Origin of the sequence: Peribacillus sp. B2I2, from assembly GCF_041261685.1 — a bacterium.
Taxonomy (GTDB): Bacteria; Bacillota; Bacilli; order Bacillales; family DSM-1321; genus Peribacillus.
Map to the genome: position 1 here is coordinate 3,057,956 of NZ_JBGCCB010000001.1, position 57,671 is coordinate 3,115,626.

58 protein-coding genes, 2 pseudogenes and 1 riboswitch are annotated in these 57,671 nt (G+C 38.9%); of the genes and pseudogenes, 18 read left to right on the forward strand and 42 right to left on the reverse strand.

Annotated elements, in window-relative coordinates:
* Positions 1–174 precede the first annotated feature (174 nt).
* Positions 175–304, reverse strand: a pseudogene (gene sat, locus ABIE66_RS15040) (sulfate adenylyltransferase); the annotation flags it as partial.
* Positions 305–501: 197 nt separating this feature from the next.
* Positions 502–2,217 (reverse strand): ABC transporter ATP-binding protein, encoded by a 1,716-nt coding sequence (locus tag ABIE66_RS15045; RefSeq protein ID WP_370015295.1) that lies wholly within the window; start codon positions 2,215–2,217, stop codon positions 502–504.
* 221 nt (positions 2,218–2,438) lie between these two features.
* On the opposite strand from ABIE66_RS15045, the gene ABIE66_RS15050 reads away from it, so the two are divergent.
* Positions 2,439–3,662 carry an MFS transporter gene (locus tag ABIE66_RS15050; protein WP_370015297.1) on the forward strand — a complete coding sequence of 408 codons (1,224 nt, stop codon included), beginning with the start codon at positions 2,439–2,441 and terminating at the stop codon, positions 3,660–3,662.
* Between the two features lie 207 nt (positions 3,663–3,869).
* On the opposite strand, the gene ABIE66_RS15055 is transcribed toward ABIE66_RS15050, so the two are convergent.
* The 7 genes from ABIE66_RS15055 to ABIE66_RS15085 form a co-directional block, all read right to left on the reverse strand.
* On the reverse strand, positions 3,870–5,132 hold the full coding sequence (locus ABIE66_RS15055) for a glycosyl hydrolase family 18 protein (protein ID WP_370015298.1): 1,263 nt from the start codon (positions 5,130–5,132) through the stop codon (positions 3,870–3,872).
* A gap of 238 nt (positions 5,133–5,370) precedes the next feature.
* Positions 5,371–6,120: a (S)-benzoin forming benzil reductase gene (locus tag ABIE66_RS15060; protein ID WP_370015299.1), complete on the reverse strand. Its 750-nt coding sequence runs from the start codon at positions 6,118–6,120 to the stop codon at positions 5,371–5,373.
* Positions 6,121–6,492: 372 nt separating this feature from the next.
* Positions 6,493–7,953 carry a cardiolipin synthase gene (cls, locus tag ABIE66_RS15065; protein ID WP_370015300.1) on the reverse strand — a complete coding sequence of 487 codons (1,461 nt, stop codon included), beginning with the start codon at positions 7,951–7,953 and terminating at the stop codon, positions 6,493–6,495.
* A 233-nt stretch (positions 7,954–8,186) separates the two neighbouring features.
* Entirely contained in the window at positions 8,187–8,450 is a 264-nt protein-coding gene (locus ABIE66_RS15070; protein WP_289325306.1) for a metal-sensitive transcriptional regulator, read from the reverse strand.
* A 166-nt stretch (positions 8,451–8,616) separates the two neighbouring features.
* Positions 8,617–9,060, reverse strand: a complete 444-nt coding sequence (locus ABIE66_RS15075; RefSeq protein WP_289325307.1) for an SRPBCC family protein — start codon at positions 9,058–9,060, stop codon at positions 8,617–8,619.
* A gap of 221 nt (positions 9,061–9,281) precedes the next feature.
* Positions 9,282–9,809, reverse strand: a complete 528-nt coding sequence (locus ABIE66_RS15080) for a DUF4309 domain-containing protein (RefSeq protein WP_370017054.1) — start codon at positions 9,807–9,809, stop codon at positions 9,282–9,284.
* Positions 9,810–10,554: 745 nt separating this feature from the next.
* Positions 10,555–11,705, reverse strand: a protein-coding gene (locus ABIE66_RS15085; protein WP_370014669.1) for an IS3 family transposase whose coding sequence is annotated in 2 segments (ribosomal slippage) — positions 10,555–11,456 and positions 11,456–11,705 — 1,152 coding nt in all. Because the reading frame shifts where the segments join, the coding sequence is not laid out codon by codon here.
* 344 nt (positions 11,706–12,049) lie between these two features.
* On the opposite strand from ABIE66_RS15085, the gene glpT reads away from it, so the two are divergent.
* On the forward strand, positions 12,050–13,411 hold the full coding sequence (glpT, locus tag ABIE66_RS15090; protein ID WP_370015301.1) for a glycerol-3-phosphate transporter: 1,362 nt from the start codon (positions 12,050–12,052) through the stop codon (positions 13,409–13,411).
* Positions 13,412–13,694: 283 nt separating this feature from the next.
* On the opposite strand, the gene aspA is transcribed toward glpT, so the two are convergent.
* Together aspA and ABIE66_RS15100 are read right to left on the reverse strand one after the other, a co-directional pair.
* Positions 13,695–15,125 carry an aspartate ammonia-lyase gene (gene aspA, locus ABIE66_RS15095; RefSeq protein ID WP_370017055.1) on the reverse strand — a complete coding sequence of 477 codons (1,431 nt, stop codon included), beginning with the start codon at positions 15,123–15,125 and terminating at the stop codon, positions 13,695–13,697.
* A gap of 23 nt (positions 15,126–15,148) precedes the next feature.
* The gene (locus ABIE66_RS15100; protein WP_370017056.1) at positions 15,149–16,135 is read right to left on the reverse strand and encodes an asparaginase; all 987 of its coding nucleotides are present in this window, start codon (positions 16,133–16,135) and stop codon (positions 15,149–15,151) included.
* Positions 16,136–16,365: 230 nt separating this feature from the next.
* Here ABIE66_RS15100 and ABIE66_RS15105 point away from each other — a divergent pair, with 230 nt between their 5' ends.
* Positions 16,366–16,764 (forward strand): helix-turn-helix domain-containing protein, encoded by a 399-nt coding sequence (locus tag ABIE66_RS15105; protein ID WP_289316167.1) that lies wholly within the window; start codon positions 16,366–16,368, stop codon positions 16,762–16,764.
* A gap of 852 nt (positions 16,765–17,616) precedes the next feature.
* Here ABIE66_RS15105 and ABIE66_RS15110 read toward each other — a convergent pair.
* From ABIE66_RS15110 to mmuP, 3 genes are all read right to left on the reverse strand, one after another.
* Positions 17,617–17,784 carry a hypothetical protein gene (locus tag ABIE66_RS15110; protein ID WP_162878727.1) on the reverse strand — a complete coding sequence of 56 codons (168 nt, stop codon included), beginning with the start codon at positions 17,782–17,784 and terminating at the stop codon, positions 17,617–17,619.
* Between the two features lie 595 nt (positions 17,785–18,379).
* Positions 18,380–19,342: a homocysteine S-methyltransferase gene (gene mmuM / locus ABIE66_RS15115; protein WP_370015303.1), complete on the reverse strand. Its 963-nt coding sequence runs from the start codon at positions 19,340–19,342 to the stop codon at positions 18,380–18,382.
* Positions 19,339–20,727, reverse strand: a complete 1,389-nt coding sequence (mmuP, locus tag ABIE66_RS15120; RefSeq protein ID WP_370015305.1) for an S-methylmethionine permease — start codon at positions 20,725–20,727, stop codon at positions 19,339–19,341. The genes mmuM and mmuP overlap by 4 nt, the downstream gene beginning before the upstream one ends.
* 87 nt (positions 20,728–20,814) lie before the next feature.
* A riboswitch (SAM riboswitch) is annotated at positions 20,815–20,917 on the reverse strand.
* Positions 20,918–20,944: 27 nt separating this feature from the next.
* Here mmuP and ABIE66_RS15125 point away from each other — a divergent pair.
* On the forward strand, positions 20,945–21,085 hold the full coding sequence (locus ABIE66_RS15125; protein ID WP_370015306.1) for a hypothetical protein: 141 nt from the start codon (positions 20,945–20,947) through the stop codon (positions 21,083–21,085).
* A 60-nt stretch (positions 21,086–21,145) separates the two neighbouring features.
* Here the strand turns inward: ABIE66_RS15125 and ABIE66_RS15130 are convergent, their stop codons facing one another.
* Genes ABIE66_RS15130 through ABIE66_RS15145 form a run of 4 tightly spaced genes read right to left on the reverse strand, consistent with a single transcriptional unit; the run spans position 21,146 to position 24,332 of the window.
* Positions 21,146–21,754, reverse strand: a complete 609-nt coding sequence (locus ABIE66_RS15130; protein WP_370015307.1) for a flavin reductase family protein — start codon at positions 21,752–21,754, stop codon at positions 21,146–21,148.
* A 20-nt stretch (positions 21,755–21,774) separates the two neighbouring features.
* Positions 21,775–22,383, reverse strand: a complete 609-nt coding sequence (locus ABIE66_RS15135) for an alpha/beta hydrolase (RefSeq protein WP_289325313.1) — start codon at positions 22,381–22,383, stop codon at positions 21,775–21,777.
* On the reverse strand, positions 22,383–23,330 hold the full coding sequence (locus ABIE66_RS15140) for a ring-cleaving dioxygenase (protein ID WP_370015308.1): 948 nt from the start codon (positions 23,328–23,330) through the stop codon (positions 22,383–22,385). The genes ABIE66_RS15135 and ABIE66_RS15140 overlap by 1 nt, the downstream gene beginning before the upstream one ends.
* 24 nt (positions 23,331–23,354) lie before the next feature.
* The gene (locus tag ABIE66_RS15145; protein ID WP_370015309.1) at positions 23,355–24,332 is read right to left on the reverse strand and encodes a ring-cleaving dioxygenase; all 978 of its coding nucleotides are present in this window, start codon (positions 24,330–24,332) and stop codon (positions 23,355–23,357) included.
* A gap of 243 nt (positions 24,333–24,575) precedes the next feature.
* Between ABIE66_RS15145 and ABIE66_RS15150 the strand changes: the two genes are divergently transcribed.
* Entirely contained in the window at positions 24,576–25,175 is a 600-nt protein-coding gene (locus ABIE66_RS15150) for a nitroreductase family protein (protein ID WP_289325316.1), read from the forward strand.
* A gap of 181 nt (positions 25,176–25,356) precedes the next feature.
* Here ABIE66_RS15150 and ABIE66_RS15155 read toward each other — a convergent pair whose 3' ends face one another.
* Genes ABIE66_RS15155 through ABIE66_RS15165 form a run of 3 tightly spaced genes read right to left on the reverse strand, consistent with a single transcriptional unit; the run spans position 25,357 to position 27,693 of the window.
* Positions 25,357–26,409: an alpha/beta fold hydrolase gene (locus tag ABIE66_RS15155; RefSeq protein ID WP_370015310.1), complete on the reverse strand. Its 1,053-nt coding sequence runs from the start codon at positions 26,407–26,409 to the stop codon at positions 25,357–25,359.
* Positions 26,402–26,905: a hypothetical protein gene (locus tag ABIE66_RS15160; protein WP_370015311.1), complete on the reverse strand. Its 504-nt coding sequence runs from the start codon at positions 26,903–26,905 to the stop codon at positions 26,402–26,404. Before ABIE66_RS15160 ends, ABIE66_RS15155 begins: the two co-directional genes overlap by 8 nt.
* Positions 26,906–26,931: 26 nt before the next feature.
* Positions 26,932–27,693: an SDR family oxidoreductase gene (locus tag ABIE66_RS15165; RefSeq protein WP_370015312.1), complete on the reverse strand. Its 762-nt coding sequence runs from the start codon at positions 27,691–27,693 to the stop codon at positions 26,932–26,934.
* A gap of 349 nt (positions 27,694–28,042) precedes the next feature.
* Here ABIE66_RS15165 and ABIE66_RS15170 point away from each other — a divergent pair, with 349 nt between their 5' ends.
* Entirely contained in the window at positions 28,043–28,498 is a 456-nt protein-coding gene (locus ABIE66_RS15170; RefSeq protein ID WP_289325319.1) for an OsmC family protein, read from the forward strand.
* A gap of 45 nt (positions 28,499–28,543) precedes the next feature.
* Here the strand turns inward: ABIE66_RS15170 and ABIE66_RS15175 are convergent, their stop codons facing one another.
* Positions 28,544–28,795, reverse strand: a complete 252-nt coding sequence (locus ABIE66_RS15175) for a YkuS family protein (protein WP_289325320.1) — start codon at positions 28,793–28,795, stop codon at positions 28,544–28,546.
* A gap of 98 nt (positions 28,796–28,893) precedes the next feature.
* Here ABIE66_RS15175 and ABIE66_RS15180 point away from each other — a divergent pair, with 98 nt between their 5' ends.
* Positions 28,894–29,028: a YuzL family protein gene (locus ABIE66_RS15180; RefSeq protein WP_089363323.1), complete on the forward strand. Its 135-nt coding sequence runs from the start codon at positions 28,894–28,896 to the stop codon at positions 29,026–29,028.
* A gap of 135 nt (positions 29,029–29,163) precedes the next feature.
* Here ABIE66_RS15180 and ABIE66_RS15185 read toward each other — a convergent pair whose 3' ends face one another.
* A complete protein-coding gene (locus ABIE66_RS15185; protein ID WP_289316155.1) occupies positions 29,164–29,325 on the reverse strand; it encodes a hypothetical protein in 162 nt (53 codons plus the stop codon).
* 98 nt (positions 29,326–29,423) lie between these two features.
* Between ABIE66_RS15185 and ABIE66_RS15190 the strand changes: the two genes are divergently transcribed.
* Complete coding sequence (locus ABIE66_RS15190) at positions 29,424–29,615, forward strand: hypothetical protein (protein WP_289316154.1); 192 nt, start codon at positions 29,424–29,426, stop codon at positions 29,613–29,615.
* A gap of 30 nt (positions 29,616–29,645) precedes the next feature.
* Here ABIE66_RS15190 and ABIE66_RS15195 read toward each other — a convergent pair whose 3' ends face one another.
* The 3 genes from ABIE66_RS15195 to ABIE66_RS15205 all read right to left on the reverse strand — a co-directional run bounded on the left by ABIE66_RS15195 (position 29,646) and on the right by ABIE66_RS15205 (position 32,305).
* Entirely contained in the window at positions 29,646–30,584 is a 939-nt protein-coding gene (locus ABIE66_RS15195) for a magnesium transporter CorA family protein (protein WP_370015313.1), read from the reverse strand.
* 308 nt (positions 30,585–30,892) lie between these two features.
* Positions 30,893–31,162: a hypothetical protein gene (locus ABIE66_RS15200; RefSeq protein ID WP_370015314.1), complete on the reverse strand. Its 270-nt coding sequence runs from the start codon at positions 31,160–31,162 to the stop codon at positions 30,893–30,895.
* Positions 31,163–31,225: 63 nt separating this feature from the next.
* A complete protein-coding gene (locus tag ABIE66_RS15205; protein ID WP_370015315.1) occupies positions 31,226–32,305 on the reverse strand; it encodes a nitric oxide synthase oxygenase in 1,080 nt (359 codons plus the stop codon).
* A 264-nt stretch (positions 32,306–32,569) separates the two neighbouring features.
* Here ABIE66_RS15205 and ABIE66_RS15210 point away from each other — a divergent pair, with 264 nt between their 5' ends.
* Both ABIE66_RS15210 and ABIE66_RS15215 read left to right on the forward strand, forming a co-directional pair.
* Positions 32,570–32,893, forward strand: coding sequence for a catDE operon transcriptional regulator CatR (locus ABIE66_RS15210; protein ID WP_252281196.1), 324 nt, complete (start codon positions 32,570–32,572; stop codon positions 32,891–32,893).
* Between the two features lie 153 nt (positions 32,894–33,046).
* On the forward strand, positions 33,047–33,964 hold the full coding sequence (locus tag ABIE66_RS15215) for an NAD(P)/FAD-dependent oxidoreductase (RefSeq protein WP_370015316.1): 918 nt from the start codon (positions 33,047–33,049) through the stop codon (positions 33,962–33,964).
* Positions 33,965–34,059: 95 nt separating this feature from the next.
* On the opposite strand, the gene ABIE66_RS15220 is transcribed toward ABIE66_RS15215, so the two are convergent.
* Positions 34,060–34,206, reverse strand: a complete 147-nt coding sequence (locus ABIE66_RS15220) for a lmo0937 family membrane protein (RefSeq protein WP_289316149.1) — start codon at positions 34,204–34,206, stop codon at positions 34,060–34,062.
* A 256-nt stretch (positions 34,207–34,462) separates the two neighbouring features.
* Between ABIE66_RS15220 and ABIE66_RS15225 the strand changes: the two genes are divergently transcribed.
* On the forward strand, positions 34,463–34,783 hold the full coding sequence (locus ABIE66_RS15225; RefSeq protein ID WP_289316148.1) for a YckD family protein: 321 nt from the start codon (positions 34,463–34,465) through the stop codon (positions 34,781–34,783).
* Between the two features lie 170 nt (positions 34,784–34,953).
* Complete coding sequence (locus ABIE66_RS15230) at positions 34,954–36,927, forward strand: S9 family peptidase (RefSeq protein ID WP_370015318.1); 1,974 nt, start codon at positions 34,954–34,956, stop codon at positions 36,925–36,927.
* 42 nt (positions 36,928–36,969) lie between these two features.
* On the opposite strand, the gene ABIE66_RS15235 is transcribed toward ABIE66_RS15230, so the two are convergent.
* From ABIE66_RS15235 to ABIE66_RS15265, 7 genes and pseudogenes are all read right to left on the reverse strand, one after another.
* Entirely contained in the window at positions 36,970–37,401 is a 432-nt protein-coding gene (locus tag ABIE66_RS15235; protein ID WP_289316146.1) for a CBS domain-containing protein, read from the reverse strand.
* A gap of 80 nt (positions 37,402–37,481) precedes the next feature.
* A complete protein-coding gene (locus tag ABIE66_RS15240; RefSeq protein WP_289325328.1) occupies positions 37,482–38,318 on the reverse strand; it encodes an MBL fold metallo-hydrolase in 837 nt (278 codons plus the stop codon).
* Between the two features lie 337 nt (positions 38,319–38,655).
* Positions 38,656–39,636, reverse strand: coding sequence for an ABC transporter permease (locus ABIE66_RS15245; RefSeq protein ID WP_289325330.1), 981 nt, complete (start codon positions 39,634–39,636; stop codon positions 38,656–38,658).
* A complete protein-coding gene (locus ABIE66_RS15250) occupies positions 39,629–40,543 on the reverse strand; it encodes an ABC transporter ATP-binding protein (protein ID WP_370015320.1) in 915 nt (304 codons plus the stop codon). Before ABIE66_RS15250 ends, ABIE66_RS15245 begins: the two co-directional genes overlap by 8 nt.
* Positions 40,540–41,331: an SGNH/GDSL hydrolase family protein gene (locus ABIE66_RS15255; RefSeq protein WP_289316142.1), complete on the reverse strand. Its 792-nt coding sequence runs from the start codon at positions 41,329–41,331 to the stop codon at positions 40,540–40,542. The genes ABIE66_RS15250 and ABIE66_RS15255 overlap by 4 nt, the downstream gene beginning before the upstream one ends.
* A 242-nt stretch (positions 41,332–41,573) precedes the next feature.
* Positions 41,574–41,721, reverse strand: a pseudogene (locus tag ABIE66_RS15260) (bile acid:sodium symporter family protein); the annotation flags it as partial.
* Between the two features lie 207 nt (positions 41,722–41,928).
* On the reverse strand, positions 41,929–43,125 hold the full coding sequence (locus tag ABIE66_RS15265) for an MFS transporter (RefSeq protein ID WP_289325333.1): 1,197 nt from the start codon (positions 43,123–43,125) through the stop codon (positions 41,929–41,931).
* Between the two features lie 1,079 nt (positions 43,126–44,204).
* On the opposite strand from ABIE66_RS15265, the gene ABIE66_RS15270 reads away from it, so the two are divergent.
* Positions 44,205–45,119, forward strand: a complete 915-nt coding sequence (locus ABIE66_RS15270) for a YitT family protein (protein WP_289325334.1) — start codon at positions 44,205–44,207, stop codon at positions 45,117–45,119.
* Between the two features lie 85 nt (positions 45,120–45,204).
* Here the strand turns inward: ABIE66_RS15270 and ABIE66_RS15275 are convergent, their stop codons facing one another.
* The 4 genes from ABIE66_RS15275 to ABIE66_RS15290 all read right to left on the reverse strand — a co-directional run bounded on the left by ABIE66_RS15275 (position 45,205) and on the right by ABIE66_RS15290 (position 49,727).
* Complete coding sequence (locus ABIE66_RS15275) at positions 45,205–45,399, reverse strand: cold-shock protein (protein ID WP_034307294.1); 195 nt, start codon at positions 45,397–45,399, stop codon at positions 45,205–45,207.
* An 857-nt stretch (positions 45,400–46,256) separates the two neighbouring features.
* Positions 46,257–46,463: a cold-inducible protein YdjO-related protein gene (locus ABIE66_RS15280; RefSeq protein ID WP_061463486.1), complete on the reverse strand. Its 207-nt coding sequence runs from the start codon at positions 46,461–46,463 to the stop codon at positions 46,257–46,259.
* A gap of 132 nt (positions 46,464–46,595) precedes the next feature.
* Positions 46,596–48,719 (reverse strand): DNA helicase RecQ, encoded by a 2,124-nt coding sequence (gene recQ / locus ABIE66_RS15285; protein ID WP_370015322.1) that lies wholly within the window; start codon positions 48,717–48,719, stop codon positions 46,596–46,598.
* A 156-nt stretch (positions 48,720–48,875) separates the two neighbouring features.
* Positions 48,876–49,727, reverse strand: a complete 852-nt coding sequence (locus tag ABIE66_RS15290) for a LysM peptidoglycan-binding domain-containing protein (RefSeq protein WP_370015323.1) — start codon at positions 49,725–49,727, stop codon at positions 48,876–48,878.
* A gap of 255 nt (positions 49,728–49,982) precedes the next feature.
* On the opposite strand from ABIE66_RS15290, the gene ABIE66_RS15295 reads away from it, so the two are divergent.
* From ABIE66_RS15295 to cotJC, 3 genes are read left to right on the forward strand one after another with little or no spacing between them, the layout of a single operon-like run.
* A complete protein-coding gene (locus tag ABIE66_RS15295) occupies positions 49,983–50,216 on the forward strand; it encodes a spore coat associated protein CotJA (protein ID WP_063234475.1) in 234 nt (77 codons plus the stop codon).
* Complete coding sequence (locus ABIE66_RS15300; protein ID WP_370015325.1) at positions 50,217–50,483, forward strand: spore coat protein CotJB; 267 nt, start codon at positions 50,217–50,219, stop codon at positions 50,481–50,483.
* 12 nt (positions 50,484–50,495) lie between these two features.
* Positions 50,496–51,065, forward strand: coding sequence for a spore coat protein CotJC (gene cotJC, locus ABIE66_RS15305; RefSeq protein WP_370015326.1), 570 nt, complete (start codon positions 50,496–50,498; stop codon positions 51,063–51,065).
* Between the two features lie 45 nt (positions 51,066–51,110).
* Here cotJC and ABIE66_RS15310 read toward each other — a convergent pair whose 3' ends face one another.
* Positions 51,111–51,983, reverse strand: a complete 873-nt coding sequence (locus tag ABIE66_RS15310; protein ID WP_289316135.1) for a CvfB family protein — start codon at positions 51,981–51,983, stop codon at positions 51,111–51,113.
* A gap of 380 nt (positions 51,984–52,363) precedes the next feature.
* On the opposite strand from ABIE66_RS15310, the gene ABIE66_RS15315 reads away from it, so the two are divergent.
* Complete coding sequence (locus tag ABIE66_RS15315; protein WP_370015327.1) at positions 52,364–53,554, forward strand: alanyl-tRNA editing protein; 1,191 nt, start codon at positions 52,364–52,366, stop codon at positions 53,552–53,554.
* An 84-nt stretch (positions 53,555–53,638) separates the two neighbouring features.
* On the opposite strand, the gene ABIE66_RS15320 is transcribed toward ABIE66_RS15315, so the two are convergent.
* Together ABIE66_RS15320 and ABIE66_RS15325 are read right to left on the reverse strand one after the other, a co-directional pair.
* Entirely contained in the window at positions 53,639–54,052 is a 414-nt protein-coding gene (locus ABIE66_RS15320; RefSeq protein ID WP_370015328.1) for a hypothetical protein, read from the reverse strand.
* 80 nt (positions 54,053–54,132) lie between these two features.
* On the reverse strand, positions 54,133–54,324 hold the full coding sequence (locus ABIE66_RS15325; RefSeq protein WP_289325343.1) for a hypothetical protein: 192 nt from the start codon (positions 54,322–54,324) through the stop codon (positions 54,133–54,135).
* 141 nt (positions 54,325–54,465) lie between these two features.
* On the opposite strand from ABIE66_RS15325, the gene ABIE66_RS15330 reads away from it, so the two are divergent.
* The gene (locus ABIE66_RS15330; RefSeq protein WP_370015329.1) at positions 54,466–54,987 is read left to right on the forward strand and encodes a GNAT family N-acetyltransferase; all 522 of its coding nucleotides are present in this window, start codon (positions 54,466–54,468) and stop codon (positions 54,985–54,987) included.
* Between the two features lie 36 nt (positions 54,988–55,023).
* Here ABIE66_RS15330 and ABIE66_RS15335 read toward each other — a convergent pair whose 3' ends face one another.
* Positions 55,024–57,273, reverse strand: coding sequence for a HelD family protein (locus ABIE66_RS15335; RefSeq protein WP_370015330.1), 2,250 nt, complete (start codon positions 57,271–57,273; stop codon positions 55,024–55,026).
* Between the last annotated feature and the right edge of the window lie 398 nt (positions 57,274–57,671).

Sequence of the window (57,671 nt, forward strand, 5' to 3'; positions counted from 1 at the left end):
TGATGTGAACTGGAATTCTTAAATTTAAGTATTGCACTCTTTGTATTAATCCGCATCCCCTCCAATAAGCGATTTTGAATAATCTCTTTAAACGCGTTTACAATAGCTTACTCGGATCCTTGTATCTTCATGCCTCTTATAAGTACTTCAGCCACCTCAAGACGCGTTAACTCAAGTTTTCCTTCGAACATCTGCGGGTATATCATCTTTTTCGTTCACCGACAAGAGATGCAATAATAGTCCATCAACGGATTCCAATGCAGTTTTGCTAGTATTCATGTGCTCGGTATACAGGATTCCTCGTTCAATTTCTCTTTTTTACCGAATCTAAATAACGGCAAATGTTTATCCCATTCTCAATTACTTCATTAAAAGTTTATTTGTTAGATTCCTTTTGAAACGTCATTTTGAAATTGTCGTTTATCTGGTCATTATTGATTGAACTCCATTCAAATTCTATTAAAAAAACTATATATCCTCGTGAGGACATATAGCTTTTTATCATTTTTGGAATTGTAATTGATGCAGATTGGCAAAAATGCCCCCCTGCTTAAGTAAATCATCGTGACCGCCCTCTTCAGCAATCCCTTCTTCCGTAACTACAACGATTTTGTCAGCGTTTCGGATAGTTGCCAATCGGTGCGCGATGATTAACGTTGTTCTGTTTTCAGCTAGTTCAGTAAGGGCCTGCTGAATTATTCTTTCCGTTTCAGTATCAAGTGCAGAGGTTGCCTCATCAAGAATTAATATTGGCGGATTTTTCAAAAACATCCTTGCTATTGCAATTCGTTGTTTCTGTCCTCCCGATAATTTCAAACCACGTTCTCCTATTTGTGTCTCATAACCTTCTGGAAGTCCTTCAATGAAAGTCTCTAAATGGGCTTTCCTTGTGGCTTCCAGAATTTGTTCATCTGTTGCGTCAAGCATTCCGTACGCAATGTTCTCTTTTACAGTTCCTGTAAAAAGAAACACATCTTGTTGGACAATGCCAATTTGTGACCTCAATGACTTTTTCGTCATCTCTCGAATATCGATCCCATCAATTGAAATTGAACCGGCATTAACATCATAAAATCGTGGGATCAATGAACATATGGTCGTTTTCCCTGCTCCTGATGGCCCGACAAAAGCGATGGTTTCACCTGCTTTAATAGTAAGATCAATACCTTTTAACACGGATTTTTTGTCTTCATAATTAAAAGAAACGTCCTTAAAGGAAATATCCCCTAATAGGGTAGATACCGCGATTGCATCCTTTTTATCCTCGACATCAGGCGCTACATCCAGAAGTTCCGTAAAACGCTTAAAGCCGGCCATCCCTTTTGGATAGAGTTCCATCAACGCACTGATTTTGTCGATAGGCTTAAAGAGTACGTTAACATACAAGACGAATGCAACCAGTTCACCATATGAGAGCTGCCCATGAAAAGTTAGCCAGGCTCCCATCACCAACACGGCAAGGGTCATAAACCTCGTCATCATGTAAATGCCTGATAAGCTAAAGGACATTACTTTATATCCTAGAAGTTTAGCTTTACGGAATCTGCGATTATTAGTAGAAAATCGTTTCATTTCATATGTTTCATTCGTAAAGGATTGTACAACTCTCACACCAGAGACGCTATCTTCCACACGGGCATTTACATCCGCAACTTCTGTAAACATTTCCTTCCAGGCTTTATTCATCTTTAAATTACTTATGACAATTAATAAAACGAGGAATGGTAAAATACAAACCGATATGAGTGCCAGTTTCACATTTATTGTCAACATAATCCAAAATGCGCCTATAAAAGTCATGAAGGCAATGAATAAATCTTCGGGACCATGGTGAGCAAGTTCACCAATATCGAACAGATCATTGGTTATGCGGCTCATGATATGACCGGTTTTCGTGTTATCAAAAAAACGAAAAGATTGTTTTTGCACATGTTCAAATAATTCCTCACGCATATCAGTCTCAATATTTATACCCAATTTGTGACCCCAATACCCTACGATGAACTGTAAGAAGGTACTAATGATATAAAGAAGGAACAAACCGGCACTTACCGTAACAATTGCCGACCACTCGTCCCCAGGCAGCAGTGTATCTATAAACCACTGAACGGCTAGCGGAAATGCGAGTTCAAGTACAGCAACGACCACTGCACTGAAGAAGTCAATAATGAATAACCGCTTATGCGGCAGGTAATATGAAGCAAAACGTCGAATCATCAAATTTTTCTCCTTTTATACATATATTAAGGAGTATAATTCCATATTCAATAATCAGCAAGCATTTCAGAACCGTCATGTTCATATTATGGTAAAATCATCTATATAAACCAGCCCAACCCGGCTCAAGCATTCTATTAAATGAAGGAGTGAATCCAGTGTAAATAAAAAAATCCATTCTAAATATCAATGGACTTTATTCTCGCAAAAGGATGGTATTCATGAAAAACACATCTTTTCGGTCCCTGTGGATAGGTCAGGCGTTTGCAAATCTAGGGGATATATTTTATGTAGTCGGGTTGATTTCACTATTATATACCTTAACGGGATCGGCTTTTTATTTGAGTTTGCTCCCTTTCACTACAACGATTTTTCGATTTATCAGCAGTCTGCTTGCCCCCGTTGTCATCGACAGGTTTCCGTTAAAAAGAATCCTTGTACAATCTCAATGGTGGAAAACTATATTACTCGTTGTCCTAGGAATCTATATAACAAATACCAATCATGGTATTGCTGTTCCGGTTATATTCTTCATTGCCTTGATTTCATTATTGGATGGAGTCGCTGCCCCGGTTAGCGCAGCTTTGGTTCCACAATTAGTTCCAATGGAAGAACGGATGAAAGCGAATGGTTTCTTGAATGTGGTCACCCAGATCATCTTTGTAGCTGGATGGCCACTCGGTTCCGTTTTATTAATAAGTACCAACAGCAGTATCATTATTTGGCTAACGGTCATACTATTTGCCGTTTCAACGTTCTATACAGTAAAAATTGAAGTCTCAGGACAAACAACGGACACTGTTCATCCGTCAAACTGGGATTCGATTAAATCCGGATGGGTTGCGATTCGCCAAATTCCAACTATCCGTACACTCATTTCCATTGATTTTATCACAACTCTAGCTTCAAGCGTGTGGGTAGCTGCCGTTATATATGTGTATGTTGAACAGAACCTGCAACTTGGTGAGGAGTGGTGGGGATACATTAACACAAGCTACTTTATCGGCATGATTTTCAGTGGATTGATCGTCATCCGTTTTGCCAAGTTACTAGAAAAATATATAGGATTCTTCATCACTTTCGGCCTATTTCTCAGTTCACTGTTGATCCTGCTTTTTGGAACTACCAATATTCCTGCTTTGGCTTTGCTGCTGGCATGCCTGTACGGCCTTCCGGAACAAATCCGGGAAGTGATTTACACTAAGTTATTCCAAGACCATGCTTCGGAAAAGACTCTTGCGAAAATTTATTCAGTTTGGGGAGCGGTCATCAATCTTACATTTGCCGGTTCTGTCTTACTGCTGGGTTATATAACGGAAACATACAGTGTCAAAACAACGTTCCAATTTTCTTCCATCCTAATATTCCTTGCCTTTATTTATGCAATTTTTAAAAGGAAGGAGTTGCACTCAATCACTGCCAAGTCATCTAATATGCCTAGCTGATCCTGCATTCCTTTCGATTCACCATTAAAGAAAAGGAGCCTTTGTTTTCCATGGCTCCTTTCTTTTTATTGGTTTCAAGACCAGTCGAACACGATTGGCGCTCATAAATCTTGCTCGGTGTGATTGGCTTGGCCCTGAAAAAAGTCACACAACCAAACAAGCAAAAATATCCTCAACTTCTCTTATCACCGCATGCACCCAATAATTCTATTTGATAATCAAGATATTCTGTTCGATAAACGCCCAATTCTGTGGGAATTCCAAACCTATCTGCCAATAAGTTGCACCTATCAGTTCATATGCATCAATCACTTCATATTTTGTACTTATCGAACGAATATCTTCAAACCACACAACATGATTCGAATTCTCTCTTTGATAAGTAAAGGTAGGTGAAGCCGCTGAAGTGTCAAAAGTGATTTCCGCCGCAGTTGCAATGGCAAGATTTTGGGCATTTTGAGCTGATAAAGCCTTTGTCTCATGGCTTGGGACTATCCAATCGTATCCATACATGGGAAATGCTGACTGTAATTTATACTCAGGAATTTTCGACAATGCATAACGGAGAACCTCGCCCATCCACCAAAGTGGGGAAATTGGTTCAGGTGGGCCAGTCGGATACCCATAATCAATGGTCATCACGGCAACAAGGTCGGCTGCCTCTCCAATCCCCCGATAATCATGACCGCCTACAATTCGATTATCAGGATTATCCGCTGTTTTTGCATGTACATTCACATGCAGGATCAGTTCGTTCAACTCTTCCTTTAATTCTTTTAAAAAAAGCACATAATCAGAACGTCTGGCAGGCGGGATGAATTCGATGTCCATACTGACACCCCCATAGCCTTTCTCCCTAACGAAATTCAGCATACTATTGATTAAATTCGCTCTGTATACTGGACTATTAAGGACACCACCCGCCAAGTCAGCATCAAAATCACCGTCTTTAAAGTTCCGGATCATCAATAGCGGCGTCACCCCGGTCTGCTCGCATTTCGCGATAAGGGGGAGATCATCACCATCAGCGAATGCATAGCCTTCATTGGTAAAGGTATAAGCTACAATGGCTAAATAGGATAATTTATCACCATTCTCCTCAAGTGTTTCAAATACTACTCCGCCTGAATCCGGGAAGGCAAACCCCAGCGTAATCAATTGATTTTTGTAAGGAGACGGTATCGAAATTTCCGTGCCGACCTTTAGCGAGTTCGCCACAAGTCCTGGATTAGCCTCCGTGATTGCCGCTGCACTCGTTCCAAAACGAATGCCGATTCCAGAGAGGGTATCCCGACTTTTAATTAGATACCTCCGATTCACCACATTTTCATCAGGTATATACAGTGCCAGGCCAGGAACCAAAGCTGTTGATTCCAATCCGTTGACTTCAATAATCCTCGATGGGTCAACTTTATTTTTCGTAGCAATTTGCCAAAGACTGTCTCCCTTTTTTACAATAATGATCGTCATTCAAAACCCTCCAAACCCCCTCCAAAAAGTTTATGTTATCCAGGTAATTAGATAGAACGAATTATCATATTTCCTAATGATGATATCTTGGATTTTTAGTCTTCAGATGCAATATTTATAATTGGGGAGGTTTAAGTGAATTGGAATAAAGGATTACTAAAAAAGAGGCTGTCCAAAAAGGACACCCCCCACGCTATAGGACATCAATCGATTTCTGTTTCAGCCGTTCTTCCATACATCAAAGCAAATTCTTAATATCGTAGAACTTCCCATTCTCCAAATCTTCCACTGCCAGAAGCTTCAATAGTTTTTCTGCCACAAATTCGGGGCTCCTTAACATGCCCTTCTCTTTATAATCATGAAATTTGTCTCGATCGGAAAAGTCCCGTTCGTCTGCTGACCGGATTGTCCCTTGCATCTCCGTGTCCATTACACCTGGTGAAAAAGATATAAGAGACGTAGGGAACGACACTTTACCCTGTTCCAACCCTGCAACCCGGGTGAACATTTCTAGCCCCGCCTTGGTACTGCAGTATGCTGCCCAACCATGATAAGGATTTTTTGCTGCACCTGAAGATATGTTCACCATTACCTTCTTTCGGTTCCAGTCCTTAGTCTGTTTAACGAATTCATCCGCCAATACGATGGGTGCCATGAAATTCACCCGCATGCTGGTTTCCAAATTTACTTTACCAAGGTTTCCTACCGGCTTTATCGGTTCAATGACACCTGCATTATTAATGAAGAAAATGTCACTTGTTTCATCGACAGCAGCAAGGATCTCATTGACCAAGGAAGGTAACTTTTCAGTTTCATTCAAGTCCATCGATATAAAAGTAAGTTTCGTCCCGGATTGGTCAGCCATCTCCTCCATTTCAGGATGAGCTGTACGGGAAACTAAAATGCAATGATCACTTGTCCGCAAACATCCCTTGGCAATCGCTGCCCCTAAACCTTTTGAAGCACCTGTGATTATAAAAGTTTCCACGGCATTCCCCCCTTTTTTGAATCATTATCTATTGTACCAAAAGAAGCGGCCCATATAGTAAAGGGCCGCTTCTTTTGGTCGACAAAACGAGGTTTGGAATGGCCTCATTCCCTTTCACGATTTAATCGAGGGAATGAATACCACGCCTTAAAATAAGATTGGTTATACTTCAAGATTTTATGCGACACTCCTGCCGAAAACTTGCTAGCCGAGACACCAGAGGAGACTTTGGCAGACAGTCAGCTGACAGGGAACGGATTTCTAAAACAGCTGGAATGTTTTTTAAATAAAAAAATGCAGGCAAACCCGCTTTTCTCGAGTTTGTCTACAGTCTGAAGCGGCCCTTATAGTAATGGCCGCTTATTTATTAAGCTATAAAATCGGTGATACCAGCCTAGCAATGGACTCTTTAAAGCGGATCCATTTTGATCGCTTTTCGAACTCTTCAATTGTAAGGTGCCTGCAGACTTCGACATCCTTATAAAAAATCCTTGTCAGTGTTTCGGCTATTCCTTCATCATATATGAAGGCATTGACTTCAAAATTCAATTTAAAACTTCGGACATCAATGTTAGCTGTCCCCACCGAAGAGACCTCTTCGTCCACCACGATCATCTTAGCATGTATAAAGCCGTTATCATAGATGTATATCTTAGCTCCTGCTCTTAATAACTGCCCTGCATTGAACGTTGTTGCCCAATAAACGAAAAGGTGATCAGGTTTATTCGGAATCATGATCTTTACATCTAATCCCGATAAGCTGGCAATTTTGAGTGCATCCAATAAACTTGCATCAGGTATGAAGTAAGGTGTTTGAATGAGAATCGATTTCTTTGCTGAAGAAATTAATTTAATATAGCCATTTTTAATTTGTTCCCATTCAGAATCCGGCCCACTTGTCACAATTTGCAAATCTATATTGCCTTGAGGCTTTAAAGTTGAAGGGAAATAATGAGGCTGATAAGTTATATCATGGTGCTTTGAAGCCTGATTCCAGTCCAGGATAAAACGTGTTTGAATGGCTTTGACAGCCGAACCCTTTATTCGAAGGTGTGTATCACGCCAATAACCGAATTTTGGATTAAGCCCTAAATATTCATCCCCAACATTAAAGCCTCCAACATACCCTACCTTTCCATCTATAATGACTAGCTTTCGATGGTTACGGAAATTCAACCGTAAATTAATAAATTTTAACTTGGATGGAAAAAATGCCTCCACTCGTCCTCCTGCCTGCCTAAATTCCCTGAAGAAACTTTTAGTCATTCCTCTTGAACCCAGCTCGTCATAAAGAAGGCGAACTTTGACACCTTCATTAGCCTTTCTAGTCAAAGCTTCAATGAATCGCTTACCTAGGCCGTCCCTTTGGATGATGTAATATTGTATATGAATATGGTTTTCGGCCTCTTCAATATCTTTAAAAAGCTGGTCAAACTTCCTTTTTCCTTCCGTAAAAATATCGACTTGATTATCTTCCGTAAGAACGGCATCATTGTTCCGGAGGTGCATATAAATCAAATCACGATAATTACTCGAAGAAGCATTTCGAAAGGGAAAATGATCCATAGAAAGATCTTCCATCTGTTTATCAAGGATTTCTTCAATTCCAATCTTCTTCTTGTCCTCCCATTGGAATAAGTGGGCGTGCCTTAAACTTGTTCCAAAAAGGAGGTATAAAATAAAACCGGCTACAGGCAGAAAAAATAACACCAATAACCAAGCCCAGGTCGTGCTCGCTTCCCTTCTTTCAAAAAATATGACAATCGTGGCAAATAATATATTAAGAATGATAACGAGGCCGAGCAAAACCGATGTAACATGCGTAAATTCCATAGCATACCCTCACTCAATTTTTATCCCTTTAAGGATAACATGCAAATTCTTTATATCAAAGGATTTGCTTATTAGAAAAGGAAAACAGAGAATTCACAAAAATAGGCCTCTTTCTGTAGAGGCCCATTTAAAGTAATCCATCCACCCGCACACTAAATTTCCCCAGTATGTCAGGTAGTCTTATAACCATTCTCTTAAAATTCCCAACTCACATTTATAAAAAATGCGAGTTTTTACCGACTTTTCACTAATAAATTCACAGCTTCTTTGACTAGCTCTTCGGGATTCTTTTCTCCGGTTTCATTAGCCTCACGAACGCATTCTACGAGATTGGAACTTACAATAACCCCGATTGTCCTATCGATCGCGGATCTAGTGGCAGATAACTGCGTTACTACATCTCTACAATCTTTGTTTTCCTCCATCATTTTCAATATCCCACGAAGCTGACCTTCAATTCGCTTCACTCTATTTTTCATCTGCTTATCATATTCCATGTGAGGTCGGCCTCCTACTCTGCCTATTACTTATGAATCCTATCCAGACATCCATCACAAAACCCATTCAGTATTAAATGAAGCTTGATAAAAATCTTACAATTTATAATACATACCACTTACGTATTTTTGTCAAGTGCCAATATCCTAGCTCCATATGTAATTTCTATTTTTCTACAAGAAGACTCTGTGCAACAGCCTCAGAAAACTCGATCGTCATTTGGGGAACATAGGTTTTTAACAAAGCATTTACTATAGGGGCTTTAGCTCCTTTTGCCGAGATAGCCAGGCAACCAGTCATTTTAGTCTGTCCATTTCCGCACTGTTCTGCAAGAAAATAACCATGCCCATCAAATTTTTCATTTAATCCCTTAAGTTTAAATGTTACCTTATCGGGTTCGTTCCATTCCAATATATTCACTTCAAGTTTAATTTTCTTTTTCATTAATCCCAAATCGCTTTTAAACTCCCATATAAGTGTCCCATCATTTATCATCACATGATTGATATATCCTGGGACAAGAGGTGCCCAACGATCTATGACACTGACAAATCCCCATACTGTTTTTATTGGAACAGGTAATATGATACTATGCACACCTTCTGACAAAGCAGTTCCCCCTTAAACATTTTACTTACATCTTTTTAATGTATGGCTGAACAATATTGAATAGAACGGTTAGATACGGAAACAAATTTTCACGATATTACCTCTTGGATTTGTTTTATATACGAGTTAAAAGATTTGGATCATTAAAAACCTTCAACCATTCAAATTCAAAGAATCGCCCCTCTGGAATAACGGGACGATCCTTTTATGTCTTTTACTCGTTAATCGGACGCAAATTCTACCGTATACATATTCAATTTTGGATCAGGGTTAATCCAGGCGCTCTCAAACACGAAGACCACTTTATAATTTACGTAATCTGTATAAGTGACATAATACATTCCTTCTTGCTCCTCTTCACTTACAGGTTCACCAATCAATCCCTTCACCTTAGATAAATGAATCGTTTGCAATTGCGGATCAAAATCCTCAATTGCGGTAATCGTTTTTCTACCTGTTGAGCCGTCATAGAGAAATCGGACATTACGGCTCCAATAATTAGCTGCAACAGTACTTAAATCTTCCGGTGTACCCCATTCTTTTTCCACTTTCTTCAACGAATCACCTACAGAAAATGGTTTACTGTTAATGGATTGTTGGGATTCATAGGCTAATCCCATGATCTGCCTAATCAAGAGATCTGGCGTGGACTGTGATGATATTGAAGCTGAAGAAGCAAAAACAGCCTGCCCACTAAACATGAAAAATGCCAGCATTAGAAATGTAAAGCTTCGGATAAAACGATTCACTTGTTTCAAAGTTATCCTCCCTTTCTCGTGATAATGACTACTTACACTATTTTAACCGCTTTTAATTAGGGATCCCGAAAATTCAAGGTAATCCAGCAGTTCTATATATGCTCAATAATTGAGAATAATACCATCTTCAATCCTCTTAAACGTGTCATTCTTCACTCATAATAAGGACGTTATATCTTCAACAAAATGAAAGTTTTTTGGAACAAAAATTATTTGCCGTTTGGAAACTGGGCTAAATAATACTGTGCAAATGATTTAGACTGTTACTGAATGAATTGCCTATATCATTCCATTTGGTTTTACCTTTACTATTAATATTCGTTGGTATTTTGGACACATGCCATTCGTACTGAAAAAAATCTTTTCAAAGTGATGAGCATTCCAAAAGATTAAGAACTGCTTTTTTGTTTCAGGAACGAAATCGGAAGATGGGAATGAAGTAGCCATCATTTGCAGAGGCTACTGAATCTACCGTAACAAAAAACAAGTATAAATGCCTCTCTTCAAGCTATGAATTCCATTTACAATCAGGGCATTGCATTTTATACAGTTGTGTCGTCTTGTCTTAATTTAGTTATTCCCATAAAACATAACACATCGTTACGATTTAGCTCTATCTCGATTTATTGATCCTTTCAATCGAAAGATTAATACCGATCATGCCATTTCAAGTGGACCACATTTCATTCAAATTGTTGGATTTGAGTCAATATTTTGGACACTAAAAAGTTAAATCTTAAGCTGTATTCCTAATTCGATCTTCAATGGCTTGTGGGGTTTGATAACCCAAGCTGCTGTGAATTCTTTTTCGGTTATACCAACCTTCAATAAATTGGAACATCGCTAATTTAGCTGTTTGATAGTCTAGATATTGTACGTGGTTGACTTCTTCCTTCTTTAATAGGGCATGAAAGGATTCAATACAGGCATTATCGTACGGGCAACCTTTCTGACTAAAGGATTGCTTAATATGATGGTTTTGGATATGTTGAGTAAACTCACTGCTTGTATATTGTGAGCCAAGATCGGTATGAAGAACTAAGCCCTCCGAGGGCTTTTGTGATAGGTGTGCGTTATTGAAAGCTTTTATGACCAGTTCTGTCGTCATTGAACGAGAAAATGAATACCCTACTATTTTCTTAGAATGAAGGTCTAATACCGAAGCTAAATAACACCATCCGTCTTTTAACGTATGGATATACGTAATATCTGCTACCCATTTCTCATTAATGGTCTGAGTAGTGAAGTCTCGTTTTAACAAATTATCCAATTGAATAACCTTTTCTTTAGATGGATAGGGACGGTATTTTTTCTTAGTAATAGAACGAATTCTCGCCTTGCTCATTAAGCGTTGAACACGCTTTAGACTTAGGGAAAACCCTTTGGTTAATAAGCTTTCATGAATCTTTGGAGCCCCATATCGTCCCTTGCTTTCCAGGTAAATGAGATGAATTTCCTTCGTGAGTTCTTGGTTTTCCTGTTCGCGATTTGATACGACTATTTGAAGGGACTGATAATGGCTGCTTCTTGGGATTTCTAGTATTTCACACATCTTCTGTACGGGATATTGTTTCTTGTGTTCCTCAATAAATTCGGTAAGATCTGTTTCGGTTACTTTTTCGCGAATATGGCCATAGCCTTTTTTAAGATTTCAACTTCTTGCTTTAACCGAAGGTTTTCCTTTTGAATGGCGGCTAATTCCTTTGGAGTCATGGACTCTTCCCCTAAACCGATTGGAGTAAATTCTTTAACCCATTTATAAATGGTAACTTCTGATACGCCATATTCGCCGCTTAATTCTTTGACCGAATTACCCGAGTGATAAAGATCTACAATAGTCTTCTTGAATTCATTATTGTATTTTTTACCTGTATTCTTACGTTCCAAGACGGACACATCCTCTCAAAAATCATTGTAAGGACTTAACTAAAATGTGTCCATGAAACTATACTAACTCCATTGTCCTGATTTTAAAACTACGACTAAAACAATTTTATTTGGTTAACTTGATGCAAATGGCGCCAGACACTGTCCAAACCCGCACAAAAAAACGGTTGACAGCGTTTTCTTATAAAGATAGTATATTTATTACAAGTTAACGATGATGGAGATTTGGAGACTCATGCTTTAATAGACCTTTTAAACAAAAAGGGCACTATTTAGGTGTGGGTTTTTTTATGTTTCAACATCGATACTTAACTTGGTTCAAAATTATAATAAGGAGGAATTGGATGCTCAAATTATTTAAGCCTGCCCTACCAGTGGAAAGATTACCTGAAGATAAAATAGATTCTGAATATAAGAAACTCAGATTACAAGTTTTCATCGGAATCTTCATTGGTTATGCAGCGTACTATTTAATTCGCAAAAACTTTACCATGGCAATGCCATATTTAAAGGAGGAAGGGTTTACAACTGGAGAGCTGGGTCTTGCATTATCAGCCATTTCGATTTCATATGGGATAAGTAAGTTTGTAATGGGAACTGTATCAGACCGAAGTAATGCACGGTACTTCTTGCCAGTAGGATTGATTCTTGCTGGAATTGTTAGCTTACTTATGGGCGTCGTTCCATTTTTCACATCATCGGTTGCAATTATGTTTATCATGTTATTCATTAATGGATGGTTTCAAGGAATGGGTTGGCCTCCATCAGGCCGAGTACTTGTTCACTGGTTTAGTGTTAGTGAAAGAGGTGGAAAAACAGCGGTATGGAATGTTGCCCATAACGTGGGTGGTGGCTTAATGGCACCATTGGCGATTGGAGGTGTCTCCATCTTTGCAACATTTATGGGTTCTTCTTATTCAGGTTATGAAGGGATTTTTATACTACCTGCTATAGTTGCTATTATAATCGCAATCATTTCTTTTATCTTAATACGCGATACACCACAATCAGTTGGATTACCTCCAATTGAAGAGTATCGTAATGATTTTCCAAATAAAATGAAAAAAACGTTTGAAACAGAATTGACAACAAAAGAGATATTATTTAAATATGTTTTAAATAACAAATGGGTTTGGGCGATTGCGATTGCAAACATCTTTGTTTATTTCGTCCGTTATGGGGTACTTGATTGGGCTCCGACCTATTTAAGCGAAGAAAAAGGCTTCAACATGGACGAATCCAGTACGGCTTATTTCTTATATGAATGGGCAGGCATTCCGGGAACTTTATTATGCGGTTATATCTCGGATAAAGTTTTTAAAGGGCGTCGTGGACCGGCCGGGGTTGTCTTTATGCTAGGAGTATTAATCGCTGTCCTTGTTTACTGGTTTAACCCTGCAGGTAACCCAATGATTGATATTATTTCACTAATTGCTATTGGATTCTTAATTTATGGGCCTGTAATGTTAATTGGTCTACAAGCACTTGATTTAGTTCCTAAAAAAGCTGCCGGTACTGCAGCAGGACTGACTGGCTTATTTGGATATTTAGGTGGATCAGTAGCGGCTAATGCCATTATGGGATATGTAGTGGACTTTGCAGGTTGGAATGCAGGCTTTACATTGATAACAATTTCTTGTGTTCTAGCAGTAGTGGTTTTTGCATTTACATGGAATGTTCGTGGACAGGAAGTAGTAAAAGGCTAATACAGGAAACATTTAGCTCAAGCTTCCCCTTTAGATGTATTTCTAAGGGGGTTAATTTTTTAGGACAATAGCCAAAAATACCACAAAATAAACTTACAAGCCTCATTTATAATCTGAATATTCGGTTTTTTTATCTTCGCACGCAGGTGTGCGTATGAATGAGCAAAATTTCATATTAAAATATTATTATACAATAAAAAACTATGCCTATAAACCAATGGTCCAATAGGCATAGTCATACCAACAAAATTATATAGTTTAATGTCTTCTACAAATTTACTGGTTATTCCCGATCGAAAAGAGATGCACCTGCTATACCAGGCTTTGTCATCTCATAAGGATTTAAAATTAAATCCAATTCTTCTTCAGTTAACACATCATACTGTAAACAAAGTTCGCGAACTGATTTTCCTTTTAAAATCGCTTCACGCGCAATACGTGAAACCACTTCGTAACCAAGGTGCGGGTTGACCGCTGTAATCACTCCAACACTTTGTTCGACATAATCTTTTAAATGTTGCTCATTCGCTTCAATGCCTTCTAAACAATAATCTGTAAAGACATTGAAAGCATTGTTCATAATGCTGATAGATTGCAATAAATTGAATACAAGCACTGGCTCCATTACATTCAACTCTAGTTGCCCCGCTTCTGATGCTAAGCATATCGTATTATCGTTCCCGATCACTTGGAAAGCGACTTGATTAATTAATTCTGGCATTACTGGATTTACTTTTCCTGGCATGATGGATGAACCTGGTTGACGAGCTGGAAGAGTGATTTCTCCTAATCCCGCTCTTGGTCCTGAAGCCATCAAACGTAAATCATTAGCAATTTTAGACATATTCATCATACATACTTTCAATGAAGCTGAAACTTCAGTATATGCATCCGTATTTTGGGTTGCATCTACTAAATGTTCTGCTCCGACAAGTGGCAATTCACTGATTTCAGCTAAATACTTAACAACATTTTCAATGTAACGCGGATCTGCATTTAATCCCGTTCCAACTGCAGTTGCTCCCATATTCACTTCATATAAATGTTGACGTGATTGACTGATTCTTTTTATATCCCGCTCTAATACGCGACTATATGCTTCAAATTCTTGCCCGAGACGAATTGGCACTGCATCCTGAAGATGTGTGCGACCCATTTTGATAACATGATCAAATTGTTTTGCTTTATTCTTTAGGACCGTACTCATCTTTGTCATTGTTTGTATTAACTGCTCTAATAGTCGTAGTGTTGATAAATGAATGGCAGTTGGAAATACGTCATTCGTCGATTGTGACATGTTAACGTGGCTGTTTGGACTAACATGAACATACTCACCTTTATTGTGTCCCATAAGTTCTAACGCTCGGTTGGCAACGATTTCATTAATGTTCATATTCATCGAAGTGCCCGCGCCGCCTTGAATTGGGTCAACGATGAAATATTCATGCCACTTTCCATCGATCACTTCATCTGAAGCTTTAACGATAGCGTTTCCAATACCTTCATACAAGCGTTTGGTATCCATATTTGCTAAAGCGGCTGCTTTTTTTATCATAGCAAGTGCACGGATCATTTCTTCATTGACTTTATAACCGGTAATCGGAAAATTTTCTACAGCGCGTAAAGTTTGTATTCCATAATAAACATCTGCTGGAATTTCCTTTTCCCCAAGAAAGTCTTTTTCAATTCGGTATGTTCTCTCATCTATCAACATTTCCTCTTGCCCCTTTGTTTGTTCTAGAATGTAATGTCCTCTGCAATCGGTGTTTCCATCAATTCCTTCACCTTTTTGGGATCCTGTGTCTTTGCTAATATCCACATCAACTTAGGAACGATGGCTTCTGTATTCATATTTCTGGAACGAATGATGACATTCTTATTTACTTTTCGTCCCACTTCGTATATATCCATATCCTCCCCTTCCTCTAAACATTGGGTAGTAATGACAATGGATATTCCACACTCGACCAACTCATTCAACTTCTCTAAAATATTTCTTCCTTGAAACGGAATACCTCCGCTCCCATAACTTTCAATTACAATTCCCCGGTATTGATTTTTCAGAAAATCAAAGAATTCGGGCTTAATCCCCGGATATAGCTTAACCAAAGCAACATCAGTACAAATGGAAGCATCTAACTTGGCTTCCTTATTCTTTGTTGATTGAACTGGCTTAAGATACTCAATTTTATCTTTTGATATGGAAGCAATATAAGGATAATTAATACTTTCAAACGAATCATAGCTTTTCGTTCTCAATTTAATGGCCCTTGTACCCTGGATGACTCTACCATCAAAAACTACATATACGCCTCCAATATCTTCACAAGCAAACCGAATCGCATCAGAGATATTTCTTTTGGCATCCGTCTTTTTAAAGGCAATTGGGATTTGAGAACCTGTAATAATAACTGGTTTCCCTAAATCTTGTAACATATATGAGAGCGCAGCTGAAGTGTAAGCCATCGTATCTGTCCCATGGGTGATCACAAAGCCATCGTAATCATGGTAGTGCTCATGGATGGATTGTGCCATTTCTGTCCAATCTTCCGGCTGCATATTTGTACTATCGATATTCATCAAAGGCTTACTATCAATCTGACATACATCTAATCCCGGAAGGTGACCTAAAATTTCGTCAGCTTTCATCCCTGGAACCAGTCCATTTTCCCCTTCTAACGATGCAATTGTACCACCGGTAGTAATTAACATCAACTTCTTAATTTTTGAATTCAATTTCTCCAATTTACTACCCCCTATAAAGCCTCCCTGTATCCCAATCATTCTAAGCATCTCAGAAAGGATGTATTCATTGTAAATGTTCATGTTACGCGTACATCACATGTAATTATAGTTCTGTTCAAGTGTGAAATCAAGCTAAAGTTATTCATTACGCGTACACTTTATTGTCATATGATGGTATAATGGATTTATATAAAAGGAGAGTAATAAAAATGATATTAAATAGATTAACTACATTAAGGAAGTGCAAAAGGTGGTCTTTGCAATATACGGCTGACAGGCTCGGAATCGCCAAGAGTACCTATGCAGGTTACGAATCGGGCCACCGCCGCCCTTCATTAGAAACGATTAATTTATTAGCCGGCTTATATGATACATCCACCGATTATCTTCTAGGTAGAGTAGATTATCCAGCTTCTCTGCCTAAAGAGGTTTCCACAGAATCACTTCAGGTCTTGGAATTAACCGATTTATCAAATATGAAGCTTTCTGTCGATGGAATTTCTCTTTCTGAAGAAGAAACGATTCAATTTATTGCTTTTATTAGAGCTAAGCGAGAAGTGGAAGTAAATCGAGATAAACTTAATAAAACAAAAGAGCCATTGGGCTAAGTTCTGGTAAGTGGAATCTGATATAACCTTTCATTTAGCAACAAAAATACGAAATCAAATTGCTATTTTCCTGAAACATTTATGAGGGACAGAACCGTTTGACATAAAGCAGGGTCTTATAGTTATAAAGTGGACTTATTGCACTATCTCCTGATAGTTGGAATTTAACTTACTTGGAAAATTAAGATATGGTAGGCTTGATAGATTCTTTAAGAACATGAACTCCCTTAACTTTTGTTAGGATAAGTTGTCCTCGTTATTGAAGTTCGCACTTCCATGACTAAAATGATCGCTATTTTTTTATGACAAGATAATATGTGTACAAATAGATTATACTACTAACTGGTCTGGGCTCTGTAATAAACCAATGTCCCAAGAAAGTAAGTTGGAGGTTTTTTATCATTTAATAGAAGAAAGTCGTCTTATCATAGATCCTCCATTATTTTTATCCTGTTTTCCACTCTTCTTACAAAAAAAATTTAACAGAATTTTTTGTAATTCTTCCGTTTTCCCTCGATTTTTTCGCTTATTTACATTTAATCACTCCTACTTTCCCTCTTTATTATTTGCAATGACAGAAAAAACCATAGCAAAGCTCATGGTTTTTTCCCAATCTCATATATGGAAATTAATGAAATCTTTAAAAGAAAATACGAAGCTGAATGGTGGAACCATCATCATGAAGTGGAACATACGTTATTATTCATGTGCTGTTTTTCGGAAAGCGAAATTTTATAAGCCTTAAAAGAATGGGAAATTGCTTAAGCAAACAATAAAATTGCAATACCTTGCTAGTACTATCTTATGAGCATATTTAAAAAATGACTAAACTATATACTGCTTCCCAATAAATTAAGGCATCTCGTCTTCTTTTTCCCGATTTTTAAAAGCTTCATGTGTGACAATATCCTCTATCTGTTCATATTGTCGACTGTGTTCTTTCTCTTCGCTTATTCTATTATTAGGTAAATTCCCTGGATGTCCTTTTTCTTTGTGATTAAAATTTTTACCACGACTCATATTCATTCTCTCCTTTCTATTCTTGTTTGTTTAGTTTTCCCAAGCGTAAAAAAAATATGATTTAATTTCCCTTTTTACTGATCGTGAATCATTTTGTCAATAAGGAACTTTCATTCTAGGTTGACTCACATCTCATTGCTTCTTGCTTTAATGAAGGCTGTTTTACATTGTTGCCTTAAGCAGTTTGGCTAAAAAAGTAAAGGTGAATCTGAACCTGCGCAAAATCGGATACATTACTCTCTAAATCCCGAGAGATAGCACCTAATATTTCCAAATCCCTCCTTTCTCGTTCAATATTCGTCTAATTGTACATCATGATCCAAGCAATCAAGCGGCAAGATCTGCAACCACCGTTAAGTAGGCGCAATTCGGTCAAGGGCATACATGAAACGAATCACTTATTTCAGAAGCCCCTTGAAACAATAAGCAATTCTCCCTTTCCTTTCAATAACTCAAATCTGAATAAAGAGACAAAAAGAACAGGAACCGCCTGATTAAGACGATTCCTGTTCTTTTTATTTTTGACAAGACGAGAGGGAGGGTTTCCCCACTTCTTACATAGCTTATAAAAACAGTTTGAAATCCAGAAAAAAGGCTATGAGGATACCACCTCGGATGGTCGCCACTTTCTTGAAATCTCTTCAATATGATGAGGTGCCGTTCTGCAGCAACCTCCAATCAAACGTGCCCCTGCATGGTGCCATTCTTCGGATTTCAGGTCGAACTTGTTACAAGATTCTTGACCATGCCATGTTTTGGTATCCGGATTATAAGTTTCACCAGAATTCGGATAAACAATAATTGGTTTTTTCGTGTTTGCACTCAACACATTGATAGCTTCCGTGACAACTGATACTGGTGCACAGTTAATGCCAATCGCTGCAATTTGCTCATTTTCCTCAAACAACCTCGTACACTCCTCCAGCAATGTACCGTCACTTATCGCTTTCTCATTTTTCAAGGAAAAGGATAGCCAAGCATACACTTCTGGATAATCTTTCAATAATGAATCCAATACTTTTGCTTCTTGAAGGGATGGAATCGTTTCAAATGCTAAGAGATCAGCACCTGCTTCAATCAAAGCTGATATTCTTGGGCGATGAAATTCTACTAAGGTTTCATCTGAAACACCATAGTTTCCTACATATTCTGAACCATCTGCAAGGTAGGCCCCATAAGGTCCAACTGATGCAGCAACCAATGGCTTGGGTCTATTTGTTTGCGTTTCATCCTTCCAATAATCATCCCTTGCTTTCCTTGCGAGTAACACCGTTTTCCGAATTAACTCCATGGCCTCTTTTTCTTGTATCCCACGCAGGGAGAAACCTTCAACGGTGGCTTGGTAGCTTGCAGTTATCGCACAGTCCGCTCCAGCACGAAAATAAGCAGAGTGAACCTTATAAATCACTTCTGGATTTTCAAGTAATACTCGTGCAGACCACAGGGGATCGTCCAAATCACATCCATACCGCTCAAGCTCTGTAGCTAGAGCTCCGTCCAGAATCATGACTGAATGATCTCGTAAAATAGCGTCAATTGGGTTTATTTTATTCTTCATGATTTTACTCCTCTTTTCTTTGAAGATTGTGTAATATAATAAGTTCCATAGCAAAACAAAATAAATGGAATACCACAATAAAGTGCTATCCGTTGTGTAGGGTCAAAGGCAATTCCTATACAAGAAGCAAGACAGAGCATGAAAGAAACGATTGGTACGAACGGATATAATGGTGTACGATAAGCCAAATCATTTACTGAATTTCCTTCTTTTATAAAACGTCTTCGGAATAGGAACTGTGAAGCGCTAATACTCATCCAAACTACAACCACCGCTAGACCCGAAATGGATACAAGGACGATATACACCGTATCCGGTGCAATAATACTCGAAAACAAGGCTAAACCACCACCCAACATACTGAAAATGACTGCATTTATCGGAACACCTCTTTTTGTTAATTTTGCAAATATAGGTGATATCGTTTTCTTATCTGCAAGGGACCAAAGCATTCTGGAAGAGGCATATAGACCTGAGTTTGCAGCAGACAAAATGGCAGTTAAAATAACAAAGTTCATGATATCCGCTGCATATGGCACTCCAATTCGTTCAAGTACTGCAACAAAGGGGCTCTCTAATACACTTGCATCCGAAACAGGCAATAATGCGGATAATACAACGATGGTTCCTACAAAAAAGATGATCAATCTCCATAATGTCATGCGGATTGCCTTTGGTATCGTTTTTTCTGGATTCACAGTTTCTCCAGCTGCAATTCCGATTAATTCAGTTCCAGAAAATGCGAAATTCACCGCAAGCATCGTCATTATAATGGCAAAAGCACCATTCGGAAATAAACCTGCACTTGTAAAATTGGAAAATAGCGGTGCTGATTGTGAGTTAGTCATTGGAATAAAACCTACCATTGTCGCTGCTCCCAAAATAATAAATATCACAATCGCAATTACCTTTATAGACGCAAACCAAAATTCGGATTCAGCGAAAAACTTAACGGTCCAAGCATTTAATGCCAAAACCAATATGGCAAATAGAGCACTCCATATCCAGACATTGATTGATGGAAACCATCGCTGCATCAACAATCCTGCAGCCGTGAATTCCGAACCTAGTGCAACAGTCCAGGTTAGCCAATATAACCAGGCTACTGTAAACCCTGTCCCTGGTCCGATGTATTTGGCTGCGTAGCTATGAAACGCACCTGTCTCGGGCATATGTACTGCCAGTTCACCTAGACATAGCATGACTAGATAAACCACTAATGCTCCAATCAGATACGAAAGGATGGTGCCAAACGGGCCAGCCTGCTGAATCGTATAACCCGAACTTAAGAACAAACCTGTTCCAATCACCCCGCCAAGCGATAGCATGATTAAATGCCGTGTTTTCATTTCCCTTTGAAATTCTTGTTTCCTTTTGTTCTCCATTCATACTCTCCTTTATCCTGCATCCAGAAAAAACGAAAACGCACTCTAAAAAGAGTGCGCTACTGACAAATAAAAACGAAACGTACGGTCTTATCTATCAAGGTTTCACCCCCTGGAATTAGCACAGTGTCTTAGCGGACCTGTTGCTGAGGTTTCATAGGGCCAGTCCCTCCACCTCTCTGGATAAGAAATTAATTTTTTATAACTTTATCAATCTATGAAAAAATTGTCAAGTTTTGTTTTGGAATATAAAGAATTCCCTTTACATTCAGACGATTTTGTCACCTCCGGCATGATTGCTTGTTTTGGTACAGTCGCTCACCGTATTAGAATTGCAGATAATGCTAACCGGGAATAATTTTGATATAAAAAAATGACGACATCTTAAAAGATGACGCCTTTTTTTCTTTCTTATCACTTAAGGTCGTTCCATTTCAAATAATTCCCCTAGTTTTGTATAAGTATGACCCGCTAATCTTGCTACAGGTTTAAGCCCATTCTGGTCAATTCGGCCATTATGGTAAATATCTTGCTCTATATGATAGCAGACTATTTTCCCTATCAATAAATCACAACCAGGTTTATCTAGGGAACCTCCCAATGGAATCGCATGCTCTAATCTACATTCAAAGCGTACCTTCGCTTCTTGCAATCCTGGTACGGATACCTTATCACTAACAGCCGTCGTGAAATTGGTCAGGCCCAATTCACTTTCATCCGATGGGAGTTCCTTGGCCGTTCGATTTGCATCAGCAACATTGTTTTCATCAGTGATATGAACAACGAATTCCCCTGATTGAATTGCATTTCGGGCAGTGTCCTTTGAAACTCCTTCTTTCCGTTGAACAGAAATGGAAATCATCGGAGGATTGGAACTGACTATGTTAAAAAAGCTGAACGGCGCTATATTGATGGTACCGGTTTCGGATTGTGTCGTAACCAGAGCTATGGGTCTCGGTATAATGCTTCCAGTCAAAAACTTATAATTTTCCCGTTCAGTCAGACTTTCAGGATTTACTGAAATCATCTTCATTCCCTCTTTCATTCTTATATAAAGTTCTTATGAAACCATGAACCTGCTGCCTCGACCTCTGAACGTGTTAACTGATGACCGTAATTTTCCCAGTGAACTTCCACCGAAGCACCAGCTTGCAATAAAAGTTGATTAAGTTCATCCGTTTCTTCTGCCGGGCAAATCGGATCGTTTTTACCTGCAGCAATAAATACAGGTATTTCTGAGAGTGACGGCATAGCAATCCCGCGTCTAGGCACCATTGGATGATGAAGAATCGCTCCTTGTAGTGCCCCTTCGAAATGGAACATCAAACTTGCCGCTATATTTGCACCATTAGAATAACCTAATGCTACCACTCTGTCACGGTCGAAGTCATATTGTCCGGACGCTAGTTCCAAGAAGTCATTAAGCTCATTCGTACGGAAAATCAAATCTTCTTCATCAAAAACCCCTTCAGCTAACCGGCGGAAAAAACGAGGCATTCCGTTTTCAAGTACATTTCCCCGTACGCTCAATACGGATGAACCCGGTGAAACCATTTCCGATAATGGCAAGAGATCTGTTTCCGTTCCTCCAGTACCATGTAAAAGCAAAAGTAACGGAGCTTCTGGATTACTTCCTTTTTGAAAAATATGCTTCATCATTTATCCTCCTCTAGTACTCTCGGCACTGCCGGCAGTAACGTTTTCTCCATGATTCCCCTTTTTTCTTCCAGCCATGGCGGCAGCATCAATTTACTACCCATCGTTTCCTTCGTCTCATCATGAGCAAAGCCAGGTGGATCTGTGGCAACTTCAAAGAGTATGCCTCCATCTTCCCGGAAATAAATGGCATCGAAGTATTGACGGTCTGTAAATGGGGTCACGCCATAGCCATTGTTACTGATATGTTCTCTCCATTCTTTATGATCTTCATTATCGCTTGCACGCCATGCCAGATGATGGACAGTTCCTACTCCGATTTTCCCATTTGGCAAAACGTTTTTTTTAACATCTATTAAATTTCCGATGTCCGATGTGGATTTGAAGCGGATGAAATCGTCCTCTTCCCCGATCTTTTGAAGGCCCATCACTTCCTCTAATATTTCCATCGTTTTGATCGGTTTTGACGTAAATAATACAGCACCGCCGAATCCCTTGACCGCCTTATCAGCTGGTACACCGCCGAATGACCACTCGCTATTTTTACCTTCTTTACGCTCAACCAGTTCAAGTTGTAAACCATGTGGGTCTTGGAATTTCAGATATTCCTCACCGAAACGTGATGACTTTTCAAAGTCTATATTAAATTTACCCAAACGCATTTCCCAGAAGCCCATTGAACCTTCCGGAATGGCATATGTCGTAATCCCCACTTGTCCAGAGCCAATTGTCCCTCGGTATGCCCCAGGCCAAGGAAAGAAAGTGATGATAGTACCCGGTGAACCTGATTCATCTCCGAAATATAAGTGATAGGTGCCTGGATCATCAAAATTAACGGTTTTCTTCACCATACGCATTCCTAATACTCCAGCATAAAAATCCACATTCTCTTGAGGATTGCCTACAATTGCGGTTATATGATGTATTCCTGCATTTTGCTTTCGCATGCCGATTACTTCCTTTCCCTTTGATTAATTTGTTGATTTAGTATTCAGGGGTTTTAAATTCGATTCAATATCTTTTCTTTTCGATTCTAAAAATGGTGGCAGTGCGAGGTTCTCACCTAGGTGCTCCTCTGCTTCATCCACTGCAAAACCAGGTCCATCAGTCGCTAGTTCAAATAATATGCCATTCGGCTCCCTAAAATATAGTGAACGAAAATAAAAGCGGTCCACATATCCCGAGTTCACGAATTTCGATTCACTAATTTTCTCTATCCATTTTCTCAGTTCTACTTCATTATCCACCCGGAAGGCAACATGGTGTACTCCGCCTCTCCCCAATCGTTCTCGGGGAATGTCATTCCTTTCTTCGACATGGACTTCCGCTCCTGTTCCTCCCTCACCTGTCTCGTAAACGACAATCGGATTTTGCCCCCTAATTGAGGATGGGTATGTGCCTGATTTCCTGAACCCCAATACTTCGGTAAGAACGCTTTGCGTTTGTTCAATATTGGGTACAGTAAGTTTAACTGGTCCTAATCCTATTATGGAAAACTCTTGCGGTACCGGGCTTCCATCCCATGGTAACCCTCCTTGAACGCCTTTATTATCCTGATCGGAAACAAGAAGAAGCCTTTGCCCTTCAGGATCTTTAAAAGAAAGAACCTTCCTTTGAAAACGGGTTGATATTTCATCATGATCAACCTTGGATTCCACAAACCGTTTTTTCCAATATTCGAGTGCTTCATCATCCCTCACCCGTAAAGAAATTTCTGAAATACTATTGTTTCCTTCATGAGTGCGGGCAGCATTGGGAATTTCAAAAAACGTCAGTTCCGTTCCCGGTGAACCAATTTGGTCTCCATAAAATAAGTGATACACCCGAATATCATCTTGATTCACCGTTTTTTTGATTAATCGCATCCCTAATACTTTCGTGTAGAATTCAAAGTTGTTTCCCGCTCTAGCTGTAATCGCCGAAACATGATGTAATCCTTTTAATTCCATCCGTACCACTCCTATCTTTATAAATCTCCCCTTAAGGAGATGAATTATCCGCCAATAATATCTCGAATTCGAGGTATCTAATCTGTTATACACAACACTTTTAATAAAAATATCTTGAATTAAAGATAAACGACATTTATATATTTGTCAACCATTCCTGATTCAAATATTTCAAACCATTCACTTAATAAAATAATAATATCAGGTCAAAATAAGTCGGTATAATTAATGGAGGTGTGATATATGGCTAAAGATTTTTCAAGTGCAATTGAAGATAGGCGCTCATATTATTCCCTTAGCAAGGAAAGTGTCGTCCCTAATAAAAGGATTAAGGAAGTTATCGATCATGCCGTTCAATATTCCCCTTCCGCTTTCAACTCACAAAGTGCAAGAGTGATTGTTTTAACCGGGAAAAGCCACGACCAATTATGGGATATCACAAAAGAAACATTAAGAAAAGCAGTCGGTGACAAAGATTTTGAAAAAACGGAAGAAAAAATGAAGTCATTTAAAAATGGTTATGGTACGGTTTTATTCTTTGAAGATCAGGCCATTTTAGAAAGGCTTCAAGAACAATTCAAAACGTATGCCGAAAACTTCCCGATTTGGTCTAACCAATCATCTGCCATTTTACAATTTGTCGTATGGACTTCCTTGGAAATTGAGGGGTTTGGTGCAAGTCTTCAGCATTATAATCCTTTAATCGATGACGAGGTGAGAAAGACATGGGATATATCAAGCGATTGGAAACTCATCGCACAGATGCCTTTTGGAAGACCCACTGCAGAGCCTGGCGATAAAGACGTCTCACCACTTGAAGAACGAGTGAAATATTATCAATAATACATTAGGGCCGGCTCTACATACTGAGCCAGCCCATACTTTTATTTCACTTTAATAATCTGGGAAAGTCGCAAAGAATTTTGAAAATATCAATGACGCAAAGCCCATAAATTCTACAACCGGCATGATTTTATTATACTCATTGTCGTTCAAAACGTACATTTCGCACCCCCCTAGTAACCTATTGAATTGGGGAAGAACGCCCTGGTAGCCATTCCTTCAAATAAGATGGGAGTTCACCCGAATATTGTTTTGCAGCATGTCCACTTTTCAGTAGACTGAATGTCTTATCCTTGCATTTTAAATGCTCCATTACCGGATAAATCATTTCCTGTGGGACCAATCGATCATACTTACTAGCTATGACCAAAACACTAGCATCAATTTTTGATAGCTTCGCTTTTTTTCCCCTTACCTTGAAACCACCATTAACCAAGCTATTTTTTATCAAAAGTTCTTTGGTTATTTGTTTTGCGGCTGCTCCGGATAATGGTACATGCCCATTAGCCCAAGCATTGAAACGGCGCCAATTTTGGACGTATTCCTCATCATCCGCTTGATTCAATAAAGATAAATAGGGTGATAAATAGATTGGAGATGTAATTAACCGGATTCCATATTTGACTGCACTGGCTGGGATCGTTTGATAAATATCGATCGTCTCGTCAAAATTCGCGGTACCTTCCTTTAACGCTTCCTGCCATTTATCAAAAAATTCTGAGGCACTGAAATCTACCGGTGTAACGGAGAGGATCAAATTCTTGATTGGCTCGTCTGCAATGGCAGCATATATTGCGGCTATTGTACCGCCGAGGCAAAATCCCATAACTGTAATTTCTGATGCTCCAGAGTTGCGTAATGCACGCTGCACCCCTTTTTGAATATAATCGATGATATAATCTTCGATCGATATTTCACCATCTTCAAAGCCCGGGCTTCCAAAATCAAGCAAATACACATCAAAACCTTCATTTACAAAAGATTCTATTAAACTATTCCCTGGGGACAAATCAAGAATCAAAGGAGTATTGATTAGTGAATATATAAGAAAAACCGGTACATCATATTTTTTTTGTGCTGACGGATAATACCAAAGCGTTGATTTATTTTTTTTCCACACCGCTATTTTCGGCGTCAGTCCCACTTCAGGCATTGGCTGATTGGGAATATCCATTAAATGTTTCCATTTAGTTATGGATTCGGATTGATTTTTTTGCACTTTCCGCTTAGCCATTTGAATTCCCCTGTCCAATTGAATCGAACTCAGGCAACTGTGCACTTAACAATAAAGATTTATTTATAAAATCCGATATCCTTTTTTTACTCCCTTCCATTTCATTGGATTCCAATCTTGATTTCTTTTTCATACTGCGCGATGAATTGGCATTCCGTTTATTGTGTAATGAAGAATTACCTTTGACAGTCCCTTCTCTATCCTCAACAAGTGTATAGACCAGCTCTTCTAACCTATCAATCTTTTCTTCGAGCTGGATGATTAATTTCGCTACACTCGCCACATCTTTTTTTGTTGGATAATTCATAATGATGGACATTCTTTCTGATTCTTCCTGCATCCTATTTATTCTTGGAATCTGCATTTGTGCATTATCGCTTATTCTTTCTATTAACTCACGATTATTTAGCAAATCCTTAATTTTATCATTCAGCTGCTGCTCTTTTTGTGTGCCTATCAGTTTAAGTCCTTTTAAAAAATTTGATTTTTCCGCCATATATATCTTCCTTCCTTCTCCTCCGTTTATACTACTGCCGATATTCCCCCGTCAATGATCAAAACATGACCAACCATATAGTCAGATGCCTTTGAGGCTAAAAATACGGCAGCTCCCTTTAAATCATCATCATTGCCAAACCGGCCTGCAGGAGTTTTACCTAATATGTCATAGTTGGACTTTTCAAGAATATTCTTTGTGATCCTAGTCGGGAAAAATCCAGGTGCTATCGCATTGACTTGGATACCGTACCTAGCGAGCTTTACCCCTAAATCCTTAGTCAATGTAATGACGGCACCCTTACTGGTGTTATAAGCTATGGTATCCAATAGCTCTGGAAACGTCCCGCCAAGACCCGACACAGATGCAATATTTATGATTTTTCCGGAATTTTGCTGCTTCATGATCTTCGCTACAGCCTGCGAAAACAGGAAAGTACCTGTAACATTTACATTCAATACTTTTTCCCACTTATCCTTGGGAAGATCAAATAGCGGCCCTGACCAGGACGTGCCGCTATTATTGACAAGAATATCAATCGTACCGAATTGGGCAACCGTTTCCTGTACCACATGATCAATATCACTCTCTTTCGTGATATCACATTCAAAGGCAACTGCCTTAATCCCCATTGATTGCAAGTGTTCGCATACCTCTTTACATAAAGGAAGATTTCGTGAGGCAATGGCTATATTAGCTCCTGCCTCCCCCAACGCCATGGCGATTTGTTTGCCCAGTCCCCTACCGCCACCGGTAATGATTGCCGTTTTATTAGTCAAATCGAACATATTACTCAAAGTAGTCAACTTTTCAGCCCTTCCGTAATGAATTATTATTTATATAACTAATCTATATTATTATAGAAAAGCCTATCCAATATGGTGCTTAAAATAGCCTAATGCCTCTGCCTTTTGTTTGACCAATCTTAACTCGACACCCTGTAATTTTTTTCGTCGTTTGTGAGAAATTCGACCGATCGGGCACATTATTCGGCATTTTCGGAGATTATCCGAACAGATCGACACTTTTTTCGGCCATTTGGAATCTTAATTCGACGATTCAACACTTTCGAGCAAAATCGAATACATAACCTGTTTAATCGTTTACACTATTAGATATAGTAAGGAGGTTAAAAATATGACGTTACATCACTTTCATTTAACCGCGGAATGGCCTGGCGGCAGAAATGATATCGGCACGATTCAATCAGGAAATCTGCAAACACAGATAAGTATCCCTACGGAAATGGAGGGACCAGGGATTGGCACTAATCCCGATGAAATGCTGCTTGGAGCGGCCTCGACCTGCTATATCATTACCTTTGCTGCCATGTTAGAGCGAGCCCATATAGAAAAGGACAGCTTGACCATGCAATCGGAAGCCTTAGTGGATGTTACAAATGGTGTATTCACCTACAAGAAAATCATACATCGCCCTACACTAGTATTAGCACGGGATACATCAGAAAAAGTGGCTGAAAAAGCGAGGATACTTGCTGAAAAAGCTGAAACTTCTTGTATGATTTCAAGAGCGATCAAAGGTAATGTAGCGGTGGAATTGAACGTGACAATTTCCATATCACAACAACCTTGAACAGAAAAAGTGCCTAACCCTATATTGGGTTAGGCACTTTTTGAACTATTGAATTGCGTTCACTTTATTTTCAACCTGGCGGCACACTTCATCAGCCGTTAAACCATTTGCCTCTATGATAGACGCTTTTAATGAAGTATCGCTTATTCCCATCACATTACTTTCCATTCCTGTTACCACACAACAATCCACGTTTTTTGCGTCAGCTTCTTGTTTAATCTCCACAACATCAAAACCTTTTTCACGAAGTGCTTCCTGAATATTCGTTAATGATTCTTCAACACCGATTTTTGACATCAACACACACCTCCTCTACTTTCTAACCTGTCCTTTTTACCTTCAATATATGTATAGGATGCAAAGGAAATAGGGAAAGTAATATCGAGGTGATAAACATGAATGGTAAACATAAGAAAGATGCTTCACAAACTCGTTTAGGTTCTTCTCAGGTAGAGGGACAAGGTACCACTACGAAAGAAACCGGTTCCTTCACTCAACCATCTTCACTTAAAAAGCAAAAGCGTTCATGATAACCTAAACTATCATGGATTTCCGTGTACATGTTACACAAAAAACGCTTGGTTTAACAGCCAAGCGTTTTCCTCTGATTAATCCAATGTAAATGTAACATACCCAGTTTCCTTACTTTCGACCAGGCTCTTTTCTTATAGATTTTGCTTTCTGATTTCCTGTTGGATCTTAAGATCATTCAGGTGATCCCCATCTTTGGCTTTTGAACTCATTTTTGATCTCCCGGCTTCATCCTGGTTTAAATCACTTGCCTTTAAATTATTATCGGGAGCGGCTTGCTCATTCCATTTTGTCATCATGAACTCCTCCTCAGTCCTTTATCCTTCCCAAACCTAAGAATATTCATGAATATACCCCATCGTTTATTGCAAAGATACTAATGGAGGTGGTTTTATTGGAACCAAACAAACCCGGCAATAAGGATGTACCGGATTTTAAAGAGTTGAACGACCGTATCATCAGGGAACCTTCACAGAGTCCCCGTTTAGTAATTAAAACGAATTTGGATGCAAAGAATGTAAATGATGAGAATCCCTATACCGATCGGATCAACAGTGAGGGATTTGCTGATTTTTTTGAGGAATAAAACAAAACCGGCTTAATAAGCCGGTTAATCTTAAAAATATTTTTTCTTCCAAAAAATGAATGCTGTCGCCCCCGCTAAAGTGATGGCAATTAATAATGTAAAGATGAAAGCATACGGATTATGTTCAAATGGCAGTTCCACATTCATTCCGTAAAAACTTGCCACCATCGTCGGGAGCGTCAATATAATTGTCACTGAGGTTAGAAACTTCATGGCATTATTGACATTATTGGAAATAATCGAAGCGAATGCATCCATCATCCCGCTAAGAATCGAGAGATACACTTCTGCCATTTCAATTGCCTGAGCATTTTCGATGATTACGTCCTCAAGTAATTCTTTATCTTCTTCATACATTTTCAAATAATTAAAACGGAGGATCTTATCAAGTACTACCCGATTGGATTTCAATGATGTCGTAAAATAAACGAGGCTTTTTTCCAAAGCCAAGAAAGTATACAGTTCTTTATTTTTCATGGACTGATGCAATTCACGTTCCGCTTCATTCGTCATTTTGTTAATCTGTTTCAGATAACGTAAATAATAAGATGAAATTTCAAATAATAATTGTAAAGCAAACCTTGTTTTCTTATTGGTGAAAAACCCTTTGATCTTATTGTTTTTGAAATTCGCCAATATGGGTGTTTCTTTCAAAGATACCGTAATAAAACAGTCTTTGGTAAAGATCATCCCTATGGGAATCGTTTCAAAGATGGGTAAGTCGGCTTCGCCCCGGGTCAAATATGGAAAATCAACAATTATTAAAACATTATCATCTTCTTTTTCTATCCGAGGCCTTTCCTCATCGTCCAGCGGGTCTTTCATGAAATTGATCGGTAACTTCAAAGTCGTGCATATATAACTTATTTCAGCTTCAGTGGGCGCGACGATATTCACCCAGGAACCTTTTGTCATTTCCTCGATATTATTTAGGTGACGGTTTTCATCCGTCTTGTAGATTTCAATCATTAGTTGACCTCCTCTTCTATAGAGAAAGCCTTATTTACCTTCTTCGAGCAGATACTCAGGGAGAATAACAGTCTCGACTTCTAGCATCATATCGGCTTCCTCTTGCTTTCTGGGTTCAGGATCATAAGAACTGCTGCTCACTCGTATCCACTTCCTTTCGATTCTTTAATCTTAATCCTTATTCTTTTAAAGCACAATAACGAATTTACCACCTTGAATACCTGGTTTAAAATTCGTAATTATCTGTTTTTTTACCGATAAAATAAAGGGATAAAAAAAACGCTTGGGAATCCCCAAGCGATTTTTGATTATCCATGCTTTGCATTATTATAATAGTGAACACCATACATGGCGCCTTCATCCACCATTTTATTATCTTCATGATCATATGGATCAGGGTGACCTGCCTTTTCAATTACAGGGTCTAGCTCTGAAGCCTTCCTATTCCAACAGCTTAATGTCTTATCTTTTGCATTGGACCATATGCCCTTCACTTTTACTCTGTTCGTTTTATTTGATAAAAATGAGACTCCGGCAACTCCGACTCCTAGTAATAATGCGTTTCTTCCTAATGCCATCATTACCTTCCCCCTTTTTATTGGATTGATATATATATACCCAATGCCAGTTAATGTAAACCTTTATTTATATGGAGGCTTTTGATAAAAGAAATTAGGTTTCATTATTTCATTGTCATACGGCTTATGAAAAACGTGCGTCGTAGCTGGAGACACCGGTGGAATTAACCATGTCCAGTCCCCTGTTACTTTCCGGTCACACGAAGTTTCTTTTTCTTCGAATTTCTTGAACTGTTTAGCTGCAGTATGATGATCAACAATGCTGACTCCATGTTTTTTAAATGAATGTAGGACGGCATCATTCAGTTCGATCAAGGCTCGATCTTTCCATAAAGTCGAATCACGCTTAATATCCAAGCCCATCCTCTCCCCGATTGCTGGAAGCATATTGTAGCGTTCTTCATCAGCAAGGTTTCTGGCACCAATCTCCGTTCCCATGTACCACCCATTAAATGGTGCAGCTGAATAGGTAATACCGCCAATTTCTAGCCTCATACCAGAAATGATTGGAACTGCATACCATTTGATTTGAAGATCTTTGAACCATTTAAGCTCCGGGTGTGTGATTGGCACTTCTTTAACGAGACTTTCAGGAATTTCATGAAAATTAGGCGTTTTCCCTTCCAATTGGACTACAATGGGTAATATATCGAAAGGTCCAAATTTCCCTTCCCATCCCAATGCCATACATTTCTTAGTGAATTCTATTGAACTTGAATCGCCAATTACACCATTTTCCGTCTCATATCCAGCATAACGAATAAGCTGATGATTCCAAATATCCAATTTTCCATCATGATCTTTCTGTTTGAAAATTGTAATCACTGGCCTGATGTTTCCATTATTCGTAGCAAAGTCGATATGCTCATACAGAGCCGATACAATTTCTTGTTCGCTTTGAATCATCCTTTTATCAATCACCCTCAGCGACTCCCAAAAAAAGCGACCGATGCAGCGATTACTATTACGCCAAGCTAATTTAGCACCATATACTAATTCTTCATATGTATGTTCATATCTGTCTGTTTCATTAATTTCCCTTTTGATTTGTTCAACCCTGTCATTTATTTCTTCTTCCGTTTTCAACAATTCCGGATAGCTTGTCCTGATAAAGGATACGGCCTCTTGCAGTAAATCACTCATCTTTCCCACGGATCCTTCCATTTGCATAACTTTGACTTCCATAATAAAGTAACATATTTTTCATAGTATCTCTAAATGAACACATTTTTTAAAGAGCATATCTTTTTAAAATGTGGCAATTCCGAGGCGGAATTTTTTTGTTGATACTTAAAGTAAGCTTATAAATTTCTTATACCATAACATCTCTAGTAACTAAATAATAATCGGTAAAGTTGTTACCTAAGAGGTAAATGCATTATAATATAATAATAATGGGGTGATATGATGAATAATACGACACTTTGTCCACGCTTTGAAAAAGGAATGCAAATCTTGAGTAAACGCTGGACTGGATTGATTGTCAATCAATTGCTTAATGGCCCTCAACGGTTTTGTAATATTGAATCTGCCTTCCCGATCAGCGGCAGGATTCTTTCTGAACGTTTAAAGGACTTGGAAATTGAAGGCATTGTAAAAAGGGACGTATATCCAGAGACACCGGTCAGGATTGAATATTCTTTAACTGAAAAAGGCAAGGCTCTTGCACCGGTAATGAACGAAATCCAAAAATGGGCACAAGAATGGCTCGAACCAATACAGAATCAATGAAATAGGCATTTGAAGAAAAGGGGGAAAGGTCGCCAGCTGGCGGGCTTTCCCTTTTTTATATCTTGCATTTGTTTAAGCGCCTGCGACAAGTGGTATATTTTTTACAGATAGAATAACACTAGGGTTATTCCAAATTGTATGGGCGGTGAATTCATGAAGCAAGCAGATTGCATTATTATTGGTGGCGGTATAGCCGGTATTCAGGCAGCCATCCAGCTCGGAAGATATAAACATGATATTATCGTCATTGATTCTGCTCAAGGCCGCTCTTCCATAGCAAAGGCTTACCATAACATTCTTGGGTGGCCAGACGGGGTAAGCGGCAAACAATTAAGGACTCTGGGCAGACAGCACGCAGAAAAATTCGGTGTCGAATTCTTCGATGATACTGTGACATCACTTGAAAAAAAGCAGGACAAGTTTTTTATCCAAACAAAGAATGACATGGAATATCAAGCAAAAATGATTTTTCTCGGTACTGGCATCACTGATAACATCCCTCCAATCAAAAACATCTATCCAACTCTTGGGACATCCACTTATATATGCCCTGACTGTGATGGGTATGAGATCATGGATAAGCAAACCGTGGTCCTAGGAGGCGGAAATACAGGTGCAGGTATGGCCCTTACTCTACTATATTGGTCAAAAGATATCATTTACGTAAATCACTTGAAATCAAAAATTGATGATAAATATCGGGAAAAGTTAGAGGAAAACCAGATTCCCGTATTTGAAGAGGAAGTCGTAGAGGTTCATGTGGATGCCAAACAGCAGTTAACCGCAATACAATTAGTTTCTGGTAAAATAATTGAAGCTGAAAAGGCATTCACTGCATTTAAAGGGAACAAACTCAATAATGGCCTCGCCCTACAATTAGGTGTGCAAGTAAACGAAAACAATCATGTCGTGATTCATCCCCGCACTAAAGAAACGAATATTAAAGGAGTCTGGGCTGGCGGCGACCTTGTTGCCCATTCCGAACAAGTCACCATATCGATGGGGGACGGGACCCAAGCAGCTATTTGGATTCATAAGAGACTGATGGGACAGCCACTTCCTTATGATTAACAACCTATTGGAAAATTCAAAGGGCGACCTGTTTACCAGGCCGCCTTTTTCATTCATATTAATAAACTTTTTTGTCTAAGCCTTCTTTTATTAATCTACATTCGTTTCCTACCTTTAAAAACATTGACCAGAATGAGAATGACCGCGATGATAAGCAAGATATGTATAAACCCTGCAGCCACTTTAAAGACTAAACCAAGAACCCATAATAATATTATTGCACCAATAATTGTCCAAAGCATAATAATCTCCTTTCCTTCCCTTCTCATATTCGATCTTTCATAATGAGAAGTTCCTTCAAAATTTTCAGCTTATATTTAAATTACCCATATCTTTCTGTAACAAACCCTTTAGTGGGTGAACCCAAAAATATTACATAAAACTGTAAATGCTGTAAATGATAATAAATAATTAAGGAATCTTCCAATTGATAACCCCTTAAGGAAGAACTACAGATCTTTGAAGTTAGGCAAAAACTAAAGAAGGAGTCGTTCATTCATGAAAAAGTTTTTAGTCATCTGTTTAACAGCCTGTTCCCTATTCTTAGTTAACCTGGATCACCCGTCTGCACAGGAAAATAAAACAAAACCGGAAAGTGTACAATTCACTGATGCTCAAAAATCGGAAATCGCCAAGATCCAAAAGCAGATACTCGCGGACAAAAAGAAATTGATTGAAAAATATGTGGAGTATGGCGCGCTTTCGAAAGAAGAAGCCGATAAAATGGTTTCACATTTTGAAAAACATTATAAAATGATGGAAGAACATAATTTTCAAATTCCTCCGCACCGTCCACATACACGACACATGCATAAGTGATTCTATGTTCTTTACCTATATAGCATGATAATCCGTCCAATAAAATGGCCGGATTTTTTTTCATTTCTTTCGTCCTTGATAAATAAACCTTACGCGTTTACCATTTACTAAAGGATTTATATTTCCCTATAGCGAAATACATAACTATGAGAAATGAAAGGGTGAAAAGGATGAACAAAATAGGTATTACAGCAAGAGACTTATTTCACTTGAAATCAGTGACCGACCCAAAGCTATCACCGGATGGCAGCATGGCGGTTTTTGTCCAAACTAGAATTGATGAAAAAACGGAAAAATACATTTCCAATCTATTTATGTTCAGCCTGATTACGAATGAAACAAAGCAATGGACGTTTGGGGATAATCGTGATACATCACCTGCCTGGTCACCGGACGGCAAACATATCGCCTTTATATCAGACAGATCTGGAAAAAAGCAAGTCCATATCATTGGGAGCATTGGTGGGGAAGCTCGCCAGCTGACCCATTTCGTTAACGGAGTAACCAAACCTATTTGGTCTCCTTGTTCCACCAAGCTTTTGCTTTCTACCGGGCTAAAAGAGGGCGAAAACCTTAATACGGTTAAGGAAAATGATTTGTCCAATGAAGTTCATAGGTATGACCGGATTAAGTACAAATGGGATGGTAGAGGTTATTTCGATCAATTATATCAGCAGCTCGTAATAGTGGATGTTTTTAATGACGAATCCATATTGCTAACGGAAAACAATATCGATCACCACCCGAACGCATGGTCCCCTGACGGTCAGCATATTGCATTCATAAGCGGGGATGCAGAAAAAAGTGATGTTGAACTATTTTCTGATATTTTCATCATGGCCCTTGAAACGAACTCTCTTCAGAAGATAACGGATAGTACAGGTTTCTTTAGAGATCCGAAGTGGTCTCCAAATGGCGAATACCTTTCCTTCATTGGCCATAATAAAGATTTTGCCGGTGCCACCTTTTCAAATATTTGGTTGTACTCCATATTGGATCAATCGATTCAGTGTTTAACCGATGGTTGGGATGTTCAAATTGGAGATTCCGCAATTGGGGATTTCCAAATCGGAGCAGTCGACCCAGGCATTTTATGGACAAACGATAGCCAAGGCTTTTACTTTTTAATAAGCGATTACGGAAATACTGGAGTATATTATGGTTCCATTGAAGGAGCTATGTATCCATCCATACTTGATCCGCAGCATATATACGGACTGACTATAGATCCCGAAAGCCATCGTGCCGTCGTGGCGATTAGTACACCTGTTCATCCAGGTGACCTCTTTGCCTATAACCTTACTAATGGGGAAAAAGAACAAATCAGTTTTGTTAATGAAGATTTTTTAAAGGAAAAACATTTGTCCATGGCTGAACCCATTACTTTTCCATCTGTTGATGGACTTACCATCCATGGCTGGATCATGAGACCGACCGATTTTAATGAAAATCAAAAATATCCACTCATTTTAGAAATCCACGGCGGTCCGCATGCGATGTATGCCAATACCTATGTTCACGAATTCCAGACCTTGGCTAATGAAGGGTACACTGTGTTGTTCACTAATCCGCGTGGGAGTGTGGGATATGGTCAAGATTTCGTAAATGCATGCCGAGGCGATTATGGAGGCATGGACTATAAGGACTTAATGGCTGGAGTTGACCATGTTTTAGCAACGTATGATTTTATTGAGCATGAAGATTTGGGGGTATGCGGTGGCAGTTATGGAGGGTTCATGACAAATTGGATTATCGGCCATACCAACCGTTTCAAGGCAGCTGTGACTCAGCGTTGCATTAGTAACTGGCTAAGTTTTTATGGTGTCAGCGACATTGGCTATTATTTTACCGAGTGGGAAATAGGCGGCGATATCGTTAACTCTGCTGAAAAATTGTGGCAGCACTCACCTATAAAATATGTTGCCAATGTGAATACCCCTTTACTTTTACTTCATGGTGAAAAGGATTTCCGTTGTCCCATTGAACAGAGTGAGCAATTTTTTGTCGCTTTAAAACGGCAAAATAAAGAAGCGGTACTTGTTTCCTTCCCGGATGAAACTCATGAAGTATCCCGAAGCGGATCCCCAAAAATGCGCTTGCAACATGTAGAAGAAATAAAAGGATGGTTCAATAAATATTTTTAAAAGAACGAAACTCTGTTAGCTTTGGCTAACAGAGTTTCGTTTTTAGTGTTGGATTTGATCTCTGTCCTCGGAAATTGAGCTTAGTGCATTTCCCGCCATTGAATTTGTCTGATTGTGTACAGCTAGGTCACCTAATGCCACGACTCCGACCAGCTTGTCATTTTCAATTATAGGGAGCCTTCTGATTTGTTCAGTACTCATTAACTCCTCAGCTTGCTCCACTGACATATCAGGGGTGCCTGTAACAAGATCCGTGGAAATAACATCGGTAATTCTAGTCGAATTCGGCTTTTTCTCGGCAACACAGCGGATAACGATATCCCTGTCTGTAATGACACCAACTAAATGGTTATTCTCCAATACAGGAATGACACCAACATCATCATCCTTCATTTTGACTGCTGCTTCATATATATTATCTTCCACAGTGCAACAGTCCACGTCTGTTGTCATAATATCTCTTAATGTAGTCAAGGATATCCCTCCATTTTTCATAAGTTGCTTGTTTATTTTTGACTTCTCAAGCAAAATTATTCATCAAACACAAACACGATTCAATCCACATATTTCCCGTGATCCGGTTTAGCCAATGAATCGAATTCATTAGCAAGCCTTGATAAACCCATTTCCAGTTCTTCCCCTTCAACAGGATACCCGTGACCCGTTACAGCGACAGCCGGTTTAAGACTATCCAACAACCTTACCGATTCCTTGGCAACCTCCCAATCTGTTGTCAAATACCGTGGCGGGCCTGCTATTTCTTTCTCCTGTGTAATGACCTTATATAGTGAATCTTGCCTAACATTCACAAAAGCATCTCCAGCAATCAGACTTCGGTCACTTTCCCGGAAAAGTGAAATATGTCCTTTAGAATGGCCCGGGGTGTGAACCCATTTCCAACCGGAAAGCTCGGGAACACTATGATCCTCAGGCAATGGCTGAACTTTTTCATCCAGGTTGATTCCCTCATTCGGAAATATCCAAGAAATCTTGGCAACCATCCCCCCTTCAACAGTGGAATCTGGTTCAGGATAATTTTCCTGTCCCGTTAAATAAGGCATTTCTTTAATGTGGGCATAAACAGGAGCGTTCCAGTACTCCATTAACTCAATCAATGCACCAACATGATCGAAATGTCCATGTGTCAAAATAATGGCAGCAGGTGGATGATCTGGCCCGTAGATATCTTCAGCAGCTTTCTTTATTACCTCTGCTGAACGGGGCATCCCTGCATCTATCAATACCCATTTTTCATCTTTGGGTGAGCCTACAAAAATTACATTAACGATTTGGACGGGCAGACAATATATATCCTCTTTTACAATCTGGACATCTCCACTGGAAACCGAAGTCATTGGCAGGAATTTTTCATTCAAATGATTATCATCCATTTATGACCCTCCTAATTTGAACATACTGTTTTTTAAAGGATACCCTGTAAAAGAAAATAAAAAACAACCTATAATTTATATAGGCTGTTTCAGACTGTAGACAAATCCGAAGAAAAACCGAGTTTGTCTGCAGTTTTTTTTTAAAGTTGCAGATGATTACAGAAATCCGCTCCCTTTCCGCCGACTGCCTGCCAAGCCTCCTCGGCGCAAGCATCTAGCGGAGTCTCGGCTTGCGATAAAACCGAGTCTTCTTTTAAATACATGGTTCGGGGTGCGACACTTCTGAACCCCCTTTTGTCAACAAACTGAGACAACCTATATATTATTAGGCTGCCTATTAATATACATCCCTCCGGGTAAATACTGAAAAAGATACAATTAATGCAACCACCCACCAAACGAGCAAAGTAATGACGGAGGATAATAAGGTCATCCCTTCTATCGGTGGAGCGGTCCCGCTAATATAAGCGGTCAATTTCAAATTCACCATGAAGAAATATTTAGCTGATTCCCATGATGACACCATATTGTTCAATATTGCCCCGGAAATCAATGCAGCCAGCATGATGCCCATGCCTGCCGGGGTGCTTCGCACTAAAACCGAAAGCATGAAAGAAAGGGTCCCTACAACTACCGCCACCAGCCAGACAAGCCCCATATCCATCAATAGGAATTTCCATTGTTCAACTAACCTTACTTGACTGACATCCACATCAGCACCCTTCAATTCGAATCCGGTTATTACGGGTGCCCCCCATCCTTGATACCCAAAAACGATTCCTGATAACAAATACGACAATATGGCTGTCATTGCCACGATAATTGAAACCGACAATAATAATGTTACATATTTGCTCAATAAGATTTTCCAGCGCTCCACTGGCCGTGTCAGCAGAAGTTTGATCGTACCTTGACTATTTTCGGAAGAAACCAAATCACTTGCCACGATCATGATCAACAGCGGAATGAATAAATCAATTGCATTTTCCAAAAACATGCGTGTAAAAGTAGCCGCGCCTGGTTCTGAGGGGTTGATGTCATGATCCAGGTAATATTGCTGCTGTTTCAGACTTACTTCCAGCTGTTCCCGCCACTCATCCAGCATCCTATTTGAGCCTAACCGATTTTGGGTATCGATGATTTGCTGCTGAAGGGAGGCACGCCAATCATCAGTTCCCAACTTCTCCCGCTGCTCTTGCACTTGCTTGTATTGGGCATATGTAAACATCAACACTAAAATTCCGACGATGATACCTATTATGATTAACCGTTTCTTTGCCAGCAACTTCATCATTTCATTTTGAATCAGGTTATTCAATACCTGCACCTCCGACACCGGTAACTTGTAAAAATAACTCTTCCAATCCCGGGAGCTTCCGATTCATTTCATGCACCCTCACCCCTGCTTGGTTAAGTGCAGCATTCCATTCGGGTGTTTTGATTTCGTCATATGCTGTAATGATATACTCCTGATCTATGGTTATATCGGTGAAACAGCTAAGGATTTCCGCTCCCTTTTGTATAGGCTCCAGCCTCCAAATCATCCGCTCTTGCGTGGATAATAGGCTTTCCACTGTATCCGTTTTAATAATTTCCCCACTTTTAATAATTGCGACCCGGTCACAAAGTTGCTGTATTTCACCTAATAAGTGTGAAGAAACCAGAACACTCAAACCTTCTTCTTCAGCCAACTTTCTGATGAATTGTCGCATTTCACGGATTCCAGCAGGATCTAGACCGTTGGTCGGTTCATCCAAAATCAACAGTTTAGGGCTATTCAGCATTGCCTGCGCGATTCCTAGTCGCTGCCTCATACCTAAGGAATAGGTCTTCACTTTATCATGAATTCTCGCTTGCAGACCGACAAGTTCTATTACCTCGATCATTCTTGTTTCATCAACTCCAGGTAACATCCTTGCAAAGTGGAGCAAATTATCCCACCCGCTCAAAAATGGGTATAACTCTGGATTTTCAACGATGCAGCCCATTTGCTTCATTGCCTTCGTAAATTCCTGACGAACATCATACCCGCATATATGGATGGAACCGGAGGATGGCTTAATCAAACCAACCAACATGCGGATCGTCGTCGTCTTACCGGCTCCATTCGGTCCTAAAAAACCAAAAACCTCACCTTCAATCAGCTCAAAATCTATTCCTTTTATAATTTCCCTTTTGCCAATCTTTTTTTTCAAGCCCTTAACGGATAATGTCACTTGTTTCATCGTTCCTCATCCTCCCATTTTATTAAAGGAGCAACCCTATCAGCAATTAACCGATAGCCCTTCTTATTTGGGTGAAATTTATCTGAATACAAATACTCATTTACCGACAATTGAAATAAATCAAACGTTGGAACGAAAATAGCATTTTTATAAAGAGCCACGACTTCTGCCGTTTCATTATTCCAGTCCCGCACGATCCGGTTCGTATCAAAGTCCTCATCCAAATCTATAAATGGATTATACAGGCCAAGCAATAAAATGGTAGCTGTATCATTGACATTATTGATATCTTTAAAAATTTCATGTAAATTTACCAAGTAATTCTTTTGTGATTCAGATATAGCTCCACTATCATAATCAAGCAGGGTCTGGCCTTTTTGAAATAAATCGTTGCCTCCGATTGTAACTAAAATAACATCAGCTGCCTGTATTTGGCGCTTCACTTCCGGTTGTTTCACTTGCTGTACCAATTCTTTAGACACTTGTCCATTAATTCCGAGGTTATGAATGAGCGGTTTTTTATCGTATTCACTCTTCAAATCTTCCACAACAAGTCCAACGTAGCCTTTACCTGTTTCATCACCTGTGCCACGTGTCAATGAATCACCTAATGCCACTACGGTAAAATCATCAGGCAAATCTTTTTTAACGGGGGGTTCTTCAATTGCTTCCATATCAGAAGTCCTTTTTCCATAATGGTCAATAATCGCCCATCCAAGGCAAAATAAAAAAAACAATCCGATAAGAGTTGATACAATGGTAGCGGCCAACACTTTTGGTTTGCTCAATAACACTCATCCTTCCATTCATTCTCTATCTTCCATTAAATCATATTATTTCCAAAAACAAAAAACTGATTGCTCTTGATACGAAAAATAGTACTCCCCATCATCCTAATCACCAATCTGCTTCTCCTATTAATAAAAAAGGCAGAAAGGGAGCTAAACCCATTCTGCCTTTTATTGAATTACAGTTTAATCGTTTCCTGTCCCACCATGGAATTCTTTTTGATTTTGTCTGCTCTTTTAGACTAGTAAGTAGCTAGCAATGGCCCGGAAATATTATGCCAAACACTAAGATGGCACTCGGGACGCCGCTAGTGGAGAAAAATGAGCTGTCGCTAATGTAGCACCTAAACCGGAGTTTTGCATGCCCACTTCAATGGAAATCGCTTTTTGATCTTTGAATGGATTTGTGCTGCTTCAAAACAGCTTTAAAATCACTAAACGAGAGAGTGAGACCCATCAAACATTATTATTCCAAGCAAAAGTATATGTATGGAGCAATCCATCTAAATAGACGATTAAAAAAGACCCCTACACCATGGAAGGTGAAGAGGTCTCTTGCTTTCATAAGAAAAATTTTTTAATAGTTACATTTTCAAATCATTTTTCTAATATACCAGGGGTTTTCCCCATTACTTTTATGTTTTTATCTAACCTCATGAGCCATATTGTGAGCAACATCCCGATCAGTGTGAGTGAACCGTAAAATAAATACACCGCATATATCCCTGATTTATCCAAGATTATCCCGCCACTGAAAGTACTGAACCAGTTTCCCAATCCATTTCCAATGGCGGAATAAAGCGTTACTGCCGTAACTGTTATACGGGCCGGGACGACTTCCCGGATATATTGTAAAGCTGCCGGAATGAATAAGCCAAGTGAAAACCCTTGAATGATCGAAGTCACATATACGGTAGTCAAGCTTGGTTCGGTATAGTACAAACCCCAGCGGATCAATGAAGCCGTTCCAGCCAATAAGGTAATTGGCAGCAGGCCTATTTTATGAATCCAGGTACCTGCCATTCTCATAAATGGAATTTCTGATAGTACTGCTAAAAGGAACGCAATGCCAATTCCTGTATATGTCCCGCCTCTAGCCTCTACAAACAAACCATAGTATACATTATTTGCAAGATTAGGACCAAAAATCAAGAACGTTATAGCAAGAAAGATAAGGAAACGTTTCATTGTGATCAATTCTTTCATACCACCGAAAAGTTTTGCCTTTTCTCGAGGAGGCTCTTCGGGCAACCGGAGAGCTAGAAGAGCCGCGATCACTAGACCGAAGAAAAAGGCATAAAATATAACGGAAGGACCAATGAAGGATTCCGATAATTTCCCCATTACAAAAACGGCTACACCGTAACCAAGTGAACCGAATAAACGGATTTTTCCATAATTCGCTTTGATTCTTGTTGTATATTGAAGGGTGATGCTATCTGATACTGGTATTATGGCACTTTGAAAGATAGCCAAAGCTATTGCCACGGATACTATAAGTAAATAGTGATCAAACAGCAAGTAACTTAATCCGAATACACCAGCAAGCAACGATGTCATTGCAAGTATTTTTGCTGGTCTTCCACTCCAATCACAGACAATTCCCCAAAAAGGTTGAAAAACGATCATCACTATCGGTCCAACAGACATGATCGTACCTATTTCAATACCGGACAAACCTGCCTCATTGGCTAAATAAACGCTTAATAGTGGTGTTAAACTTCCCACTGCAAAAAATGAAAATAAGTAAAATACCTTCAAGCTTATAATATTTGCATCCTTTTGTTTTTCCAAATCCTGTTCCCCCATGCAGTCATCTTCTACCTCAAGTTTTCTTATATCTCAACGAACTCCGGATTATTTTCATGATTCCCAATTGAAAAGGCATATTTCATAGGTAGCACGTATTAAAGACAGTACCTTTATTAAACCTGCTCTCGACAAAGACATTTCCAAGGTGGCTTTCTATAATTTTAAAGCTGATCACGAGACCTGATACATTACCAGATTTTTTCGTTGTAAAAAATGTTCTCCCAGTCTCTTAAGCTGCTCTGGCGGCATCCCAATTCCTATTTCGGTTAAGGATACTTGCACTTTCCCCCTCTAAGTACAGTAAACTAAAGATATTGAAAAGCGTACTGACTTACCAACAATGGGCTTAATTTCAAACTGTGTTTAATGATAATATATCCATCGAAAACATGAAACCGCAAAAAAGACATTTGCAGTACATGTATTGTTTTATACGATATGTAATAAAACCAAACCCTGCAAGAGCAATCGCTAATGCTAACTAAAAATTATTGTAGAAAAGTTGTATGCCGTCAATATTGAATTATCGAGAGTGAATATGTCTACAAAATCAAGTGTCCAAGTAGCCAATCCCATAGAGCGGCAGCTCCCTATATTTTAGGCGTTAATACTTTCGATTGTATAAATAACGTTGTTAGTAAATCCAACGCCGTATACCACGCCATTATCGTCAAAGTACTGTAATCATGAAGTGGACAGGTATTTGAAGTCGCAATTGAATGTTCCATTTTTCCCCTTCACCACCTCTACCGTTCCATTCTCCTTTATTGTAATGGAAATTCATAGTACCTAAAAGGTTTTTTACTTCCCACCCCCATTCAAGTAAATGTAGGTTTCTTTCATAAAATCAATAAAATGAGAAATACTATTCTTTTGTATAGAGTAGAATAGAAATACATGATATTGACAAGCATTCACACCTGCTTCATCTTGCAGGTCATTATCAAAAACAAAAATAATTATTCAAGAATATATTAATTAAGAATGTTAATTTCTTTATTTAATTATACCTATAGGTTTATAATTAAATAGAACTTTTATAGAGAGAAGGAGTGGGGGGCATGATTATGTCAGACCTGGCAGGTGCAAGTACAACAGAAATTATGCAAAAGAAGACCCAGCATAAAAAATTAACACTAAGACAAATATTACAGAGAGGTCTTTTAATTACAATCGGTGCAGTTTTAATGGCTGTCGGCCTCGAGATTTTTTTAGTACCGAATAACGTAATCGACGGAGGCATAACGGGAATATCGATTATGTTATCTTACATCACTGGATGGAAACTCGGTATCTTTCTTTTCGTATTGAATCTTCCTTTCTTTTTTATCGGTTATAAACAAATTGGAAAAACCTTCGCATTATCTACTCTGTATGGGATTTTAGTCCTTTCCATTACCACTACATTGCTTCATCACGTACCAGCTTTCACTCAAGATATCCTCCTAGCGTCCGCTTTCGGCGGAATGATTCTTGGCATTGGTGTTGGAATGGTCATTCGATATGGCGGCTCATTGGATGGTACAGAAATACTTGCTATACTCGCTAGCAAAAAGCTCCCTTTTTCCGTTGGGGAGATCGTCATGTTTTTTAATTTATTCATCCTTGGCAGTGCTGGCTTCGTTTTCTCGTGGGATCGCGCCATGTATTCGATCATAGCTTACTTCGTGGCTTATAAAACGATGGATATCGTCATCGCTGGTTTGGACGAATCCAAATTTGTTTGGATTATCAGTGATGAATTTGATGATATCGGCGACGCCATAATGAATCGCCTTGGTCGCGGCGTAACCTATTTAGCGGGCGAAGGTGCTTATTCCGGTGATGATAAAAAAGTCATCTTTTGTGTAATAAACAGGCTTGAGGAAGCTAAACTTAAAGATATAGTCAAAAGCTTTGATCCTTCTGCATTTCTTGCCGTAGGGGATATCGCGGAAGTTCGAGGCGGTCGCTTCAAGAAAAAAGATATTCACTAATCATCACCTGCTTTTTGCTAAATCAAATTGACAAAAAGATAAAAAAAGCTGAAGGGAGATTCCCTTCAGCTTTTTTTATACAGACTTAATAGTTTCTTGGATTGTTGATTGCTTGAAGCATTCTGGTGCCGGGTTTCATCTCGCTGCTACATAACGGACAAACGTGTTCATCATTACTTGTAAAGTTATCGCGAATCCAACCTTTGCAATCTTCTGATGTACATTCCCACACCTTTGTTTCTTCAGGAATGATTTCTTCCGTATTATTTCTTCTATACATATATCTCACTCCTTAGAATTGAATTGACTCCGTACTGCATAACAGATCACAAGCCATAAAGATAAAAAAAGAATAGATGGCTAATCTAAATTGTGAGTAAATACTCATTCGCAAATCTAAGATTTAATTCTTGTTCTTACACCCAAACTTTTTTTAGTGGTAGGAACTTGAGATTACGACATGAATTTTTAATATCTCATTAACCATTATATCATATATATGCTTTATATATTTGAGTAAAGATTCTAAAGATGTCGGTTTTCCTAATCAAAAAATGAAACACAGTCTCTGACTTACCCTTCAAGATAATCGAGACTGCGCCGTTTAAGAATCCATTCCATATGGTTCTTCTTGCTCGTTCGTATGAAAAATTCAAAGCGAATCGAGCATGAGAGTAATTTTAGTGCCAAAACCTAAAACAATGAAAGCCCTGCCTCTCTCCCATCCATACGGTTCCTAGACCGTGCCTGCGAGAATCAGATAAAAGCTTGTAAGTACATGTTTATTAATTAAAACCGTCCGTAATTCCAATTGGGAAAAAGTAAATTCCAAAAGATAAATGGTACATAGAAGTAAGTTAATGAAGAACAGAAATGGATCGAGGAAAATACTTGGTGATTACATGTATTTCTTTTTTCTAGATGTGTTTAACTTGTTTCTACTCCATCATGAAAAATGATGGAAAATTATTTCATTAATAAAAATGTTACTTTAAATTACCCTCCAGTGCTTTCTTTTAATAACACTGAAATTTAATCTTACCACATTTATTTATATATGTAAAGCATTAATCTAAAATGAAATCACTCCGTTATACTTCCCTTCATAAAAAATAAAGAGGCTATGATTCACCTCTTTTATTTAAACGCATTATATTCATTTTCAATTTTTGGAAGTTCCCTGACTTCCTCGACCAATTGACTTCCACACATTGGGCAATCATAGTTTTCCGAGGCAAAATCTTTTCTCATCCAACCATTACAATCTGCTGATCCACACGCATATACTATCGTATCTTCCATAACGATTTCTGGTTCCTCTGAATTCTTTTTACCAAAATACATGAGCAACCTCCTCTTTTTTATATAAAGACTCTGATTAAAGGTGCGAAATTTCACCTTTTTATCATTCCTAGTATACGCATTAAACCAAATTCTTATTTATTCATTGATGAAATTATCCAAAAACCTTAACACCTACGTGTTTCCCAAACCTGCTTTAACCAAGATCGCTTTAATCATATAGTAGGAAATATTCTCAGGCAGGGCTTCTTTTAGTGGTTTCAGTTTTTCAGAATCCAATTGTTTCGCAGTATCCAAAACAAGGTCAAACTCTTCATCCGTGAAAATCTCTTCCCATTTGATATCCATGTGTTCTTCAGCACACTTTAATAAATGATTTTCAATTGAAATGGAAGACAGCCCTCTGGATGTCGCGATTTCCTTGATTGATTTACCTTCCTGATATAAGCGATAGCTTTCTAAATGTGATGGTTTAGTACTTCTTTTTACCGTTTCCTTAGTAACCAGTGTATTCTTTTCCAGTTCAGGATGTGCCTGTACATAACGGGAAATACCTTTTAGGAACACGGCACCGAAGCGTTCGAATTTCTGGGACCCTACCCCTTTAACTTCTAGGAATTCCTCTTCCGTCCTCGGCAGTTTCACTGCCATATCTTTCAATGATGCATCCGAAAAAATAATGAAAGGAGGTACATTCTCCTTACTAGCCAATTCTTTTCTTAATTGTCTCAACTCTTCGAACAACCCATGATCCACACTGATGCTGTTTACTTTTTTTATTTCTTTACGGAGGACTTTTTTCTGCCCCAACAGCACTTCCCTGCCAGCATTGGTTACTTTAAGGACTGGAAATTGGCCGCCCGTCATTTCGATATACTGTTTTGCTGTCAGGAAATCAATGAAATCACCTACATCCTTTGCAGGTTGATTATTGATGATTCCATAGGTAGAAAGCTTTTGAAAACCGAACTCTTCAATTTTCTTATTGCGTGAACCCGTGAGGACTTGGGAAATCATCGTTTTACCGAATCGCTCACCCATTCGCAACATGCATGAAAGGACCATCTGTGCCTGTGTAGTTACATCAACGGAATGCCGTTTATCTGTACAATTTTCGCAATGACCGCAATCTTCAGGGTTTTCATCTCCAAAGTATCGAAGAATGAAGGCTTGCAAACACCCCTCGGTAAAACAATAATCTTTCATTCTGTTCAACTTTTTCAATTCCTGGGATTGCCACTCCTGCGAAGGGTTTGATTGATCTATCAAGAAACGCTGTATCTGCATATCCTGGGGGGAATACAAAAGGATACATTCACTATCCAAACCATCCCTCCCTGCACGGCCGGCTTCCTGATAATAACTCTCCATGTTCTTAGGAGTTTGGTAATGGATGACGTATCTAACATTCGACTTATCGATTCCCATCCCAAAGGCAGATGTCGCTACCATCAAGGGAATGTCATCCCTAATGAATTGGTCCTGCTGTTCCGAACGGTCTTGTTCATTCATCCCGGCATGGTAACGGCCTGTCTTGAATCCGGCTTTATTAAGCTTGGCATACAAAGAATCGACTTCTTTCCTAGTAGCTGCATATATGATACCCGATTCATTTTTGTTTTTCTCTAAATAGCGCATTAAAAACCTTCCGCGATTTTCTTCTTTTACAACGGAAAAGAACAAGTTATCTCTGGAAAATCCCGTTGATACTGTATGCTCCCCTGATATTCCGAGCGACTGACAAATATCATCGGTCACATTTGGAGTGGCTGTTGCCGTTAATGCCAGTACAGTCGGAGATGATGGCATGTTTTTCAATAAGGTTTTGATTTTTAAATAGCTTGGTCTGAAGTCATGACCCCATTGAGATATGCAGTGGGCTTCATCAATGGCTACCATTGAAATGTCCACATTAAATAAATCCTGTTGAAATGCAGGGTTTTCCAAGCGTTCCGGTGCTACATAAACCAATTTATATCTTCCTTGCTTAATATCGTTCATTCTATTGGATGATTCTAACCCAGAAATGGAGCTATTAAGAAATGTGGCATCAATCCCGTTTTGTTCGAGGGCATCTACTTGGTCCTTCATCAAGGAAATAAGTGGGGATATCACGAGTGTTATACCAGGTAACAACAGGGCTGGAATTTGGTAACATATCGATTTACCTCCGCCAGTAGGCATGATTCCCGCGGTGTTTATTCCTCCCAACACCTGTTCGATAATCTGTTCCTGACCTTTTCTGAATGACTCATAACCAAAATATTCTTGTAAATACTCACGTGCTTTTTCCATCAATTCACTACTCCTCCTATTTACCTTGTAAGGATTTATAAGGATCTATTACTTTCATTGTACCTGCTTTTCCCGTGAACCAAAAGGACAAAAAAAGTAGACACATTAAATCTCTGTGTCTACTTTTTTCAATATATAAACATGTTTTGCATGGTTAAATTAATTCAGGATTTGCACTTTAACGTTTTTAACGCCCCAATTCACGGCATCCTGTTCGTTTGGAACAAATATGTCCACTCTATTTCCTTTGATGGCACTGCCTGTATCGGCTGCCGTTGCGTATCCATAACCTTCAACATAAACCTTTGATCCTAGTGGAATGACTGAAGGGTCCACGGCAATCACTTTTGCATCAGGATTAGCTTTCAAGTCCACTCCTGTGGCTGTTGTTCCGCTGCAGCCTTGACAATCAGCCGTATAGGCGGTTGCACTAACAGTAATCTCTTTTCCAGATTCTGCTTGATCTTGGGATTCATTGTTTGTGTCTGCTGGTTCCGATTGTTCAACTGGTTCTGATTGTTCAACTGGTTTTGATTGTTCAACTGGTTTTGATTGTTCAACTGGTTTTGATTGTTCAACTGGTGCCGCTTGTTCAACTGGTGCTGCTTGTTCAGATTTCTGCGCAGGCTCTACACTCGCCGCTTCGACTTTGTTAGCCGCTGGTTTAATGATTAGTTCCTGTTTCGGATGGATAGTATCTGAATTTAAACCGTTCCAAGATTTAATATCATTTACAGCTACATCATATTTGTCTGCAATGTCCGATAATGTGTCACCTGACTTGACTTTATAATGCTTTTCTTGAGAAATATGTATTGTTTCCCCTACATAAATCGCGTCTGAAGACAAATCATTCCAAGACTTAATATCTTCTATTGATACTTTATATGTTTGAGATATCCCCCATAATGTGTCTCCATCTTTCACTTTGACATCTTCTGCTTGTACCGGAATTGTGAATGCACCGGATATTGCAGCCGCTGCCGCTAACGATAAGATTGATTTTTTCATATGTTGTTACCTCCTTGTGAGCTGCTTTATAAGCTACGAGTTCAATCTTAACATAACTTTTTTCTATACAAAGAACAAACAGATAAAGAATAGATGACAAACATCACAGGAAGATAACGGCACTATAACAAGTTATTTTAATATTCTGAAAATATATTATTTCCCGTCCCTTTCCTTTCCCTACCAGTTGAGTCATATTATGTATTGCCTAATCATAATAATTAGAGGCTATATCTTTACAAAGGAGGTATTTTTTTGACGCGCGAAAAGACTTTTACCTTAGTTAAGTCATATAAACCTTTCCATAGTAAATTCGATCCTTGCCCGCCGATTGGGAGGAAATACTACAGGACACCTCCTAATTTGTATATTAATTTTCAACCGCCGAATTTGGAGCAGTTCACACCTGAGGAAGCTTTGAAATACGGTACACTTTGGAAATTCTTTTATGATTTTTATGATAATCCATATCGGGAAAGGGAGACATAAATGAATAAGAAACTGGATGATGAATATTATCAGTTGCTTGAACAAATACAGGCTGCGGATTTCGTACTTGTCGAGTTGACTCTTTATTTGGATACACATCCTAACGATCAGCAAGCATTACAGCAATTCAATCAATTTCATGAATACTCCAAACAATTGAAATCGGTTTTTGAGCCTAAATATGGTCCGTTATTGGGTTTTGGAAACAGTCCAGACGGTGAAAATAAATGGGAATGGGGCCAAGGCCCTTGGCCATGGCAGGTATAAGGAGAGATATCTATGTGGGTTTATGAAAAGAAGCTGCAATATCCAGTTAAAGTAAGAGACTGTAATCCTCGTTTGGCAAGGTATTTAATAGAACAATATGGGGGTGCTGATGGTGAGTTGGCTGCAGCACTCCGTTACTTAAATCAACGATATACAATTCCAGATAAAGTGATTGGCCTGCTGACGGATATTGGAACGGAAGAATTCGCCCATTTGGAAATGATAGCCACGATGATTTATAAACTTACAAAAGACGCAACCCCTCAGCAGATGACAGCAGCCGGGCTAGGTGACCATTATGCCAATCATGATAGTGCCCTTTTTTATCATGACGCGGCAGGAAATCCATTTACTGCCACATATATCCAAGCCAAAGGCGATCCCATTGCAGATTTATATGAAGACATCGCCGCTGAAGAGAAGGCCAGAGCAACCTATCAGTGGTTGATCGACATCTCGGATGATCCCGATATCAATGATTCACTCAGGTTTTTGCGTGAGAGGGAAATTATCCATTCGATGAGGTTCAGGGAAGCTGTGGAGATTTTAAAAGAAGAAAAAGGTAAAAAGAAGTTTTTTTAATGAAACCACATGAAAAAAGCAGCGGATAAAAATCCGCTGCTTTTTTCATTTACGGTCTGAGGAATATGTCCATCCATCTTCCTGGTAAACCTTTTCTTCTTTCATCAGTTTACCCAGAGCACGTTTGAACGCTCCCTTGCTTAAACCGAAGTTAAACTGGATATCATCAGGTGGCGTTTTGTCGCCATATGGCATAGCACCGCCACGATTCATTAAATAAGTGAAAATGACATCAGCATCTTCCCCCATTAAATCTTGTTTAAAGGGAATTAAAGAAACGTTAAGCGTTCCATCTTCTTTACTATCAATGACGCGCCCTTCAACTAATTCACCAAGGCGAGGCTCCTCCTTGCGTTCACTTTCGTGAATGAAACAGCGGTATCCTTCTTGGGAAACAAAGAAAGACCCAACCATAAGCAAACGATAGACATTTCCCTTAACAGTGGTATTACGGACTCCTTTTAAAGGAGCCTTTACTGCAATCTCCTGGATTACATCTTCCGTTGCAAGTTTACCAAACAGACGGTCATTACGATCTGTCTTTAGGGATACATATAGACGGTCGCCAACCTCAGGCCATAGACGATCAATATTCGGAAGGTCGTCCAGAGATACAAGAATATCTTTGGAAAGGCCGATGTTCACAAAAACACCAAGTTTCCTTTTCACATTGACAACTTCCGCCCAGCCATACTGATCAATCTGAATTTCGGGGATCTTCATTGTCGCTGTTAGCCTTGCTTGTTTATCATGGTAGATGAATACAGTTACTTCATCTCCAAGTTCAAGTTCCGTTCCTTCATTCATTTCATTATGATGAAGTAAGACATCTTCTGAACCGTCAGTTAAAAACCATCCGAAATCAGCCTTACGTTCCACTTCTAACTCTACAGCCAAACCGGCCTGAATTTTTTGCATGTATTTAAATCCTCCTGTGACTTACCTTTACCTACAATTGTACCCAATTATTTATTTTCCCATCATATTTGAATTTATCATTTTTTTCTTGTTCTGTATACCTATTACGGTTTTTTTTTTCACCCTTGCCGTCTTCATCTAAAGCCTGAGGGACCAGAATCTGTCCTTGTTTACCATTACTATGCATGATCCTTTGGATAATTGGCTCGGTTTATATGGTTTAATTAAATAATCTTAGCTCCCAAGGAGATTCCCTTTTCCCTTTCATCAAGTGCGGTCGATACTTATCTACCTGACCGATCTTCTGATCCTGCAATTTCAATCTTAGTTATTTCGATGATATAATTTAGCGATCAACTGAAAGGAAAAAGAAAACATTCATGACAAAAAAATTGTATTATACGTCCACCAAGACTTCCCGATGGGAAACCCAAATCCGGGAGACCTTTGAAGAAAATGGCTTTTACTACATCACTCTTGAAGAAACCGCCTTTTATCCCGAAGGGGGCGGCCAGCCTGCAGATACTGGAAAAATAGAAGGAATCACCGTTCTTGACGTTATAAATAGCAATGATGGAAGGATTCTTCATAAGACTGAAACACGGCCAGGTTCAGAGATGGTTCACTGTGAAATTGATTGGTCCCGCCGTTTCGATCATATGCAACAGCATAGCGGCCAGCATTTACTCTCTGCAGTCTGTCGGGAATTGTTTGACGCTAATACGGTCAGCTTTCATCTTGGAAAGGAATATTTAACGATCGATATTACATCCGGATCTAAATGGACTGAAGTACATACGGCTGCAGTTGAAAAGCAAGTTAATCAATATATCATTGAGAATCGAGAAATACTGATATATTACGTGACAAAAGAGCAATTACAGACACTTCCTGTCGTCAAAATGCCTAAAGTGTCTGAGAATATCCGTATTGTTGAAATAGAAGGAATTGAGTATAACCCTTGCGGTGGAACCCATGTAGAAAGAACCGGGGAGATTGGCTTAATAAAAATTTTCAAAACGGAGAAGCAGAAAGAACATACCCGCCTCTATTTTAAGTGTGGCTTCAGGGCATTGGACGATTTTTCCGAGAGTCTTGGAATTCTTTCAGCCTTATCGACTAAATTCAATACCGGACGTACAGAGATACTTAATAGGGTGGAGAAACTGGAAAATGACTACAAGCAGCTGCTATCGGAAAATGAAAACTTAAAACTTGAAAATGCCAAGTATCTTGCTGACACCCTGCTTGCTGAAAATGTAGGGGGATTCATCTCTCATATTTTCGAAGATAGCTCAATGAAAGAACTGCTTTACCTTTCAGGTACGATTGTAAAAAAGGAAAAGGTCATCTTATTATTAGCATCACGTAAGGAGCAAAAGGTTATTCTTTCGCACAGTGGGTCCTTCCCCTTACATTGCGGACAATACTTTAAAGCTGAACTCAGTTCTTATAATGGGAAAGGCGGAGGGAACGAACAGACTGCACAAGCAGGTTTTGCATCACAAAATGACCTAATGGCATTTTACCAATACACAGTTGAAAAATTAGGCCAAAATCCTGGTGAATAAAACTTCTGCGAAATAGTCTATGCCAACTCGTGATCTATTTTACAGAAATAAGAAGATAGAGGACAGTTAAAGTCCTCTATCTCCTTATTCTTCTATTTTCAATTTCCGTAACCCTTCTTTTTCAATATGAAGATGATATTTTTCTTCAAGCTCCATGATACGTATAAATGCTTTCTCCTGAGTATATTCATGGTTTTCCGATTCCTCGGCAAATTCTTTTCTTGCCATATGATAGGCCAGCTTATCCCTGAACACGCCTTCTTCATACTCATCTATGACTTCATGAAGTTGATCCTCCAGTTCCTTGCTTAAATCATATATTTCATATTCCTTCACATACTGTACTCCTTCCATGCCGAAATCTTTGGCAAAGGAATTAAGATACTGTTCCATCTCACTGAATTCTTTATTATTTTCAGTATCGGAAGCAACCCAATATCCGTACTGAACCATTTTGAATAATGTTTCATATTGTTTCTTGGTAAAATTGATCTTCATTGTCCATTAACTCCTTTTCCGGTTTCCTTACATCAAAAAGAATAAACCGCAATGGAACAAAAGTCCAATGCGGTTCATTCTCAATCCATTATTTCCGTTACAGAAAAATAAGCTGCTTTTTCCGTATCTACAACATAATGGCAATCGCCTTTAACCAAATTATAATAACGGTGCTTTTGAATATTTGAAATCATTTGAGTGGAGTCATCGCCCTCTACCTCATGCTCTAATTCTTTGCCGCCTGGAAAATAAAAACCAACTTTCAATTTCATCTTTCTCATCCTTCCCTTCATCTGGTTGAATCTCTCTTTTATTTCTTATCCTTTCTAATGCAGTTATAAACATAAATAAAGTGCTTATTCACTTTTCCCATGATATTCTAGGGAAAACTACAAAAAAAGAAGGTGTTTTTGATGAAAATCAGGAAAGCGAGAGAAGAAGATGTAAATGGAATAGCAAATGTACATATAAACAGCTGGCAAACGACATATAAAGGGATCCTCCCGGATCAATACTTGTCTTCCTTGAATCTGGAAGCCAGAAAGAAAAATTGGCAAAGAAATTTAAAGATGCTGCATAATGCCACCTTTGTTACGGAAAATGCCAATGGGGAAATCATCGGTTTCGCTGCCGCAGGGCCTGAACAAACGAATGATCCGCATATTCAAGGGGAAGTATATGCTGTCTATTTTTTAAAAGAATATCAACGACAGGGATTTGGCCGAAAAATGATAAAAGCGGTCATACATGAGCTCATTAAAATGGAACATAAGAATTTAATAATCTGGGCATTGAAGGATAATCCTTCTTGCGGTTTTTACAAGGCGCTCGGCGGTCAAGTCATTGCTGAAAAAACCGTTAGAATGGCTGGCATCGAGCTTATCGAAGTCGGTTTTGGGTGGAAAGATATGCAGGATATCCTTTTTCATTTGTGAGCGTAACCTGGAGGATGGTTACATTCCACCCTCCTCTCATGTCTCGATAAGGAAAGCATTTTTCTCATTACCTAAAAAATAAAGCCGGTGCAATGGCCTTGTCATTGTTACATATAGCAGTTTGATATCAAGCTCATTTTCACGGCAATATGCTTCTTCCAGGGATATTGCAAATACGACATCGAATTCCAGACCTTTGGCTTGATATGAAGGAACAATTAACGTCTTATCCTTGGGGATGTTTCCCGCCTCATTTATTAAATGAAAGCCTTGATGGAATCCACTAAGTTTCTCGTTTGCCAATTTACAATCTTTCATCGTTTTTGCAATGACGGCAAACGTTTTGAAACCTTCCCCTTTAAGCCCTTCAATAAGTTCGATCAGCCTTTCTTCCCAGCCTTCCTTTTCTATGGAAATGAATTCCGGATTCCGGCCATGACGGACTACAGGTTCTACTTCCGGGAAATCGTATGTTAACAACTGTAGAATCCGGTTAGCTTGTTTCATTATTTCAACAGTGGTTCTATAACTTTTTTGTAATTCAGTATACGTCGCCCTCGGGAAAATACGATGGTGAACTTCCTCCCATGTCTGAAGTCCGCGGTATGAATGGATGCCTTGTGCAAGGTCGCCTACGAGTGTGAACATGTCAGTATCCACTGCGGTTTTGAGTGCCTGTAACTGCATGAAACTATAATCCTGAGCCTCATCAATGACGACATTTTTTGCTTTGTTTTCTTTGTCGACACCAAAAAGCCGCTCCTGAAGGTATAATAATGCACCTAAGTCCTCCATTTCGTAACATTTATCAGAAAAATGTTTTTGATTATACTCACATAAAGCATTGGCATCTTCAACAGTAAGTTTACCGTTACTGTACGAGGCGAGCCGCTCCGGATCTTGATATAATTCCTGATAGTATTGGAGAAGATCCTTCCTTTTGAATTGCTTAAAATAGCCTTTTACGGAAGAACGGATCGCCTTTTTGATCTGCCCGATCCTTTCTTCTTTTTTATCGAGGCATTTTGTAACAAATTCCTTACGTACGACTGGATCGATATTCTTATAGAGAGCCTTCTCGATTTTGGCCTCATAAAAATCAACAGCACGTTCAAGCATTATTTTCTTTTTCAATTTCACTTCATTTTGTAAAATGGCCTTCAGTTTGTCCAGCCTGCTGTATAACGGTAAATACCAATAATCCTCTTCCAATAACCTTATGAACTTCTTAGCGGAATAGAGGCGATATTTATCACAATAAAAATCTGTATCCGGATGAAACCCCTGGAAAATATCCTTTACATATTCGTCCAAAATATATTTAAATGCAGGGGAGCCCTTTAGACCTGATATCCAGACAGCGGTCTTTATTTCTTCATCATCCTTTTCCAGCAATCGAGTTAATTTATCATCCGCTACAAGCTTCACTTGCTTACCTATCGCTGCCTGAACATATTCGGAAAATGTGTATTGTTTTACTTTTTCAACACCCAATTCTGGTAATGCTTCAGATATGTAATCAATGAACACCCTGCTCGGTGCAAGAATCATTAATTGTCGCGGATCGAACAAGTCTTTATAATGGTAAATGAAATATGAGATTCTATGTAAAGCAATTGTTGTTTTACCACTGCCCGCTGCGCCCTGGACTATGATTGGCTTGTTCAAATCTGCACGAATGATTTTATTTTGTTCTTCCTGGATCGTGGTAATGATATCTGTCAATCGATTACTGGAACTTTTAGAAAGGGATTCCTGCAACAATTCATCCGTTGTTGTTAAATCAATATCCCTTACCTCTTCCAAGACACCTTCTTCTATCATTAGTTGCCTCTTTAAAGTGATGTTCCCGCAAAATGTTTCCCCTTCCGCTTCATATTCAATTTCACCAATCCGCCCCTCATAATAAAGGTTTGCAATTGGTGATCGCCAATCGACGATGATCTGTTCCTGGCTTTCCCTCTGATAAAGGGATGTTTTTCCGAAATAAAGCACTTCGCCACTTTCACCATCATTCCTTTCAAAATCCACTCTTGCAAAGTAAGGCTTTTTACTGGCTTTGCGTAAACTTTCAAGTTCAGATTTGGACATTTCAAAAAAGTTGGCTGTAGTCAGCAACTGAGAATATAAGGCGGATTCAGACCAATCGGCATCACCAAAAGCTTCTTGCATATTCCGCTGAAATTGATCTTTGCTTGTTTCTGATGTTTTGATTACTACATCGATATAACGTTTGGTAAAATCCAGCCTTTGTCGTTCATGTTCGAAATCAGGGTGACTTCCCAAAAAAACCACTCTCCCTTCCTTATTTATTTATCAAACTAAAAAAATTCCGATGCTAAGACGAAATGGACATTTATACTATCAGAAAACCCAATGGTTGACAAATCTGGATACATAGAATTATATACTTGAAATTAACTTTTCCGATATTTCACATAATTTGAAGAATGCACTATATATTCTAGATTGGACGTTGCTATAAAATGTTGACTTATGAAAGAGCATCCAAAATGCTTTCAGGAGGAAATCTTTAATACATTTCAGAAATCAAAAGTGGATCAGTTTATCCAAAAGAATGATGTTAATGGACATTATACTATTCTTAATGATATGCAGGGAATTTATTGTATATCAAGAAAATGTCAAACCCATCAAGCATGCTTTGGAACAAATTCTTTTAT

Excerpts from the sequence above, each read along its gene's own strand:
- ABIE66_RS15045 (WP_370015295.1), bottom strand. The coding sequence starts at position 2,217 with ATGATTCGACGTTTTGCTTCATATTACCTGCCGCATAAGCGGTTATTC.
- ABIE66_RS15050 (WP_370015297.1), top strand. The coding sequence starts at position 2,439 with ATGAAAAACACATCTTTTCGGTCCCTGTGGATAGGTCAGGCGTTTGCA.
- ABIE66_RS15055 (WP_370015298.1), bottom strand. The coding sequence starts at position 5,132 with ATGACGATCATTATTGTAAAAAAGGGAGACAGTCTTTGGCAAATTGCT.
- cls (WP_370015300.1), bottom strand. The coding sequence starts at position 7,953 with ATGGAATTTACGCATGTTACATCGGTTTTGCTCGGCCTCGTTATCATT.
- ABIE66_RS15070 (WP_289325306.1), bottom strand. The coding sequence starts at position 8,450 with ATGGAATATGATAAGCAGATGAAAAATAGAGTGAAGCGAATTGAAGGT.
- glpT (WP_370015301.1), top strand. The coding sequence starts at position 12,050 with ATGCTCAAATTATTTAAGCCTGCCCTACCAGTGGAAAGATTACCTGAA.
- aspA (WP_370017055.1), bottom strand. The coding sequence starts at position 15,125 with ATGTTGATAGATGAGAGAACATACCGAATTGAAAAAGACTTTCTTGGG.
- ABIE66_RS15105 (WP_289316167.1), top strand. The coding sequence starts at position 16,366 with ATGATATTAAATAGATTAACTACATTAAGGAAGTGCAAAAGGTGGTCT.
- ABIE66_RS15110 (WP_162878727.1), bottom strand. The coding sequence starts at position 17,784 with ATGAGTCGTGGTAAAAATTTTAATCACAAAGAAAAAGGACATCCAGGG.
- mmuM (WP_370015303.1), bottom strand. The coding sequence starts at position 19,342 with ATGAAGAATAAAATAAACCCAATTGACGCTATTTTACGAGATCATTCA.
- mmuP (WP_370015305.1), bottom strand. The coding sequence starts at position 20,727 with ATGGAGAACAAAAGGAAACAAGAATTTCAAAGGGAAATGAAAACACGG.
- ABIE66_RS15125 (WP_370015306.1), top strand. The coding sequence starts at position 20,945 with ATGAAAAAATTGTCAAGTTTTGTTTTGGAATATAAAGAATTCCCTTTA.
- ABIE66_RS15130 (WP_370015307.1), bottom strand. The coding sequence starts at position 21,754 with ATGATTTCAGTAAATCCTGAAAGTCTGACTGAACGGGAAAATTATAAG.
- ABIE66_RS15135 (WP_289325313.1), bottom strand. The coding sequence starts at position 22,383 with ATGAAGCATATTTTTCAAAAAGGAAGTAATCCAGAAGCTCCGTTACTT.
- ABIE66_RS15140 (WP_370015308.1), bottom strand. The coding sequence starts at position 23,330 with ATGCGAAAGCAAAATGCAGGAATACATCATATAACCGCAATTGTAGGC.
- ABIE66_RS15145 (WP_370015309.1), bottom strand. The coding sequence starts at position 24,332 with ATGGAATTAAAAGGATTACATCATGTTTCGGCGATTACAGCTAGAGCG.
- ABIE66_RS15150 (WP_289325316.1), top strand. The coding sequence starts at position 24,576 with ATGGCTAAAGATTTTTCAAGTGCAATTGAAGATAGGCGCTCATATTAT.
- ABIE66_RS15155 (WP_370015310.1), bottom strand. The coding sequence starts at position 26,409 with ATGGCTAAGCGGAAAGTGCAAAAAAATCAATCCGAATCCATAACTAAA.
- ABIE66_RS15160 (WP_370015311.1), bottom strand. The coding sequence starts at position 26,905 with ATGGCGGAAAAATCAAATTTTTTAAAAGGACTTAAACTGATAGGCACA.
- ABIE66_RS15165 (WP_370015312.1), bottom strand. The coding sequence starts at position 27,693 with ATGTTCGATTTGACTAATAAAACGGCAATCATTACCGGTGGCGGTAGG.
- ABIE66_RS15170 (WP_289325319.1), top strand. The coding sequence starts at position 28,043 with ATGACGTTACATCACTTTCATTTAACCGCGGAATGGCCTGGCGGCAGA.
- ABIE66_RS15175 (WP_289325320.1), bottom strand. The coding sequence starts at position 28,795 with ATGTCAAAAATCGGTGTTGAAGAATCATTAACGAATATTCAGGAAGCA.
- ABIE66_RS15180 (WP_089363323.1), top strand. The coding sequence starts at position 28,894 with ATGAATGGTAAACATAAGAAAGATGCTTCACAAACTCGTTTAGGTTCT.
- ABIE66_RS15185 (WP_289316155.1), bottom strand. The coding sequence starts at position 29,325 with ATGACAAAATGGAATGAGCAAGCCGCTCCCGATAATAATTTAAAGGCA.
- ABIE66_RS15195 (WP_370015313.1), bottom strand. The coding sequence starts at position 30,584 with ATGATTGAAATCTACAAGACGGATGAAAACCGTCACCTAAATAATATC.
- ABIE66_RS15200 (WP_370015314.1), bottom strand. The coding sequence starts at position 31,162 with ATGGCATTAGGAAGAAACGCATTATTACTAGGAGTCGGAGTTGCCGGA.
- ABIE66_RS15205 (WP_370015315.1), bottom strand. The coding sequence starts at position 32,305 with ATGAGTGATTTACTGCAAGAGGCCGTATCCTTTATCAGGACAAGCTAT.
- ABIE66_RS15210 (WP_252281196.1), top strand. The coding sequence starts at position 32,570 with ATGAATAATACGACACTTTGTCCACGCTTTGAAAAAGGAATGCAAATC.
- ABIE66_RS15215 (WP_370015316.1), top strand. The coding sequence starts at position 33,047 with ATGAAGCAAGCAGATTGCATTATTATTGGTGGCGGTATAGCCGGTATT.
- ABIE66_RS15220 (WP_289316149.1), bottom strand. The coding sequence starts at position 34,206 with ATGCTTTGGACAATTATTGGTGCAATAATATTATTATGGGTTCTTGGT.
- ABIE66_RS15225 (WP_289316148.1), top strand. The coding sequence starts at position 34,463 with ATGAAAAAGTTTTTAGTCATCTGTTTAACAGCCTGTTCCCTATTCTTA.
- ABIE66_RS15230 (WP_370015318.1), top strand. The coding sequence starts at position 34,954 with ATGAACAAAATAGGTATTACAGCAAGAGACTTATTTCACTTGAAATCA.
- ABIE66_RS15240 (WP_289325328.1), bottom strand. The coding sequence starts at position 38,318 with ATGGATGATAATCATTTGAATGAAAAATTCCTGCCAATGACTTCGGTT.
- ABIE66_RS15250 (WP_370015320.1), bottom strand. The coding sequence starts at position 40,543 with ATGAAACAAGTGACATTATCCGTTAAGGGCTTGAAAAAAAAGATTGGC.
- ABIE66_RS15270 (WP_289325334.1), top strand. The coding sequence starts at position 44,205 with ATGATTATGTCAGACCTGGCAGGTGCAAGTACAACAGAAATTATGCAA.
- ABIE66_RS15275 (WP_034307294.1), bottom strand. The coding sequence starts at position 45,399 with ATGTATAGAAGAAATAATACGGAAGAAATCATTCCTGAAGAAACAAAG.
- ABIE66_RS15280 (WP_061463486.1), bottom strand. The coding sequence starts at position 46,463 with ATGTATTTTGGTAAAAAGAATTCAGAGGAACCAGAAATCGTTATGGAA.
- ABIE66_RS15290 (WP_370015323.1), bottom strand. The coding sequence starts at position 49,727 with ATGAAAAAATCAATCTTATCGTTAGCGGCAGCGGCTGCAATATCCGGT.
- ABIE66_RS15300 (WP_370015325.1), top strand. The coding sequence starts at position 50,217 with ATGAATAAGAAACTGGATGATGAATATTATCAGTTGCTTGAACAAATA.
- cotJC (WP_370015326.1), top strand. The coding sequence starts at position 50,496 with ATGTGGGTTTATGAAAAGAAGCTGCAATATCCAGTTAAAGTAAGAGAC.
- ABIE66_RS15310 (WP_289316135.1), bottom strand. The coding sequence starts at position 51,983 with ATGCAAAAAATTCAGGCCGGTTTGGCTGTAGAGTTAGAAGTGGAACGT.
- ABIE66_RS15315 (WP_370015327.1), top strand. The coding sequence starts at position 52,364 with ATGACAAAAAAATTGTATTATACGTCCACCAAGACTTCCCGATGGGAA.
- ABIE66_RS15320 (WP_370015328.1), bottom strand. The coding sequence starts at position 54,052 with ATGAAGATCAATTTTACCAAGAAACAATATGAAACATTATTCAAAATG.
- ABIE66_RS15325 (WP_289325343.1), bottom strand. The coding sequence starts at position 54,324 with ATGAAATTGAAAGTTGGTTTTTATTTTCCAGGCGGCAAAGAATTAGAG.
- ABIE66_RS15330 (WP_370015329.1), top strand. The coding sequence starts at position 54,466 with ATGAAAATCAGGAAAGCGAGAGAAGAAGATGTAAATGGAATAGCAAAT.